Raw genomic sequence first — 55,954 nt, forward strand, 5'->3', positions numbered from 1 at the left:
CGTTCCCATTCCGAACACGGAAGTTAAGCCCGCCAGCGCCGATGATACTGCCCTGGAGACGGGGTGGGAAAGTAGGGCGGTGCCAGGCCTTTTTTTATTTTTCCCTCCATGTTATATTTCAAAAAGCAATTCCCTTCCTTTGAGGTATCTCTTGAAAGAAATAGTCAAAGTTTCTAATCTTTGGAAGATTTATCAAACTGAAACTGAAAAAGTTGAAGCTCTAAAAGGAATAAGTTTTTCTCTTGAGAAGGGGGAATTTTCAGTTTTGATGGGAGCTTCTGGTTCTGGAAAATCCACCCTCCTCCACATCTTAGGCACCCTTGACTCTCCAACAAAAGGAGAAATTATCATAGACGGCGTTAATCCTTTTTCCCTTCCCGAAAAGGAAATAGCTTCTTTTCGCAACAAAAAAATAGGATTTATTTTCCAGTTTCACTACCTTATTAACGAACTTACAGTTTTAGAAAACGTTATGGTTCCTCTTTTGATTGCTGGAGTAGAGAAGGAAAAAGCCGAAGAAAAAGCAAAAACGCTATTGAAATCTGTAAATCTTGAGCATAGATTATCTCACAGACCATTTGAGATTTCTGGCGGTGAAAAGCAGCGAGTTGCTGTAGCGAGAGCGTTGGTTAACGACCCTGAAATAGTTTTAGCTGATGAACCTACCGGGAACCTTGACTCAGAAACTGCCAAATCTGTTATTTCTCTTATGAGGGAGCTTAATAGAGAGTTTCAGATAACTTTCTTTATAGCTACACATAATCCTGAACTGGAAAAGTTTGCAGATAAAACATACCTTATAAAAGACGGAGTTTTAATTTAAAACCTTATAGAAGGAGATTGTATGTTTGAAAGATTTTCAGCAAGAGCCAGACAAATTATCATCAAAGCAAAAGAGCAGGCTGTTGCTTTAAGGTCTGAAAAGTTAGGAACCGAGCATATTCTATTGACCCTTCTCAAAGAGGATGAGATAACAAACCAGATTTTAGCCAAATACAGCATTTCAAAGGCAAGAATTCAGGAGATAATTATCTCTCAAGTTCAACCTGCCGCTTTTGAAGTTGACGTTAATACCATAACGTTTTCTACAGAAGCGAGGAGAGTTTTGGAACATGCACTTGAAGAGTCAAAAATCTTAGGTCACGCTTACGTAGGACCAGAACACCTATTTATAGCCCTTGCTAAAGAAAGACTTGGACTTGCGGGAAGAATATTGAGAAGTTACGGTTTAGACCATTATACGTTGAGAAGGGAAGTTTCCAACTTACTGAGAGGTATAGTAAGAGAGAAAAAATCCCCCCGCCGTACAGCAACTCCCAACCTTGATAAATACGGTAGGGACCTTACAAAGCTTGCAGAAGAGGGCAAACTTGACCCTGTAATCGGTAGGGAAAAAGAGATAGAGAGAGTTACCCACATTTTAGCCCGCCGCCGTAAAAACAACCCTGTTCTCATAGGAGAGCCGGGAGTAGGTAAAACGGCAATCGTTGAAGGGCTTGCCATAAAAATAGCGAAGGGTGAAGTACCTGAAAAACTCCGCGGGAAGAGAATCGTTTCTCTTGATATGGCTTCTCTTATAGCTGGCACCAAGTATAGGGGTCAGTTTGAAGAACGTCTCAAAGCTATAGTTAAAGAGCTTGAAAACAACAAGGATGTTATTCTGTTCATTGATGAAATTCACACGCTTGTTGGGGCAGGTGCAGCTGAAGGTTCTATGGACGCTTCTAACATTTTAAAACCTTCACTTTCCCGAGGAGAGATACAGGTAATAGGTGCTACAACAATTGATGAGTACAGAAAGTATATAGAAAAAGACGGTGCCCTTGAAAGGAGATTCCAGCCTGTTATCGTTGAAGAACCAACCGTTGAAGACACTATAGAAATTCTGAAAGGTTTGAAGCCGAAATTTGAAGAGTTTCACGGCGTAGAAATTACCGATGGAGCGATAGAGAGAGCCGTTAAGTTGGCGGTTCGCTACATAAATGACAGGAAGTTGCCGGATAAAGCGATAGACATAATAGATGAAGCGGGTGCTAAAGCTCAGCTTCAGATGACAGCCAAAGACGATAGAGTTAAAAAACTTGAAGAAGAGATAGAGAAGGTTAAATCTTTGAAAGAAGAAGCCCTTGCTATGGCAGAGTACGAGAAGGCTCACTTCTACAAACAGCAGGAGATTTCCTTAGTTGCAGAGCTTGAGGAGCTTAAGCGTAGGATAAAAGAGGAAGAGAGCGATAAGAAGGTAGTGATAGATGAGTCAAAAGTTGAAGAGATTGTGGCTTTGTGGACAGGAATACCTGTTCAGCAGTTACGGGAGAAAGAGGCAGAGAAGCTATTAAAGCTTGAGTCTGAACTTCATAAGAGAGTAGTCGGTCAGGAAGAAGCCGTTACAGCGGTTGCAAAGGCTATTAAACGTTCCCGTTTAGGTATAAGGAGTAATGCAAATAGACCGATAGGATGTTTCCTTTTCCTTGGTCCTACAGGTGTAGGTAAAACGGAGCTTGCAAAGGCTTTGGCTGAGTCGCTGTTCGGTGATGAAAAGGCTATGGTAAGAATAGATATGTCCGAATACATGGAGAAGCACACAGTTTCAAGACTTATCGGTGCACCTCCAGGATATGTAGGGTACGAGGAAGGCGGGCAATTAACTGAGGCTGTTAGAAGAAAGCCTTACACGGTGATTCTCCTTGACGAGATAGAAAAGGCGCATCCTGACGTTCTCAACGTTCTGCTTCAAATAATGGAAGACGGTCGCCTTACAGACGGTTTGGGAAGGACTGTTTCCTTTACGAATACTATACTTATTATGACTTCTAACCTTGGAGCTAAACACCTTATCTCTTCCCAGAAAGGTTTAGGCTTTGAAGTGGCAGATGGAAAGGAAGAGGAGCGTTCGTTTGAAAGAATGAAATCTTTCGTCCTTGAAGAGGTTAAAAAGTTCTTTAAACCTGAGTTTATAAACAGGCTTGATGGGATTATCGTGTTCCATCCGCTTACCCGTGAGGATGTTAAGGAGATTGTAAGAAAGCAGATAGACAGATTGAACGAAGAGTTGAAGGAGAGAAACCTGAAGGTTCACGTTACAAACAGGTTTGTGGAATACGTTGTTGACAAAGAGTTTAGGAAAGAATACGGCGCGAGAACGATAAGAAGGGCTATTCAGAACTTGGTTGAAGATAGGTTGACCGATGAGATTCTGATGGGAAGGTTTACTGAGGGTGGTGAGGTGGTGTTTGACATAACGCCAAAAGGTAGAATAAGCGTTAGAGCCAAGAAGAAAAAGAGAGAGATGGCAGAGTCTAAGTAGAGGTAGGTTGTGAGAAGGTTTAAGGCAGATAGTATTAAAGGTGATGTGGCTTACTTGAGGGGGCAGGAAGCCCGCCACGCCTTAAAAGTTTTGAGGTTAAAGAAAGGCGATGAAGTAATAATCTTTGATGGTGAAGGGAAGGAATACTTAGCTGTAATTTCTGCTGCCTCGCCGACGTCTGTTAAGTTAAAGGTTGTTGAGGAGATAAACGTTAACAGGGATAGTCCTTTACGTTCCGTTCTCTTTATGGGTATAACCAACAAGATGCAGAAGTTTGAGATTGCAATTCAAAAAGCTACCGAGTTGGGCGTTACTGAAATAGTTCCCGTTGTTTGCGAACGTTCCTCTACTGCCCATAACGTAAAGAATTGGGAAGGCAAACTAAGAAGGTGGAACGATATAGTTGTGAACGCTGCTAAGCAGTGTGGAAGGAACGTTCTGCCTGTTTTAAAGGAACCTGTGAAGTTGTCAGAGGTTGAGAGCGATACGGATATCTCTTTTGTTTTATGGGAGAAAGGAGGTAATTCTTTTAAGGATTTTGAATCGTTTTCCGCTTCCTCCGTTTCGTTTTTGGTTGGACCTGAAGGTGGTTTGAGCAAGGAGGAGATTGAGGTTTTGAGAAAGAAGGGTTTTAAACCTATATATCTGGGTAAGAGAATTTTGAGAGCTGAGACGGCAGCTATTGCGGGAATGACGCTGATTCAATATATATGGGGAGATTTGGGGTAGATGGGAGAGGTTTTAAAAGAAGTTAGTTTAGGTGATAGGGTAGTAAAGGTTGTTAAGGGAGATATTACTGAAGAGGATGTTGATGCGATAGTGAACGCTGCCAACAGTTTTTTAAAGCACGGAGGCGGTGTTGCTGGTGCTATAGTGAGGAAGGGAGGAAAGGTAATTCAGGAAGAGAGTAACAGGATTGTTGAGGAAAGGGGGAGAATCCCTGTCGGTAAAGCGGTATATACTTCAGGTGGTAAGCTCAAGGCTAAGTACGTTATTCATACTGTCGGTCCTGTTTGGGGTGAAGGGAAGGAGGAAGAAAAGCTCAGAAGTGCTGTAAGGTCGGCTCTTGAGGTTGCTGAGAATTTGGGTGTTTCCTCTGTTGCCCTTCCGGCGATTAGTACGGGAATTTTTGGTTATCCTAAGAGAGAAGGCGTGAAAGTTATCGTTGATGAAGTCCTTAAGTTTTTGAAAAACGATGCTTACCATTTGAAAGAGGTGAGACTTGTCAGTATAGATGCTGAAACGGCTTTTCTATTCAGGGAGTTTGTTTAATTTTGAAAGCCTGTATCTGAATTCTCTAAATGTAAGTCCTAACAGTTCTGCTGCTTTTGTTTTCTTTCCACCTGCAAGTTCAAGGGCTTTTAGTAAGTACTCTTTCTCTACGTTTTTTAGTATTTCTTTGAGATTTACTCCCCCTTCTGTCAAAGGTGGAAGCAAAGAAGAAGTCGTTTCGGTAGAGAGAACTCCTTTGCCTAAAATTCCATCGTCACACATGATTACTTCTCTTTCCACTATGTTTTTGAGTTCCCTTACGTTTCCTTCCAAAGGTTGGTTCATGAGGTAGTTTATAAAGTTTTGGGAAATTCTTTTTATCTCTTTGTTGTACTTCTTTGAAAGTTGTTTGACGAAGTAATCTACTAAGAGAGGAATGTCTTCTTTACGTTCTCTTAATGGTGGGATATGAATCTGTATTGTGGATAGGCGATAGAATAGGTCTTCACGGAAGTTTCCTTTTTTAACTTCTTCTTTTAGGTTTTTGTTTGTGGCTGCAATTATCCGAACATTTACTTCTCTTTCTTCTGTGCTTCCCAATGGAATAAACTTTTTGGTTTCCAGGAATCTTAAAAGTTTTGCTTGAAGAGGAATGGGCATGTCCCCTATTTCGTCTAAGAAGAGCGTTCCGCCGTTTGCAGTTTCTATAAGTCCTTTTTTATCTTTCGTTGCGCCGGTGAAGGCTCCTTTTTTGTATCCGAAGAGTTCACTTTCAAGGAGTTCAGAAGGTAAGGCTGCACAGTTTATTGCAATGAACGGTTTTCTGTTTCTGTTGCTGAGGTTATGGATTGCCCTTGCCACTACTTCTTTTCCTGTTCCGCTTTCACCTGTTATGAGGACGTTTACGTCGTATGGTGCTATTTTTCTGATTGTTTCTTTGAGTTTTTCGGTGGCGGGAGATTTTCCTATAAGCTGGGGAATTTCAGAAGTTCCTACCTGCTTTTTAAGTTCTACCTTGTCTTTGAGGTTTCTTATGATTAATCGTAGGTCTTCTAACTTGAAAGGTTTCTCTATGTAGTCATAAACGCCTAATTCAAAGGCTTCCTTTATCGTTTCTGCTGATGCAAAGGCTGTTATGATGACAATTTCTGTTTCTGGTGAGTGTTTCTTTATCTCCCTTGCTATTTCCATTCCGTTGCCATCGGGGAGTCTCAGGTCTATCAGTGCTATGTCAAAAAAGTTGCTCTTTAGGTAGTTTTGAGCTTCTTCAACGGTGTAGGCGCTTGTTACGTTGAAGGAGAATTCTTCTAATAGGATTTTCAATATTTCCTGAAGGCTTCTTTCATCTTCAAGAATCAGCGCTTCCATCAAACTTCCTCTGAAAGTGGTAGTCTGACTACGAATCTTGCTCCACCTAATTTGCTCTTTTCTACTTTTACTGTCCCTTTGTTTTCTAATATAAATTTATTAACTATGGAGAGTCCCAAGCCTGAGCCGTTTGGATTTTTTGAATAGAAAGGTTCAAATATTTTTTCCCTTTCCTCTTCTGGTATGCCAGGTCCGTCATCCTCTACGATGATTTCTAATGTGTGGTTGTTTTTGTGGCAGTGAATTTCTACTTTAGAGTCAGCCCATTGAAAAGCGTTTCTAACGATGTTCTCAATTGTTGAGTAAAATCCGCGGGCATCCGTTTTAAATTTTATCGGCTCTACATCTAATTTATAGTTTTTGCCAAAATGTTGGAGCGATTGTAGTATCTCTTGGAATGCCTCAGGTAGAAAAATTTCAGTTTTTATGGGTGAAGATGGGCGAGATAGATGAAGGAAATCTTTTACTATTCTGTCAAGTCTGTCTGTTTCTTTAAAGATTATCTCTAACAAGCGTTCGTTTTGCTTCCCCTCTTTTATCAGTTCCAAAGCGCCTTTAATGGAAGCTAAGGGGTTTTTGATTTCATGAGCCATATTGGCGCTTATTTCGTATAGTCTTTTGTAAAACTCAGTTCTTTCCTTTTCTTTTTCTAACTCTTTTATGTAGAAGGCTTGAGATTTGAGCTTTCTTTCTAACTTTAATCCTGCAACAAACATTGCTATTAAAGCTGTACTGTTAAGTACTGTTTGTACTCCAGTTGCTATTCCTTCGTTATGTTTCTGAAGGAAAAAAATTATGTGAAGGAAGAGACCAAATATCAGAGATGTTGTTCCGCTGATACTACCCAATATTATCGTTGAGAAAAAAACAGGAAATATGAGAAATATGGAAAAGAAGTTGTAATTAAGGACGTTTGATGCTACTAAGGTAAATATGACAGCTTCGTCCAACAGGAATTCAAATGTGTACGGTTTTTTGGAAAAAAGGAGAAGCGCTACACTGACTATAACGTAAATTCCTAAAATAAATAGAGAACTTGGAGCTACAGGAAGTTTGCTTATAGATGATAGAGAAAGGAAGAGGAAAAAGATGCCGGATGAGAAGGCAAGCCTTCCCACCCTGTATATGAGATATAACCTGTCTGGGAATAGGTTGCTACTTTCAATTTCCTTCACCTGATAACTCTTTTTCCAAAGCTGTTTCGTAAAGTTGTTTGGCTTCAGGAATGCTTAAATTAACTACTTCTTTGCCTTTATGTTTTATTATACCTGTTTTCTGTGCTGTTACCGTTCCTATTACCTTTGCTGGGACAGTTTTCTTTTTGAAGAACTCTAACGCTTCTTCAACCTTTTCTGGTGATACCGTTATAATAACTCTACTCTGCTCTTCTCCAAAAAACAGGAAGTCTGTTCTTATATCTTCGGAAAGTTCTACTTCAAAGCCCAACTCTCTTTCAAAAGCAGATTCAAACAGTGCAACGGTTAAACCGCCTTCAGATACATCGTGGGCGCTCTTTATCATGCCTTTCTCTATGCTTTCAATTAAAGCGTTCTGTAGGGTTTTTTCAAACTGGAGGTCTATTGTCTGTCCCTGTCCTTTTATCGTTCCTGTGACTAACTTTTGGTATTCTGAGCCTGAAACGTTACCTGTGTTTTCTCCTAACAGGATTATTACATCTTCGGGTGATTTGAAGAACGATGTCATCCTCTTCTCAATATCGTCAATTACTCCGACGCATACAACAGTTGGGGTAGGATAAACTGCCCTTTTGCCTTTTTCAGTTGTCGTTTCGTTGTAGAAACTGACATTTCCACTTACCACCGGCGTTTCAAGAATTCTGCATGCATCTGCCATTCCATCTGTTGCTTTAACGAACTGCCACATAATTTCCGGGTCTTCCGGGCTTCCAAAGTTGAGACAATCGGTTATAGCTTTTGGTCTGGCGCCGGTGCAGGCAACGTTTCTTGCTGCTTCAGCAACTGCTATTTTTCCGCCTTCATATGGGTTTAGATAACAATACCTTGCGTTGCAGTCGGAACTTATAGCTATTCCTTTTTTGCTTTCCTTTACTCTTATGAGAGAAGCATCTCCGCCTGGATAGATGACGGTGTTTATTTGAACCATGTGGTCGTACTGTCTGTAAATCCATCTCTTGCTTGCTATTGTTGGCGATGAGAGGAGTTTTTTCGTTATTTCATTGTAGTTTTCCGGTTCCGGAATTTCGTTCTGGTTGTAGTTTCTGTTTTCTATTATGTATTTGGGAGTTTTGAAAGGTCTGTAGTAAACAGGGGCTTCGTCTGTTAAAGCTTTTATGGGGAGTTCTGCAACTTTATCACCATGCCAGAAGAGCCTTATTACAGGTTCTTCTATTATCTCTCCTATTACGCAGGCGTCTAATTCCCACTTGCGGAATACTTCCATTATCTCTTCTTCTTTTCCTTTTTCACATACGACAAGCATTCTTTCTTGAGATTCTGAAAGCATTATTTCGTAAGGCGTCATGTTCTCTTCACGCAGAGGGACTTTATCAAGGTCAAGTTTTATTCCAACGCCGCCACGGGAAGCCATTTCAACGGAAGATGAGGTTAATCCAGCTGCGCCCATATCCTGAATGGCTACTATGCCATCCTTTTCCATCGCTTCAAGGCAAGCTTCTATAAGGAGCTTTTCTATGAATGGGTCTCCGACCTGGACGTTAACTTTCTTTTCAACTTCCTCTTCAGAAGAAAACTCTTCAGAAGCCATTGTTGCGCCGTGAATACCGTCTCTGCCTGTTTTTGAGCCAACGTAGATAACGGGGTTTCCAACGCCAGCAGCTTTAGCGTAGAAGATTTTGTCTTTTCTTACTATTCCTAAAGCGAACGCGTTGACTAAGGGATTTGTCTGATAGCAGGAGTCAAAGTAAACTTCACCGCCTACAGTTGGAACGCCTACGCAGTTTCCGTAATGGCTGATTCCAGATACTACTCCTTTTGCAACGTAGCGCATCTTTGGGTCGTGAAGTTCACCAAAGCGCAGGGAATCCATGCAGGCAACGGGTCTTGCACCCATTGTAAAAACGTCTCTCAGGATTCCGCCTACGCCTGTTGCTGCTCCGTGAAACGGTTCTATGAATGATGGGTGGTTGTGGGATTCTACTTTAAAAGCTGCGCATATCTGTTTTTCCTCATCAACCATTATTATTCCTGCGTTTTCGCCTGGTCCTTGAACAACCCATGGTGCTTCTGTGGGGAACTTTTTGAGGTGAGGACGTGAGGATTTGTAGGAACAGTGTTCTGACCACATTGCAGAGAAAATTCCTAACTCTACCAAATTGGGTTCTCTTCCTAAAATCTCTTTTATTTTTTCGTATTCCTCATAAGTTACGTGTTGTTCTATTATTTTTCTGTCCATTCCTGCTCCTCTGCTATAGTTGTCTGCATAGGAAAGTATATCAGGAATGGGATAGCTACTTGAAAAGTTGGAGTTTTAGATTAAATTCAGTTTTAGAAAATTTAAAATAAAGTTTGAGGAGGAGAGAGATGGCAGTTGTTGGATTTGCAAAGTTAGAAGCTCTTTTCAGAAAAGCTGCGAGCCTTGATATTGACAAGAACAAGGCTAAAGAAATCACGGACATTGTAGAAAAGAAATTGTACGATTTGCTTCTCATTGGTGAAAGAAATGCGAGCTTTAACAACAGAGACGTTATTTGGGAATGTGACGTTCCTTTGACAAAGGGTTTCTTAGAGTCTATGCAAAAATTCAGGGATTTGGAAGAAGCTCTTGAGTTAAAAGATGTTCTTGACTTTTTAGCTACACAGCCACCTTTAAAGTATCCACTTGAAGCTGAACTTGAGAAGAGACTTCCAGAAATTGTTGGAACGCTACTTTATATCCTTGCAAGGATAATTAAGGAAACCTCACCTGAGTGCAGACAGCCTTCTTCTGAGGATATAGAGAGGGCAGGAAAGATACTTGACCTGACGATGTAATCGTTTCGTTTAGAGTTTTGGAATCCCCCCGTTGTTTTTGGGGGGATTTTTTATTTATACGCTTACTTTTTATAAAATTTCTAATTGGAAAGCTTCCTGCGTAAAAAAGCCGGGTAGAAAGATTATGCTGATTTTATACGTTCTTATGGCAATGTTGGTATTAGCTTTAGCTTATATGGCTTTTGTTTTATCTAAACCGATAGAGCAGTAAGGAGGTATTTTGTTCGTTAACTTGAGTATGACTTTGAGAGAGTGCCTTGAAAAGTACCCGGAAGTTGAAGATATTCTTTACCGCTATATAGAAGAGTGTCTTTACTGCGAAGGGTTTAAAGATGAACCTCTTGAGGTTGTTCTGAAAGCACATAAGCTTCAGCCGGAAAAAGTTGTGAAAGAGATTAACGAGTTTTTAAAGGAGAAGAGGAGAGATGGAGTTTAACGTACTTTCTGCCGTCAGGACGGTTGCGGAGTTGATGTGTTGTGCAGCGATAACAGCACCTAAGGGGAAGGGACAGAATCTTTTATATGTAAAGGTTTTTGAAGGTGAAGGGAAAGATAGGGTTGCAGACTTGATGGAAAAGTTGGGGGAGGAAAATAACGTTAAGTTCTTCATAAGAGATGCGAAAAACGTTAGAGATTCTTTGGTTGTTGTTTTTATAGGAACGGAAGTTAAACCGAGGGGTGTTCCCTTCTGCGGCTTTTGCGGTTTTGAGAATTGTGAAAAGTCAGCAGCTGTTGGTGCTTACTGTTCTTACGCTGTTGGGGATTTGGGAATAGCGGTGGGGTCTGCCGTTAAAGTAGCTGCAGAACACTGCATTGATAACAGGGTTATGTTCTCTTTCGGTAAGGCAGCTATTGTTGGAGGTTTTGTTCCTGAGAAGGTGAAATTGGGTTACGGTATTCCGCTTTCTGTGAGCGGGAAGAACATATTTTTTGACAGGAAAATGTAATGAAAAACGTTGTCTGGATAGTTGTTCCTAAAGGGAATTCGGTAGAGACTTTGAGGGTTGACCCTTCTGCGCTTCTTGATGGTTCTCTTTCTCTTGAGAAGCCGTGCTGGATACATATAAGGCGGATTGACGATGAAATAGAAGAATTTTTAACTGAAAAGCTGTCTATAAATGAGCTTTCTGTGGAGGACTGTAGGTCGGAAGCCCGTTCTAAAGTGGAAGTTTTTGATGATTACATATTTCTTTTGATGAACTACTTTGACGGCGGAATCAGCAGACAGAAGAAACTGTGCGTTTTCTGGGGAAAGGACTACATCGTTACGGTTGGCAGTAGAAGGCTTTTTGAGGAAGCCAAGAAGAATCTGCAGCTTGAAGAGAACCCGTTTGAGGAGGGGGTGGGGAGAATTTTGTGGTTAATTTCCAGTATTGTAGCGGATAAGTTTAAAGCTGTTACGGATATTTTGGAAGAACAGGCTGACGAAGTTGAGGCTTTGGTGTTTAAAGAGCAGAACCCTGAGCTGCTGGAAGACATATCTGACCTCTCATACGAGATATTAACTCTGCGAAGAGCCTTGAAGCAGTTAAGAGATACATACAGGTCTCTGATTTCCTACGCTCCAGGATTTATGAGAGGTGAGAACGTTCACTACTTTAGGGACTTACTTGATGAGGTATCCATACTTTACGATAGGGCAGAGACGCTTCACGAGTTTATTCAGAACGTCTTAAACGTTTTTTCTTCTCTCGTTTCTTTTAAACTGAACGATATTATGAAAACGCTCACCATTTTCGTTACAGTTCTTGAACCTTTGATGTTTATAAGCAGCTTTTACGGTATGAATGTTGAAAACCTGCCGTTTGCTGCTAAAGCTTACGGTATATGGGTTATTTCTATTTTTATGTTGGGAGTGACGCTATTCCTTCTCTACTATTTCAGGAGAAAGGGCTGGATTTAGATTTCTTTGAGGAAATCCTTTACCGTTATTATTCTGAATTGGAGTTTCTCATTACCGCAGTATTCCTTAACCCACTTTTTGCAGGTTGAAATGGAAAAGTTAATATCTATTTCCGGCGCGAAACTTGCAAGGTAGATGTGGACGTCTGAAAAGTATCTTTTGAGTTCTTTTGAGAGGAGGTGGAGGTAGAGGATTTTTTCTTTGACCTTTCTTGAGCGTTCAGAATTTCCCATTCCTAACCTTATAAAGAATTCAACGTTTCCTTTGCATTCAAACCCTTCCACGTAGTTTCTTCCCCAGAACGCTACATCTATATTTTTGCTGCTGAGGTCTTTTTTATTGCAAAAAATTTTGAGTTTTTTTCTGTTTACCATCGGCTGGCAGTGGAGACACGTGAGGGTTACCGCTTTTCTGTTTATTGGTCCTAAGTTAAAAACCAACTCTTCAAAGAGTCTTCCTTTTCGTAGAGCTATAAGGTCGTTTTGAGGGATTTCCTTGCCTGATAAGTTTTCGGAGTGTTTAAGGAAAAAGTTTTTAAGTAATTTCCAGAGTCTTGTCTTGCTGTGTTCTTTTAAAGGGATGCTGTTAAAGAATTCCTCTCTTTTTGTTCTTTCAAATTCTATAAAGTCTTTTGTCTTATCTACGTGCTGGAAAAAGTTGGCTATTAAAACGATAGTGGGAATCCGCAGGTGGTAGGGGAGACATACTAAAAATCTAACTAACTCCTTAACAGGAAGTCCTAAAAAACGTTCTACATCAACGTAACAACTAAAGACGTTCATTATCTGTAGTATTTAAGCAGTGATAAGTCTTTGGTCTGCTGTATGGCAGCAAGTAATGCATCGTAAGCAGTTTTCGCCTTTTCGTATTCAGAGATGGTCTGGGCATAGTCAGCATTTTCTAATTTTGATACTAAGTCTGAATAGTGAAGTCTTAAGTTTTCGTTCTGAGTTTTTAGATTTTCTACTGTTGCTATTTGAGTTCCTAATATTGAACGGTACTCCATAATTTGATTGAGCCCTTTGTCAAAAGCGTCAAGTAGTTTCATTTGAGTGCCGTCTACTATTATTGTTGCTGTGTTTAGTTGGTTAATATTGCCGCTTTCAATGATATTTATTATCTGGTCAATTACTTCTACTGATGTGATTTTTCCGCTTGTGGAGTTTACTCCGAACGCTTCAGCTCCGTTGAAGTTTAGGTTTACTTCCACTCCATTTGCTACAGCAACGGTTGTAACGTTTGTACTCCCATTATAAGTTCCATCAGAATCAAAGGGAGGGTCTTGAACTTTTACCCCTCCAAAGATGTAGTTATCTCCGATTTTGAAGTTAGCCTGATTGATTATATATTCCTTGACTGCTTTAAAGTAGTCAACTAACGTTTTGGCGTCTTCCTCATTTATGATGCCTGTGTTCATAACCTGAACTATTTTGGCTCTTGCCTCTTGGAGAGTATTGACAACGGTATCTAAAACAGATTCTCCATTTTCAAGTGATGTTTTGGCAAAGTCAATGTTTCTGTTGAACCTTTCAAAAGTTGATATTAACCTTTTGAATCGGAGAACTCTTGCAGCATCAACAGGGTTGTCGGAAGGGTAAAGGAGTTGTTTTCCAGAAGATAATTCTTCTGTTTTCCTCTGTAATGTTGTTTCCCTTTCTCTATCGTATTTTAGAAATAGGTCAAAAAATTTTATATCAGGCACTCTCATTTTTTACCCCACCATTCCTAATACTGTTTGGAGTAGTTCATCTGTAACGGTTACTACTCTTGCGGCAGCTTCGTAAGCTCTCTGATATTTTGTAAGATTAATTAACTCTTCATCCATGTTAACGGATGATAGTTCTTTCATCTTATCTTCTATACTGTCTAAAAGAAATTTGCTGTTTTCTGTTCTGTTCTTTACGTACTCTAATTCACTTCCAAGTGCAGATACGATTTCTGTGTTGTAGTACTCGGAGAAACTCATGTTGTTAAGGTCCGCCCATGTGTTGTCTTTTAAAGATATCATTGCTTTTATGTTTTCATTGTCAGCATTTAAATTGTCTGAGCTGCTTGCAGCGGCTATTTTTTTGGGGTCTGTGAAGTTTAACGTTATGTTTGAAGCGTCTATGGTTGTGCTTCCGTTGTCCGTAGTAAATAGAGCTTCTCCATTGGGGGTGGTTGAACCTGGTGTGGCGTATAGGTCGTAACCCTGTTCTTGTTGGTTGTTTATTGCATTGGCAAACGTTGTGGTAAACGTATTAAGTTTATCTATAGCTTCGTTTATAGCGTTTATTCCTTTTAAAGTTCCGCCTATAGTTCCGTTTTCTATATCTCTTGTTATGTTTGTAGATGATACGTATATCTGGGGATTGTTGTTTTCATCTGTTTTAAATTCTATTGTGTTCGCCCTATCATCTAAGACCAAAGCGAAACCTTTTGCTGTGAATAGATTTACAGTTCCGTTGTCGTTCATTTGAACTTTCACATCTAACGTATCGCTTATCTCTTTTATGAGCTGGTCTCTTTTGTCCAGGTATTGATTTAATCTGTCAGGTGAGTCAGCGTAAAGTTTTAAGTTTTTGTTTACCTCTGCTAAGGCTTTTAATTTGTCGTTTAGAGCGTTGATTTCATCTCTTATTTTGTTTACTGCTGTTTGCTTAATCTCTGATAACGTTGAGTAACTGTCTCTTATGCGTCCTACCAGTGCTTGTGCCGTAGATATAAACTCAGCCCTTGGAGCTAAATCAGCAGGGTTGAGTGCGATGTCGTTCATAACGTCAAAGAATTTGTTTAGTTCGTTTGAGAAGCCGCTGCCCTGCATATCATTAAAGACGCTTTCTATCTGTTCTAATATGTCTTGATATGAAGAGAGGGAATTGTAATTTTGGTTTTGGGATACGTACCTTGTAAAGTACATTTTGCTGAAGACTCTTTTTATCGTTTCTATTGACGTTCCACCACCTGGAACATCGGTAAATACCGGAACTTCTCTTGAATATCCATCAGTATAGGCGTTAGACATGTTTCTGTTGGTAGTGTTTATCGCTGTTTTGTTGGCAAGTAACGCTTGGCTTGCTATTGAAAGGGCAGCGAATAGTGCCATTGTGCCTCCTAAACTAACAGATTGATTATCTGTCCGCTGTGGACGGAGTTATCTATGTTAGATGAAACGTTTGAGAGAGAACCTTCTATTAGTTGTTGCATTAATTCCTTTTGAAACTCAAGCATCTTTTTCATCAACTCAACGTTTACTTGAACACTTACGTTGTCTATACCGTTAATCATGATTTTTCCCCTTTAATAGAGTTTATCATAATTGATTATCGGAAGGAGGAGAAAATCTTTAAATTTTTTTATTGAAAAGGGACTGCTTGCTATTTTTGTTGCCGTAAGTGATATTTTCTTCGGGGAAGAGTTCTTTCATGATGGATTCAAGGAAGTTCATGTTGTTTATGAGTAAATTTTTGATTTCTGCGTTTAATGAGCTGAGAACTTTGACCTTTTCTTTGAAAGGTTTTAGTTCTTCTTCGTTTAGTTGCGCAATTTTTGAAAGAACTTCCAACTTTTGTCCTTCAATTTTCTCTATTTCCTGAGCTTCTTTTGCCGATTTGATTCCCTTTAGTAGAAGTTCCCTTTCTTTTAACAGTAGTTTCTCAAGAGAAGTTAGAAGTGCCTCTGTTTCGCTCATTCTGCCAACATCCTGATTTGATTCATGATTTCCCTCTGTCTCGCCATTATATATCTGTTAACTTCGTTTTGGAATGCTTTAGAGGGGTTAATGAATTTTATTCCTGTTCTTCTCCCTTTAGATGTGTTCTCTACTCTTACTACTTCTCCTTCTGTTTCTGCAGTTCTGCATGATGGAAATTCCACTATGAGATGGACTTTTTCTCCGCTTTCAAGGTCCTTCTCGGGTATGAGTAGTCCTATTCCTCCTTCCGAAATATCTATAGGGGTTGCTTCTACTGTTTTGTTGTTGACTATTAGTTTTGCTTTAAGTGGTAGAGTGTCGGAAACGGAGATTCGCAGGTATTCTCTGTTAAACCTTCCATCTGCTGTTGGTTTGGGCAGTGTCGTTTCCATAAAATCTTTGCTGTAGTAGATAACGGGGGATTCAAGCATCCTTGAAGTTTTGTAGAGCTTGTCAAAGAAAGGGGTAAATATTTTTCCTGTTTCCTCTACTGCTAACTGGAGTTTAGGAGTGAAGTTCCAGTGGACGAATTTGCCGGAATCGTCAACATCTAAAACGTTTACTCTCGTTCTTATGGGAAGACCGTTGTAAAAGCTTATTACTTCGGTTGGTTTTTCCTTCTCTTTGAGTTCTCTAAGCCAGTTGATTATTCTCTCCTGGTATTCGGTCAATTTTACCTCCTCTCTTTTTTAAAGAGCGTGCTTAGAACCATCCATTCTATTACCGATTGGGGTTTAGCAAAGAATTTTAAGTAGCTTTTTGCTTTCTGAATTAGCGGCATCCATTGGAAAAAGGCGTCCTTTTCAAGTAGTAAGTTTTCTAAGGCTGTTAAAAACAGTTCCATTTCTTCACGGGAAATGTTAGCAAAACTTGAGCTGAATTTTAAAAGGTTTTGAGCTTTGTTTTTCGTTTTGAGGAAAGAAGAAAACTCTTCCATCAGTTCTGGAACTTGGCTCTCAAGGAGTCTTATGGCTATTCCGGGGCTGCCACCGCAGAGTTTGAGGATTTTTTCGTTATACTCCAAGCCTTGTTTTTCTAATATGTAAGCTACGTTAGAGTTGTTTAGTCGGGAAAAACGAAATATCTTACAGCGGGATTTAATGGTTGGCAGAAGGGCATTTTCGTTTTTGGTTATCAGTATTATGTATCCGTAAGAGGGTGGTTCTTCAAGGGTTTTAAGGAGGGCATTTGCTGCTTCTCTTCTCATCTCATCGGCATTATCTATTATGAGCCCTTTACCTGTTCCTGATTGCGGTTTTGTGAAGAGCCAGGAAGAAGATTCTCTTATCTCTTCTATCGTTGCGCCTTTTTCTGTTCCTATCACTTTTACGTTCATTTCGCTTTTTGTTAGCGTTTTTAGAATTTCAAAGGCGATGAGTTTTTTACCTATGCCTTCTACACCGGAGAATATGGAGCTCTGTGGAAATGCATCTTTTTGAAGTAACTCTTTGATTTTATTTATCTGAAAAGAGTGTCCGATGATTGTATTTAGGGACATTGTAACTTCTCCATTACTACGGTAAGTATCTCTTTGAATATCTCTTCAATCGGTTTTATGCCGTCAATCACTTTTACTCTTTCAGGTTCTTCTTTTGCTATCGCTAAAAAACCGTTTCTTACTTTTTCGTGGAATTCTACACTTTCGCTTTCTATCCTATCTTTTTCCTTTTCTTTTAACCTTTTAAAACTTTCTTCTACGGGGATATCAATGAGAAATGTAATGTCGGGTTTGATTCCTTCTCTTGCTTGCTCGTCCATTCTTTTTATTAAATCTATCGGTAACCCTCTGCCGTAGCCCTGGTAAGCGATTGTGGAATCGGAGAAGCGGTCGCATATTACTACGTTTCCTTTTGAAAGTTCAGGTTTTATAAGGTTTTTTACGTGGAATCCTCTTGCTGCTATGTATAGACACACTTCAGAAAAAGGTGGGAAGTGTTCTTCTCGGTTTTTCAGGAGAAAATCTCTTATCTCTTCTGCTGACGGCGTTCCACCGGGTTCTCTGGTTAGTATTACTGAGTAGCCGTTGTCTAAGAGCCACTCGTAGAGGAGCTTGGATTGGGTGGATTTTCCGCAGTTTTCTATACCTTCAAAGGTTATAAACATTTACTCCCCCAGTAGCTGACTTCTTGTAAGTTTACTTTTTCGCTTTTTCTTTTTGCGGAAGATTACGGAAAGTAGTTTATCAGACTCTTTTAGGGTTATTGAGCCGATGATTGAGGATGTAAGAACGTAAAGGGCTGTTAGAGGAAGCAGTTTGGGAGTTGAAGCTGCTACTAATATGGAAAACTCTCCTCTTGGTAGGAGCATTATTCCTGCAGATACTCCCCTTTTAAGTTTTAAACCGTAGAGCTTGGCGGCTGCGATGCCGGTGAGGATTTTCGTTGCAAAAGAGAGAATTAAAAGGAGGGTAAGAAGTGGAATTATCTCTACTGAAAATATTTTCGGGTCTATTGATAGTCCGAAGCTGAGGAAGAACAGACTTCCTAAAAGGTCTCTGTATGGAATTACTACGGATTCTACCTGATGCTTGAAGGAACTTTCTGCGAATAGCGTTCCGGCTAAAAATGCGCCTATAGATTCAGAAAGACCGAAACCTAAGGTTGCTTCTATTATCAAAAACATAAGGCTTCCGGTAAGTAGAACTACAAATTCTGAAGACGTTCCTAACCTGTGAAAGGCTATGTCTATAAGTTTGTTTGTGTTTTTCACGATTATGAAAGCTATGAAAATGAAGAGGAATATTTTAAACGTTATGGCTAAGGAAGCAGTTGGGGAAGAGTTGGTAGATGATAGGTTTGAAATGAGGGCTAAGAATATGGCAGCGGCAATGTCTTCAAAGACCAAAATGGAGAGAACGGGGTCAACTTCCGGGTTTGCTAATTTTCTGTAGTCTATAAGTAGTTTTGAGATTATTGCGGAAGAACTTGGATAGAGAATTATGGAAAGAACGAAAGAAGTGAAGTTGTCAAAACCTAACAGCTTTGCTACGACAAAAAGAGGGGTGACGTTTAAAACGAGGTCTGTAACTCCTACAGAGAGTATGTTTTTAAGGTTTTTTTCTAATTCAGCAACTGAAAATTCAAGTCCTATGTAGAAAAGCAGGAGAATGACTCCTAAGGTTTCAAAAATATGCGCTTCGTGAATATGGGCTATTGTGGAAATAAGTATTCCGGCAACGATGTAAATGGGGATTACTGGAATACCGGTTTTTTTTGACAGGATGTAAGAAAATAGTAGTGCTGTTAGAAATATTGTCAGGTGGGTAAGAATTGCTTCCATTACGATTTTTTCTCCTCTACAGCTTTGAGGAAATTTTTGATGTTTTCAAGGCTTCCAACAACTACGATTGTATCGCCCGGCTGAAGCTGGAAAAGGGGAGATGGAGAGACTATCACGTTTCCATCTCTTATTATTGCAACGATGATTACGCCAAATTTCTTTCTAATTTCTAATTCTTTTATGCTTTTGCCGCAGAGGAAGGAGTTTTCGGGGATTTTTATCCATTCAAAAGCGAGGTGCTTCATAAGAAAGCCAATCTTTTCTTCATCGGAGGTTGGCTGGAAGAGAGCTCCTACTAAGATTGTTCCTAACGTTCTTGCTTCTTCGTCTGTCAGTTCTATAACGGCTTCTGGCTCTTCGCTGTCATCTTCAAAGTAGTAGATTTCTCTTTTACCTGTGTGGTGGATTACTACAACTATGGTGTCGCCGTTTTCTGTCACTAAGGAGTATTTCTTTCCTATTCCGGGAAGTTCTCCTTCTTTAACTATCATCCCTTCCTCCTGCCATTCTTGCTATTGTTAGGGTTCCGCATCCTCCTAATTTATCTGTTCTGAACCGATTGCTAAGGGTTATTCTTACTCCGTGTTTTCTTAGAAACAGGAAAGCTTTTTCGTATTCTTCTTTTGATACAGCTTTATAAGGAATTCCTTTAACTTCATTGAACATCATAAGCATTACGGTAAAGCGGTGCTTTTTCGCCAGTTCTGCTAATTTTCTGAGTTCTTCCTCGCTGTCGTTTAGACCTTTTATGAGGAGGTAGCCTAACTGGAATTTTTTTCTCCGTGAGGAAGAGGATTGGGAAAGGTGTTCCTCTACTACGTTTAATATTTCATTTAGGTTTTCTTTTAATTTAAATATCTTTTCTCTTTTTTCTGAAGAGACAGCGTGAACAGAGATGGTTAGTCCGTTATGATTTGATTCAATTAGAGTTTTAAAGTTTTTGAGGGGATATCCTGTTGAGCTTATTGTTACTTTTAGTCCGATTTTCCTGAAGTAGTTAATGGCTTCTACGACGTTTTCTACGTTAAAAGCTGGTTCTCCTATTCCTGCTATGGCTATTCCTTTTATTGGAAGCTGATTTTTTAGAAGTTCATACTGCTTTATTATTTCTTCTGCTGTTAAGTTTCTGAAAAAACCTTTCATTCCGGAAGCACAAAAACAGCAACCTATGGGACATCCTACTTGAGTTGATATACAGAGGCGTTCTCCTTTATAAAAGACCGATTCAACGTTGAATCCATCTTCTGTTTCGTATATAAAGAGTTTATTCAGCGGACTCGTTAACGTCTGAATCACTTTCATTGCCTATAACTCCAGCTCTTGTAAAGCATTTGAATCTATCATCGGTTCTTTCTTTTAGCTTTTCTATGTATTTGTTCCATATTTCTTCGGTTATAAATTGTCTTATGGAAAACTGTTTTCTTCCCAGTCCCTCTATTTCCACCGTGATGGTTTCCAGTATGACGTTAACATCAACGACTGTTCCTTTCCCTTCGGGGGTTTCTATCTCTTCTCCGACATCGGGGAGGAAGTTTTTGATGTAGTAGTTGGCTTCTTCGTATTTGAGGCAGCACATTAGCCTTCCGCACGTTCCTGAAAGTTTTGCAGGGTTGGGAGGGAGTCCTTGAAGCCTTGCAAGGTTCAGGGATACAGAATCAAAACATTCAAGGAACTCTTTGCAGCAACAGATTCTACCGCACATTCCTACGGCGCCTATCATTTTAACTTCGTCGCGAACGCCTATTTGTCTTAGTTCTATTCTTGTTTTAAAGTGTGAAGCCAAATCTCTTACTAACTGGCGGAAGTCAACGCGGGATTCTGCTGTAAAGTAAAAAACTATTCTTTCTCTATTTAAGGTTGTGTAGGCTTTAACTAACTTCATCGGTAGTTGATGTTTTTCAACTTTTTCCTTGCATATTTCAAGCGCTTCAGTTGAGAATAACTCGTTTTCTGTAAATTTATTCAGGTCTTCTTCTGTTGCTTTTCTGAGGAGTTTGTAGAGAGAAGAGGGAGAAAGATTGAATTTTAAGAGCGCCTGTTCGTCAAAGTCGTAAGTATTGAGGATTTTGACTATTTCCTCCCCTCTGTCTGTTTTTACTACCGCTTTTTCGTTGTAGTTGAGTTTGATTTCTGAAGTAGCAAGTCCGGTTTTTTCTGTATCCATGTATTTGAATTTAGCTATGAACATTGTTGCCCTCGTCTAATTTTATTTGAAATAAATGTATGGTTTATTGGGTGGAAGGCAAATTGTCTTTTAGTTTTTTGATGACTGCAAAGTTGAATCCTAATAGGAAAAAGAGGGTGAATTGGATTTCTGCGTCGGTGAAGTTATTTTCAAAGAAGCCTGCTAACATGAAGCCTAAATAGCCGAAAGAGATGATGGAGAGAGGAGGGAGGATTTTGGAAAACTTAAAGTTGAAGTATAGTATGTATAGCCAGAATAAGAGGTAGCCTAAAAGTCCTAATATTCCGTATTTTGCCAAAAATTTAAGGTAGATGTTGTGGGTTTCGCCTCTATGGAAATGGGCTAATTCTTTCTCTTTGGATTCAGTTCTTTTATAGATTTCTTTGAAGCTTTCTTCAAGGTGTTTAGCAGCTAACTGCTTTCCTTTTTCTCCAGCGCCTATTAAAAGTTGTAGAGGAGAGTATTCATATTTGAAGGCTTTGAGATAGGAGTTCCAGATGGTTAGTCTATCTATGTTACTCGCATTTGTTTTGACGTTATCTATACTTTCTAATCGGTGTTTGAGTGAGGGAATTGTTGTAACTAAGCCTATAGAAAGTAGTGAGAGTAAAGCTATAACAATAGAAATTTTTTTGTGTTTCTTTAAGCTGTAAAAGAATAGCAGGAAGAAAAACAGTCCACATCCAAGCCAGTAAGACCTGCTTTGAGTCAGGATAATACCTATCAGCGAGAAAATTGCGGTTAATGGGTAGAGTTTTCTGTTTTCTTTGAAACTGAGGAAAGTAAATAGCAAAAAGAGTAAATATAAAACGCCTGCTTCGGTTAGAGGGTTGTTTAAAAATCCTCTTGGTCTTGTAGGTGAGGAGAATAGGTGTAAGGCGTGAATGTTGAAATGTCTGATGCTTTGGTGAGTGAAGGCTTCAAAAGCTAAGATAAGCGAAGAGACAATTGTGGATATTGAGAGGAGGGTCAATAGCAAGTTGCTGTTTTCTTTCAAAAACACTTTGAATGATATGAAATAAGAAACTAAATGGTGATTGATATCCGTATATTTTGTAAGTTTTTTAAGCATTTCAACGTTGAAAAGGGAGCTTATGAATTCAGGGATAGTAAAGAATAGAAGCGGTTTAATAGGAGGAAGGGGAAATTGAACTTTGCTGAGCAGGTATATAAGTAGTCCTAAAATTCCGATTCCTGCAGCAACGTTGTCCAGCGCTATTGATGTTGGAAGGGAAATTGAGAAGATAATGGCGGAGAGGAATATTAACTTTTCTCCGATGGATTTAAATCTTTCCTTCAATCTTTTCCCTCAGCTTTTTTACGTTTTCGTAAGGGTCACCGCTTTCAAAGGCAGCTCTTACCACTGCTATGCCAGCAGGCTTACATTTAAGGACTTCGTCTACGTTTGATTCGTTGATGCCGCCGATTGCCACTACAGGGAGGGAGGAAATTTTTACAGCTTCACAGAGAAGTTTTGTTCCGGTAGTGGGGGCTGGATTTTCTTTTGTGGTTGTGGGGAATATAGGTCCGAAACCTATGTAGTCTACAAACTTTTCTTTTGAGGCTTCCTCTACTTCATTTAAGTTATGGGTTGAAAGACCTATTATAAAATGATTGCCTGCTATTCTTCTTGCAGCGTCAATAGGTAAATCTTCCTGCCCTAAATGGACTCCGTCTGCTTCAACCGCTAAAGCTAAATCCAACCTATCGTTGACTATAAATGGAATGTCGTGATGCTTAGTTGCCTCTCTTACTAAAGAGGCTTCTTCAAACATCTCTTTTGCTGTTTTTCTTTTCGCTCTGTACTGAATTACTGTAGCACCGCCGAAAATAGCTCTTTCTACTGCTTCGTAGATATTAAAGACGTTGAGATAGCGTTCGTCTGTAATTACGTATAGAGAAAAGTCTATCATTAGGTTACCTCAAAAGAAAAATGGTAGGACCGAGGGGTTTCGAACCCCTGACCTCCACCGCGTCAAGGTGGCGCTCTCCCACTGAGCTACGGTCCTACTCTTTTATTGTTGCTCTAAAAATATAGTTTAGTTATTGGGCAGCTGCAAATTTCTTTTCAAGCTCGGCAACGGCTTTTGCCACTTTTGATTGTCTTCTTGCAGCTTCGTTTTTGTGGATTGCTCCCCTTGCTGCAGCTCTTTCTATCCACTTCATAGCTACTTTAAGTTGCTCTTTTGCTGCTTCAAGGTTTCCTTCTTCAACAGCCTTGAGAACTTTCTTTGCTTCTGTTTTCATTCTTCTTACGTAGTACCTGTTTCTCTCTCTTCTCTTTATGTTTTGGCGAAGTCTCTTTTTAGCGGATTTTGTATTGGGCATTCTATTTCCTCCACCCTTGGATTGGATTTGACGGGGGAAAGTTTATAGCACTAATTCGGTAAAAGCAAGTGTTTTGGATATAATTCTGGAAACCAATTTCGGGAGGCTATTTTGCTTGAAGTTGGACAGAAGGCGCCAGAGTTTTGTTTGCCTGACGATACAGGTAGAGAACTATGTTTAAAAGACTTAAAGGGCAAATGGGTGGTTCTATATTTCTATCCGAAGGATAATACACCTGGATGCACTAAAGAGGCTCAACAGTTTAGTGAACTTTTAGGTGAATTTGAGAAGTTAGGAGCTGTTGTTTTAGGAGTTAGTCCTGATTCGGTTGAGAGTCATAAAAAGTTTAAGGATAAAAAAGAGTTGAGGGTTACACTTCTTAGCGATGTAAATAAGGAAGTTGTAAAAACTTATGGTGCGTGGCAGCTTAAAAAATCTTACGGTCGTGAGTATTACGGGGTTGTCAGAAGTACCTACCTCATAGACCCTGATGGGAAGGTAGCTTACGTATGGAAGAAGGTCAGGGCTAACGGGCATGCTGAGAAAGTGTTGGAAAAATTGAAAGAGTTAATTAATCAAAACTAAAATAAAGGGAGGGAAGTGGTTATGAAGAGGTTTTTATCAGCTGTTGCAGTGCTTTTAGTTTCTACTTCAGCTTCCTATGCTATTACTATTGAGGGAGGAGCAGGAGGCTGGAAAGAAAACCCTACAGGGTGGATAGAGTATAAGAAGGATAACGTTTCTGGGACAGGAGTTTCTGCTACTACGCACGTTGATTTAAAGAGTGATTTGCACTTTTCCAGTAAAACAAGACCTGAAGGTTGGTTTGCGATTAAAGGAATTCCTATTTTGCCGGATGTAAAAGTTCAATATACAAAGATGAAATTTACAGGTAGCGGAACACCAACAGTAAACTTTACGTTTGGTGATATTACGGTTAATGCAACAGACAAAGTGGACGCTGAATTTAGAGCTAATCAGGTAGATATTACTCTTACCTATGGCGTTCCGTTTGTTAAAGCACTTACGGCAGGAAAGATTGATTTAAACTGGGGCGTTAACGTTAAAGTGATAGATGGCTACGCTAAAGTTGTAGCTGTTTCTCCTATTACCAACGACAAAAAGAGTGAATCAAAATCTGCTACTATTCCTGTGCCTATGGTTCACCTTGATGGAGTTATTAAACCTGTTGAAAAACTTGGTTTGGAGTTTTCAGGAAACTGGATAGGTTACTCTGGAAGTCAGTTTTACGACTTGACAGGAGAGTTTAAGGTTTATCCTGTGAAAAGACTTTTTGTTGGTGTAGGATACAGGTATCAGAGACTTAAGATTGACGATATAAGCGATATCTCTTCCGACATTAAAATAAAAGGTGCTTTTGCTGAAGCAGGATTTACCTTTTAGGGAGTTTGTATGAACAGCAAGGTTCGTTCTCTTAAAGCTTACCCGCAGGATAGGCTTAATAGAGCTAAAGAGGAAGCGAAAGCTAAGGGATTGAAGATATACGATTTTGGGACTGGTGACCCTAAAGAGCCAACGCCTCCCTTTATCAGGGAGGCGCTTATAAAGGCTGTTCCTGAAGTTAGCCAGTATCCTACTGTTAAGGGAAGAAAGGATTTGAGAGAAACAATTGCAAGGTGGTTTGAGAAAAGGTTTGGCGTTTCTCTGAATCCAGAACGTGAAGTTATTCCGACTTCCGGTTCTAAAGAGGCGATTTTTCACTTTCCTTTGGTTTTTATAGATATCGACTCTGAAAGGAGGAAAGTAATTTACGGGATGCCGGCGTATCCTGTTTACGAAAGGGGAACGCTTTTTGCTGGCGGTGAAACTGTTCCTGTTAGATTGAAATATGAAGAGCAGTTTCTATTAAGGCTTGATAAACTGCCTTCTTCTTTACTTGAAGAGACGGCTATTGTGTGGATTAACTACCCTCATAACCCTACGGGAGCTGTAGCTTCTCTTTCTTATTTGGAAGAGGTTTACGGTATTTGTAGGGAATACGGAATTATTCTGTGTTCGGATGAGTGTTATACGGAGATTTACTTTGAGAGTAAGCCGCCGTCTTTACTCCAGGTTGGTAAAGAAGGAGCAGTGGTTTTCCATTCCCTCTCTAAGAGAAGCGGAATGACGGGTTACCGTTCCGGTTTTGTTGCAGGTGATGAGAAAATAGTTTCTACCTATTTAAAGTGGCGTTCTTCTTTTGGCGTTGCATCTCAAGATTTCGTTCAGCAGGCTGCAAAAGCTGCGTGGGAGGATGAGAAGCACGTTGAAGAGAGAAGGGGGATTTTCCGTCGTAAGAGGGACGTTTTTGCTGAGTTGTTTAAAGAGTTGGGACTGGAGTTTGAAGTTCCTGAAGCGACTTTCTATTTCTGGGTGAAGCTTCCTGAAGGTGTTTCTGGTGAGGAGTATGCAGTTCATCTGCTTAACTACGGAATAGTTGTTTCGCCGGGTGAATTCTTCGGTGAGGGTGGAGAGGGTTTTTTCAGAATTGCGCTCGTTCCGACTGTTGAGGAGTGTAAGGAAGCTGCTGTGCTGTGGAAAAAAGCCCATGAAGATTTTATGAGGAAGAGAAATTGAAGTTAAGGGAAAATAAGAAGTCACTTATTGCTGATATTAACCTTTCTCCTATTCTGGACTTATCCCTTATGCTTGTTATCTTTCTTGCCGTTACAACCGAGTTTATTTCTGGTGGAGAGATAAAGGTTCAGGTTCCAAAGGGCGGTGCAGCTGTTGAGAGCACTGCAGGAATAGTGAAGGTTGTTATGGATAAGTGGGGAAAAATCTATTTTAAAGGGAAGGTTTATACCGACCCTGTAAAACTTGCTTCTGTTCTTCCAAAGGATAAAAAGATTTTTATTAAGGCTGATAAGGATACGCCTTACAGGTACGTTTTTACTCTTTTGGACGTTTTGAGAAAGAGCGGTATTAAGAAAGTTGCTCTTGTGGGTCAGAGAGTTGAATAGATGTGAGTTTTTATGCAGAACTGTTGAAGATACGAGGAATTTGGGAAGACTTTTGGGAAAGGTTTCTTTTCCTGGTTTAGTTGTGATTTTGAAAGGCGATTTGGGTTGTGGGAAGACGGAGTTTGTAAGAGGAATGGCTGTTGCTATGGGAATCTCGGAAAATGAGATTTCTTCCCCTTCATTTAACGTTGTTCACGAGTACGATAACTTTGTTCATATGGACCTTTACAGGGTAAAAGGAAATTTTGAGGATATTGGGATTGAAGAGATTTTGGAGGATGAGAGGATAAAGGCGATAGAGTGGGGAGAGCCGGTTTTGGAGGAACTTGAAGGTCTTCCTTTCGTTGTTGTGAGCTGTAGAGAGAGTGAGGAGGGGAGGATTTTTGAGATTGAGGATTATACGGGAAAGGTTTGTGATAAACTGAAAAAGCTTTATGAAGGAGGTATAGATGTCCAGAATAGTTGATGTAAGAGCGAGAGAAATTCTTGATTCAAGAGGTAATCCTACTGTTGAAGTAGAGGTGGCTCTTGAAAGTGGTGTTGTTGCAAGGGCTGCTGTTCCGAGTGGGGCTTCTACAGGTGAAAAGGAAGCTTTAGAGCTGAGAGACAAAGACCCTAAGCGTTATATGGGGAAGGGTGTTTTGAAGGCTGTTAAGAACGTAAACGAAGTTATCGCTCCTGCACTTATCGGTCTTGAGTCAACAGACCAGGTGAATATAGACAGGCTTATGCTTGAACTTGATGGAACAGAAAACAAGAGCAATCTTGGAGCTAACGCTATACTCGGCGTTTCTATGGCTGTGTGTAGAGCTTCTGCTGAGGAGTTAGGATTGCCGCTTTTCAGGTATATAGGTGGAACTAACGCTAAAGAGTTGCCAGTTCCTATGATGAACATCCTTAACGGTGGTGTTCATGCAGATAACAACGTTGACCTGCAGGAATTTATGATTATGCCTGTTGGTGGGGAGAGTCTTTCTGAGTCTTTAAGGATGGGCGTTGAGGTTTACCATACTCTTAAGAAGGTTTTGAAGAGAATGGGACACTCTACGAACGTAGGAGATGAAGGTGGTTTTGCACCGAACCTTGCTTCAAACGAAGAGGCAATACAGGTTATTCTGAGGGCTATTGAAGAGGCAGGTTACGTTCCCGGTGAAGATATTATGATAGCTCTTGATGCTGCATCTTCAGAGTTCTACAAGGGTGATGGCGTTTACGAGCTTGAAGGTGAAGGGAAAAAGTTTGATAGAGAAGGACTTGTTGATTTTTATAGGCAGCTTGTAGAAAAGTATCCTATTATCTCTATTGAAGACGGCATGGCTGAAGATGATTACGAGGGATGGAAACTTTTAACGGCTGCACTTGGTGATAAGGTTCAGCTTGTAGGTGATGACGTATTTGTTACGAACGTTGACCTTTTAAGAATTGGTATCAAGGAAGGTTTTGCCAATTCCATACTTATAAAGCTTAACCAGATTGGAACGGTGACTGAAACTCTTGACGCTATTGAGATGGCGAAGAAGGCGAACTATACAACAGTTATATCTCACAGGTCTGGTGAGACGGAAGATACTTTTATTGCAGATTTAGCTGTTGCTGTTAACAGCGGTCAAATTAAGACTGGTGCGCCTGCAAGGAGTGAGCGTAATGCCAAATACAACCAGCTTTTGAGAATTGAGGAAATGTTGAACGGCGGTGCTGTATTTAAAGGAATAGAGGTTTTTTATAACCTTGAGTTTTAGTTTTTCTCCCCCTTTAGGGGGGAGTTTTTAAAAACTCTTTGAATTCGGGGGAATTTTTCCACCTGTTGTGGAACCAGAACCACTGTTCTGGATGTTTCTTTACGGCTTTTTCTATCTCTTTCGTGTATAGAACAGTTAGTTCTTCTACCGATTTGTTTTCTGGATAGATGGGGCTTCCGATTTCTATTCTGTATCTGTTTTTATCCGTTACAAAACAAAAGGCAGGTATTACAGGTTTTCCTGTCTTTATACTGAGTATGGCTGCACCTTTGTTGGTATAGGTTTTTCTCCCCAAAAATTCTGTGAGGACGCCTTCTTTGACTTTTGGTCTCTGGTCAAGGAGTATTCCTACGTATCTTCCTCTTTTCAGGTCTTTTACCATCTCTATGACGTTACCGGTTGGTATGACTTTTGTTCCCCATTTCTGACGGATACTGTTGATGAGGGCGTCAACTTTTTTGTTTTTCATTGGCTTTGCTATAACTGATAGTTTTCCGCCCGATTTTACGGAAAAGTAAGCACCCATCAGTTCCCAGTTGCCTATGTGGGCTGTAAGGAGGATGCCGCCGCCGGGGGGGATTTTTTCAAGGGGGCATTCTTCTACAAGAGATGAGAGTTCTTCAAAGGAATATTTTTGTGAACGGAAAAAGTCTATGGAACACCTGACGAAGTTCTGCAGGCTTTTTATGCCTATTGACGCCGGGTATCCTGTAAATTTCAGGTTAGTTTCTGTTACCTTTTTTATTCTTGGCACGTTGTAGGCTAAATTTGATAGAACATCTCCTACTTTAAATGCCGTTTCTCTGCTAACGTTTTGTAGAAAGGAGAGACTTGCTTTCAAAAGCAGATACTCCAGCAGGTGCGATACCTTCTTCAAGGTTCTCCTCTTCAGCTTTTTCTACGTTTTTTATGTTGTTTAGAAGAAACTCTTTCAGTCCGGAAACTTCCATTCTGAGAACGGGTACTTTAACGTCAAAGTTTATTTTATCGTGGATTTTTATCAGGTCTTTCTCTGTTGTTACGGGGTTTTGAAGTTTTGATAGCTCTTCTAATTCTTTTTCTGTGTAGTTGTGGTGGTCTTCAAAGATGAAAAGGTTTCTTATTTTAAATCCCATTTTTATGAGCATTTCAACGAACTGTCCGGGATTTCCGATTCCGCAGAAGACGTCTATCTCTTTTTCGGGTGGTAGGGTTTTCTGGAAGTTTTTGTTTATCCAGTATTTGAATTCCTGACTGCCGAAAAAGATGGGTTTGCGGTAGGTTTTGAGGTATAGTTCAACGCTTTCAAGACGCTTTTTGCTTACTACGTTTGCTCTTGTTATTACGAAGGCATCTGCTCTTTCAAGCCCTGATAGGGGTTCTCTCAGTAATCCTAATGGTAGGCATCTGTTGTCTCCGAAGGGCTTGAATGGGTCTATTGCAACTATGTTGATTGTGGGAATTACCTTTCTGTGCTGGAAGCCGTCATCTAATATTACTGCGTTTGCGCCGTTTTCTGCAGCGAATTGAACGCCTTTTGCCCTGTCTTTGCTGACTACAGTAAAGTAGTTTTTGAGCGCGTAGACGGAAGCTTCATCTCCAAACTTTTTCGCATCAGGTGTGGCTATGGCGGTTCCTTTAAAGTTTCCTTTATAGCCTCTTGTAACGATTGCCGGGCGGAATCCGGATTCTTCTAAGATGGTGTAGATTGATTCAACTAAGGGGGTTTTTCCGCTGCCGCCTGCAATTACGTTGCCTACGGATATGACGGGAATTGGGAAGGAGGTTGAGGGGAGGATTTTCCAGTCGTAGAATTTGTTTCTTATTCTTGCAATTGCACAGTAGAGAATTGATAGTGCGAAAAATAGGGGGTATAGAAGGGCGTAAGCACCTTCTTTTTTAGCTACTTTCTTTCTTAACGTTTCTGCGTTCAATCGCTTTCTCCTATAGCCTTGAGAATCTTTTCCAACACGTTTTTCTGTTTAAGGTAGTTTTTGTGGATTTTTTCTGCAAGGTTTTCTCTTTCCGCTTCGTTTGATAGTAGTTTTTTTAGCGTTTCCGATATTTGAGATGCTTCTATTTTAGGTATTTGTAGCGTTTCCACGACGTCTTCAAAAGATTCAACGTGCTTTCCTACTATCACAGGTTTTTTCCAGGCTGCTGCTTCCACAGGGTTGTGCCCTCCAATTCCTTTTACGAAACTTCCTCCTATGACTGCTACGTCGCAGTAAGCGTAAAGGGAAGATAGTTCTCCTATAGTGTTTATTACGTAGAATTCTACATTTTCTTCAACCACTTTTGTCTGGCTGCGGAAAGTGGTTTGGGAAGGTGGGGTGGGGATTTTTCTATTGATGTGCCTTGGGGCTATTATGGTTAGCGGATTTAGACCTTTGGATTTGAGGTAATAATGGGTTTTGACGGCTAATTCTTCTTCGCCTTCGTGCGTGCTTCCCCAGAGGATAATTTTTCTGTTTCCTTTCACTGTTAGGGGCACTTTTTCAGGTTGCGTGAAGGCGAATTTTAGATTCCCTACTACTCTGGTTTCTTTAAAGCCTAGCTGTCTGGCTTTTATTGCGTCTGTTTCGCTTTTTGCTAAAAAAACAGCGTTTGAGAGGAGTGGGAATATGAAGGGTTTGAATTTTTGCAGGCGTTTGAAAGTTTTTTCAGATATTTTGCCGCTTATGAAGTATACCGGGATATTAAGTTCTTTTGCCGACCTTAGAAGGGAAAGCCAGATTTCTGTTTCAAATATGAGGATTTTTCTAAATCTGCCTCTTTTCAGAAAAGACTTTGTGAGGGGATAGAAGTCAAGTGGAATTACTCTTGATGGGACTTCAGGGAAGAGTTTTCTTGCTCTTGAGAGTCCGTAATCTGTAAAGGTGGTTATGGCTATTCTGTCTTTCAAAGTTTCTATGAGTGGTTTACATGTGTTGATTTCACCAATGCTGGCGGCGTGAAGGAGAATTCTGCCTCTGGCTTTTGGGGGAACAAAAGATGAAAGGCGATTTTTTAAAGATACGTTTCCTCTTTTTTTACTTTTAAGCTTTATCAATGGAAAAACTGGTATGGATAGTAGTATCAGTAAGTTGTAGAGCCAGAACACTACTTTATCCCTATGAGTTTATGAATTTGTGGAATTATACGAACGTTTGTTTCATTTATGAATTCTTTGTCAGATAGAACTATTTGAATGACTTTTTTAACGGTTTCTGAATAGCTTTCTTCCGGCGTTTCTATGGGCTGAATAACCGGAGGAAGAGAAAGGAACGGTTTTGCTTTCAGTATTAAATTTTTTGCGAAGTAAAAGTCTTCACCTGTCAGGACGCCGATTTTTAGTTCTGAATTTTCGTAAAACTTTAGAAGTTTGAGCGCGTTTTCTACAGGGAAATTTTCCTTCATGGATGGTGGTTTTGGCGATACTACCAACTTTAGCTTTTGCTGTAGTAAATCGTTTCTAAATATTGCGCCGCAGGTCTCCACTATTATCTCTTTTACGTTTTTCAGCTTGCTAAGTTCTTCTATCAAAATGTTGATATCTTTTTCTTCCAAAGGTTCACCGCCGGTTATTATGATTGTTGGAATGTTCTGTTCCTTTACTATTTGTGTTAAATGGGATATGGAAACTTTTTTTGCACTGTTCCAGGAATATGACGTGTCGCATAGTTTACATTGGATAGAGCACGTTCCCGTTCTGATAAAAAAGGCGGGCTTTCCTACGCTTAAACCTTCTCCCTGTATTGATACGAACGTTTCTGTTAGAGAAATCATCAGTAATCTATGCCCTTCCTTGCTTTTATATTCTTGTAGTAGGGGTGTTTTATCAGTTCAAAATGGGTTACGTAGTCTGCCAATTTTATGAATTCAGCAGGTGCGTGTCTGCCTGTGAGAACCAATTCTAAGTTTTCTGGTTTGTTTTTTATAAAGCTGACGACATCCTGAGTTTTTAGAAATTTAAGGTGAACGGCAACGTTTATTTCATCCAAAACCATCAGATCAAACCGGGGAGCTAAATCTACTGCTAATTTCAGTCCTTTTTCTGCTAACGTTTTGTCTTCTTCTGTGGGATTGAAGTCGTAGTTTTTCCTTCCTGTTTGAATAAACGTTATTTGCGGGAAATTTTTGAGGACAAACATTTCACCGGATGGTTTCCCTTTTATAAACTGAATGAAGCAACACTTTAGCCCATTTCCGGCTGCCCGTATGGTTAGACCCAGAGCAGCAGTTGTTTTTCCTTTACCGTTACCGGTGTAAACGTGGATGAGACCTTTAAACAATGTATTTCCCCGCTACTTTTTTTGCTAACTCTTTTGCTCTTCTGTCTATTTCTGTAACTTCTTCAATTGAAAAGGGGGGCGGGGCATTAAATCGGTTCAGGGTTTCTTCTATTATGGCAGGTATGTGGATGAACTTGATTTTTTTGTTCAGGAAGAGTTCTACGGCTACTTCATCTGCTGCGTTTAGGACTATTGGATAAGGGTATCCTGCCTTCAGGGATTCGTAAGCTAACCTGAGGCATGGGAATTTTTCTGTGTTTGGTTCTTCAAATTCCAAATTGAGTCCGTAGAGGTTGAGGTTGAGTTCTGGAAATGGAAGTGGAAGCCTGTCGGGGTAGGAAAGGGCGTAGGCAATGGGGATTTTCATATCAGCAGTTCCCATCTGTGCAATAACTGAATTGTCTATAAACTTAACTAACGAATGGACGATGCTCTGGGGGTGAATTACCGTTTTAATTTTTTCAGATGGTAGTTCAAATAACCAGAAGGCTTCTATGACTTCAAGTCCTTTGTTCATCAGCGTTGCCGAATCTATCGTTACTTTTTTACCCATACTCCAGTTGGGATGGTTCAGAGCTTCTTCTACCGTTACTGACTCTAAATTTTCTCTGTTTCTAAAAGGTCCTCCGGATGCTGTGAGGATTATTTCTTTTACATTTTCCTTCTTTTCACCCTGAAGACACTGAAAAATGGCAGAATGTTCGCTGTCAACGGGGATTATCTCCTTTGCTTTTTCTTTTATAAATTTACCAGCGCAGACTAAAGATTCTTTGTTGGCAAGAGCTATTCTTGCGCCTTTGCAGGCGCACCAGTAGGTTGGCATTATGCCTGCTGAACCGGTTATCGCAGAAACTGCAATGTCAAAATCTATCTCTTCTATGAGTTTTTTTATTCCTTCAAGTCCTTCGTATGTTTTAACGTTTTTTGGTTTTGAAGAGAAGTTGTTGAAGAGGGCTATTGCTTTGGGTGAGAATTTTTCTGCCTGTCTTAATAGTTTATTTTCGTTGCTGCCCGCTACGAGTCCTACGACCTGAAATTTTTCAGGAAATTGTTCTATAACTTTTAGCGTGTTTTCTCCTATAGAGCCTGTAGAGCCTAATATGAGAACCTTTTTCATCTTAAATCCGTGCTATCAGTTCTTCTACGGAAGTTATCTTTTCCTGTTTTCCAGTTTCTAATTCTTTTAGAGAATAGAATCCTTCTTCTAATTCTCTGTCGCCGATTATTACTACGTATTTTGCCTTTTCTCTGTCTGCTGCTTTGAGCTGGGATTTAAAGCTTCCCTGTCTGTGGTCTATCTGAGTTTTTATGCCTTTCTGGCGCAAGAGAATTAGGAGTTTTAAGCCTTCTTCGTAAGCTTTTTCACCGCCTGTCACTATGAATATACCTTCTCTTTCTGGTTCTTCGTCTGGAATGAGAAGCATTACTCTGTCTATTCCCATTGCGAAGCCTAAAGCCGGTGTGGAAGGACCCTTTAGTTCTTCTACTAATTTATCGTAGCGTCCGCCTGCTAAAACAGTGCTTTGTGCGCCTAATTGGGTTGATTTGAATTCAAAGACAGTTTTTGTGTAGTAGTCAAGGCCGCGGACCAGGTGGAGATTTTCGTTAAACGTGACGTTTAGCAGAGTCAGGTAATTCTTAACTTTTTCAAAATGTTCTTTACACTCTTCACATAGGAAATCGGTAATTATGGGTGCGTTTTTAACTATTTCCTGACAGCTTTCTGTTTTGCAATCTAAAACTCTCAGGGGATTTCTTTTAAATCTTTCTTTGCAGTCCTGACAGAGTTTTTCTTCATGTTTTTGTAGGTATTCTATTAAAGCTTTCCTGTAGAGCGGGCGACAGTTTTCACAGCCGATAGAGTTTATTTCCAGGGTTGTATCTATCTTTAGTTTGTTGAGAATCTCTTGAGCTGTTTGTATAAGTTCTGCATCAGCACCTGGATTGGATAGTCCGAATACTTCACAGCCTGCCTGGAAAAACTGCCTTTTCCTTCCGGCTTGAGGTCTCTCAAATCGGAACATTGGTCCTACATAGAACCATTTTGTAAAAGGTTCTTTTGCGTATATTCCGTGTTGAATGTATGCTCTTGCTGCCGATGCTGTTCCTTCTGGACGAAGCGCTATTGTTCTTCCGCCTTTGTCTTCAAATATGTACATTTCTTTTTGAACTATATCAGTGGTTTCTCCGACACTGCGAGAGAAGAGCTTTGCTTCTTCAAATATGGGAAGTATAACTTCTTTAAAACCTGCAGTTTTGACTGTTTCCTTGAAAGTTTCTACTACTTTTTCAAACTTTTCACTTTCAGGAGGTATTAAATCTTCAACACCTCTTATTGTCTTAAATTCCATTGTTCCTCCTATTTAGAAAGGAGCTGCTGTGCGAGTTGTGTTATGGGGAGATTCTGGTAATCTCCTTTTAGTGCATCTAAAGCGTCTTTAGCTTCCTGTATGTTACCTTTCATTAATCCGGCTATTTCCCTGTATTCTAAGGCTTCTGGATAGGTCCAGTCTTTATCCCGTTTGATTGTATCCAATAGAGATTCTGCCTTGTTTATCTGGTTTTTATCTAACGCTTTTGCTGTTAAAGTTGTTGTTGCAGGAGGAGAGACCAGAAAATTTTTATAGTTTCTACACTTTTCTAAAAGAGAAGTTTGATTTCCCAACTTTCCTGCTAAGAACGCTGCGATTTTTGATGAGGGGGCATTCGGAAATTTGGAAACAGCTATGTTGAAGTATTTTATCGCTTCTTTCTCTTTTCCGTTTCTTAAGTAGAATAGTCCTTTATCTACTATTAACGCAGCTTGCTTTTCTATGCTGATTTTGTGCCATTTGTATATTCCCCAGCTGCCTGCCATTAGCACTACGATGGCTGTTATGAGAGCTAATTTCTTCCAATGTTTTGTTAATAAGTCATAGAGTTTGTAAATGTCAGAAACTAATTGTTCAGCCTGTGGAGTGTCTATTTTTTCAGGTATGTGAATGGGAGGTTCCTCTTTCTTCTTTTGGTATGCTTTATAAGGTGGCTTTTTCAACGAATACCTCCTATAATATTTTCTGGATAGTGAATTTTAGCAGTTTGTTTTTGAGGGGAGGAGTTTGGAGACGCAGCAGTTTGAAGAAGAAATAAAGGAAACAGAAGAAGTAAGTAAAGTAAAAAAGACGCAGTTAGTTGTTCTTATCCTTCTTGTTTTGACGGCGCTTACAGTTACGTCAGTATTCGCGATAAATGTATTTTTCAGGAAAGAGTTAGAAAATGCTATCTATTTTACTGTCGTTGAGCAGAATAAGAAGCGTCTGAAGGATTTAGTTGATACGACCATAATTTCTTTTGTTAGTAAAGAGAGTTCTTTAAAGCAAGATTTAAAGAAGCGATTGAGAAGGGAGGTTCTAAACGCTTATAAGATTGCTTGGGATATTTACAGGGAGTGTAAAAAGTATAAATGTGATGATAGAAAGACGAAAAAATTAATAGTTCAGGCATTAAGGGATTATAGATTTTTAACGATAGAGGGTATATCTTTATTGATACGGTAAAAGGTCCTGTTGTTTTGAATCCGCTTTTCCCTCAGTTGGAAGGTAAAAATCTGTGGAATTGGAAAGATTTACACGGTAAGTTTGTCCATAGAGAGTTTGAAAACGTAGTTCTGTATTCTCCCAACCATGAAGGTTTTGTAACTTATTATTGGTATTTACCGGGGACTAAGAAAGTAGATGAAAAGATAGCTTTTGTAAAGTTATTTAAACCTTACAATTGGATTATAGGGGGGGGATTTTACCTGTCAGATTATAGGGATTACGTTAAAAGGATATTACTTGGAGAGGGTCGTTTAAGTAGTGTTTTTGTAATTGATTGTTCTTCTCCTGCAAAGGCTATGTCTTCTAAATTTTGGAAAGTCATTGATTGTACTAATTCTGATGTTTATAGAGAAGGAGTTTTTGTTACGGATGATAAGAATATCTATTACATTAAGTACTTTCCCAGATGGAATTGGTTTGTTGGGAGTTATGTGAGTAAAGATGCTTTAGTTCAAGAAGTTGCTGCATTAAAAGAAGATATTTTTCCAAAAATTAATTCGCTGTTAGTGTTTAGTTCCCTTGTTGTATTGGTAGTGTTTGGGGGCGCTTTATTAGGGTTGGGTTATCTTTTTGGAGAACTTTATAAGACCTTGAAAAAGGTTACAGAAACTAATGAGAAACTTAAAAAGCTTTCAAGAGAAATGTATTTGCGAGCTTATACAGATGATTTGACAGGTTTGCCAAATAGAAAGAAGCTATTAGAAGATATCTTATCTAAGGAATGTTCCGAAAAAGTATTTTTTGCTCTGATTAATATCAGGAATTTTAGAGAGGTTAATGACCTCTTTGGTTTAGAGGAAGGGGATGGAATACTCAAAAAGTTTGCTTTGACTTTGAATTCTATGGTGAAAGAGATAGACCCCTCGATGAAGGTTTATAGGGTTAGAGGTGATAAGTTTGGAGTTTTGAAGTGCGGTTCTGATGCAAATGAAGAGGAGTTTATTTCCATAATTAAAGAACTTATAAGAAATCTTGAAGAAAGTGAATTTGAAGTTGGAGAAGTTAAGTTCAAGTTGGATGTTGTTGCTGGTGTATCTAAGAATAGAGATAACTTGATAATAGAATCTGAAATAGCTGAACAGGAAGCAAAGAAAAGAAATATGGATATATACGTTTTTGATAGTGAGCTTGAAGAGATATTTAAAGAAATGCATAAAAATATAATTATTGCTACAGAATTAAAAGAAGCTATAGTTGAAGATAGGATAATTCCTGTTTTTCAACCCATAATAGATTTGCGTTCTGATAACGTTGATAAGTATGAAGTATTGATGAGAATAAAGGATAAAGAAGGTAATTTTATTTCTCCGGGTGATTTCCTTCCTGTTGCGAAAAAAATTTCTCTTTACAGTAAGCTTTCAAGAAGATTAATAGAAAAAGCTATAGATGTGGTTAAGAGAAAGGGGATAAAAGTTTCAATCAATATTTCTTCAGAAGATTTAGCTTCTTCTGAAAATAGGAGATGGTTGTTAGAAATTATTGAAGATGAAGATATTGCTAAAAACGTGTGTTTTGAGATAGTAGAGACAGAGGCTTTTAGTGATTTGAATATCCTTAAGAACTTTTATTCGGAGATAAAAGAAAGGGGTTCTGAGCTTGCGATTGATGATTTCGGAAGTGGTTATTCTAATTACGAATACATTTCTATAATCAAGCCTGACTATTTGAAAGTTGACGGTAGTTTGATTTCCAAGATTTTAGAATCGGAAGATGTGGAAACGCTTGTTAAGTATATCGTTAAGTTTGCTCAAGACCTGAAAATTAAGACAGTTGCAGAGTTTGTTTCTTCTGAAGAGATTTATAAGAAAGTTATTGAGTTAGGATTTGATTACGGACAGGGATTCTATCTGGGTAAACCGGTGACTGAAGATGAGCTTTAAGAGGAAAGTGCGGCAAAAGTGATTCTACCGCACCTTTCTAAAGCGTGAAGGTTGTATCCGCCTTCAAGAGAGAAGATTACTGGAATATTCAGGTTATTGGTGATTTTAATTATTGAATTAACTATTATTTCAACGCCTTTGTCGGTTACTTCAAGGTCCGTTAAAGGGTCGTCTCTGTGGATGTCGTAACCTGCTGAAACTAAGATTAGTTCTGGCTGAAATGGTTCTATCTTTTGTGGCAGTAGTTCTGTGTAGATTTGAGCGTATTCATAGTCACCGCTACCTGCGTTTAGGGGAACGTTCAGGATATTTTCTCTATTTTCTTCTGGGCTTCCCGTTCCGGGATAAAAGGGATACTGGTGAGTAGAGAAATAGAAAATAGAGGGGATATTCTGAAGTATTTCTTGAGTTCCGTTGCCGTGGTGGGCGTCAAAGTCAACTATGAATACTTTTTGAAATCCAAGAGATAGAGCTTTTACCGCTCCAACGGCAACGTTGTTAAAGATGCAAAATCCCATTGCTCTATCTTTAGTTGCGTGGTGGCCGGGAGGGCGGACGGCACAGAAAATCTTTTTGTATTTTTCCTCTTTTACAAGTTCTACTGCCTTTTCTACCGCTCCTGCTGCCATAATTGCAGCGTCAAAGGTGAAAATGTTGTAGTAAGTGTCTGCATCAAAGAAGCCGGGAGCGTTCTCACTGCAGGAAATTCTTACATCTTCTATGTAGTTTTCTGAATGAACGGCAGTTAAAATTTCGTAGCTGACCGGCTTTGGCTTTAAAAGGTCAATGTCAAATTCTGGAAGGGACTTGAGAAAGTACTTTAGCCTTAATGCGTTTTCTGGATGGGTGGGCAGGTCGTGTTTTAGATATATTTCGTCGAAAATCACTGCCGGCTTCACTTTAACTTCCTCACCATTTCAAACTCAGCTTTTCTGTTTTCGAGGTCAACGTTTAGAAGTTTTACTAAAACTCTGTCGCCTATTCTAAAGACCGTTCCGCTTTTTTCTCCAACGAGGCAGTACTGTTTGGGAATGCACATGTAGTAATCGTTTTTAAGATTTGTAACGTGAACAAATCCGGGAATGACCTGTTCTATTGTTTCAACGTAGAGTCCCTGTTCTGTTACTCCTGTAATGATTGCTTCAAATACTTCGCCTATGTGGTTGGCTGCGAATTGGAGTTTTTTCAGTTCTATTACATCTCTTTCAGCTTCATCTGCGTTGATGGAGCGTTCGGTAACGTGTTTACAGACTATTTCTAACTTTTCTTCCCATGCAGGAATGCTTTCTGGCGTGAATTCGCCTTTCAGTGCCATCTTTACGAGCCTGTGGAGTTGGAGGTCTGCGTATCTTCTTATAGGGGAGGTGAAGTGGGTGTAGTGGGTTGAGGCAAGTCCGAAGTGTCCGATGTTATCTGGTGAGTATTTTGCCCTTGCCATAGTTCTGAGCATTAAGTAATTAACTAACTTTTCTTCAGGTTTTCCTTCTACCTGTTCAAGGATTTTTTGAAGGAGTTTTGGCTGAATGTCGTTTTTGACTGCCGGCACTCTTATGCCCAAACTTCTTACAAAGTTAAGGAACTCCTGAAGTTTTTCTCTGTCGGGGGATTCGTGAACCCTGTATATGCTGGGGTAGTCTGTCCAGAACATATACTCTGCAACTGTTTCGTTTGCCACTATCATAAATTCTTCTATTATCCTGTGGCTCCAGAGCCTTTCTGCCTTGTAAATGTCAACGGGTTCGCCTTCTGCGTTGAGAACTACGACAGGTTCGGGCAAGTCAAAGTCTAAGGAACCTCTTTTGTATCTTTTTCTGTGAAGTATCTGTGCCAGTTCGTACATGTGCTTTAAAGGTTCTACTACGTGGGGAAACTGCTTTTGTGCTTCTTCGTCGCCGTCTATTATTTTCTGGGCTATCGTGTAGGTAAGGCGCGCCTTGCTGTGAATGACGCTTTCGTAGATTTTGTAATCTATTACGATGCCTTTTTTATTTATTTCCATTTCGCAGGTGAATGTTAGCCTGTCAACGCCCGGGTTGAGTGAGCAGATGCCGTTTGAGAGTTTTTCTGGAAGCATGGGAATACATCTGTCTGGGAAGTAAACGCTTGTGCCTCTTTTGTAGGCTTCTAAGTCTAAAGCGCTGCCTGGCTTGACGTAGTGAGATACATCTGCGATATGAACAAACAGTTTGTAGTTGCCGTTTGGCAGTTTTTCTATGGCTACTGCGTCGTCAAAGTCTTTAGCGGTTTCACCGTCTATCGTGAAGCAGAGCTGGTCTCTTAGGTCAACTCTGTCTTTAATCTCTTTTTCAGTGACTTTTTCGGGGATTTTTTCCGCTTCTTCTAAAACTTCCGGCGGAAACTCTACAGGGAGGTCAAACTTTCTTATTATGAGTTCTATGTCTAACTTTGCACCTTTTTTGCCTAAGTTTTCTATTACTTTGCCGACGGGACCTCTCGTTTCGGAAGGGTATGAGACGATTTCTACTACTACGTAGTCGCCGTCTTCTACTTTTTTGCAGTCTTCGTGGGTTAGAAGAACGTCGTAGCGAATTCGTTTGTCTTCAGGAATTACGAAGCAGTGTTTTTTTGCTTTTTTCTACCTTTCCAACAACTTTTTTGACGGCTCTTTCTATGATTGAGACGATTTTTCCTTCTTTTTTGCCGTCCCTTCCCTCTTTGACTATTTCAACGGCAACGATGTCGCCGTTCATTGCTCCTGCCATGTTCCTTCCGGGAACGAAGACGCCTTTGCCGCCGCTTATCGGGTCAACAAAGCCGAAGCCTTCTCTATAAACGCAGAGTTTTCCGACTACCAAGTTGAGTTTTTCTGGCAGGGCGTACTTTGCGCCTTTTAGTTTTACCAACTTTCCTTCTCTTGCAAGCGCCTTTAGTTTTTCTCTGAGCTGCTCTCTTTCTTCGGCAGGTATTTTTAAAAACTTGGCGATTTCTCTTGCTTTTAAGGGTTTATTAAGAACCTGCAGGGCTTCAAAAATCCCCGCCTCCAACTCTCTCTCTTCCATTGCTCCTCCAGTTATTTGACTTATCGGTTTAAAATTGTAACAGATAAAGAAAATACCTATAATGTAGATAGGTTATAGTTCTTTTGGAGAAAAGAATGGGAATAGTTAGCTTTAATGAATATCCGAGATACACTTATGAGGATTATAAGAACTGGGAAGGTAAGTGGGAACTTATAGAAGGAATTCCTTATGCGATGTCTCCTTCTCCCGGCTGGAAACATCAACTCGTAAGTAACAAAATAGCCTGGCAACTTGAGGAATTGCTGAAAAACTGCGAGGAGTGTAAAGCGCTTCTGCCTGTTGATTGGAAGATAAGCGAAGATACGGTGGTTCAGCCTGATAACCTTGTTGTGTGTTATGAGTTGGAAGATAAACCGTATATAACGAAGACTCCTTCTCTCATTTTTGAAGTTCTTTCTGAATCTACGGCTCTTAAGGACAGGGAAGTTAAGTTCAGGCTTTACGAAAGGGAAGGAGTGAAATACTACGTTATCGTTGACCCAAAGGAAAGAATTGCAAAGGTTTATAAGCTGGAAAGTGGAAGGTACGTTAAGGTTTGTGACGCTACGAATGAAAAGGTTAAGTTTGACTTAGGCAAGTGCAGTTTTGAGTTTGATTTTTCTCTTGTTTTTAAATTTTAGGTTTGCAGTATCCAGCGGTCTAACTCTTCTATGTATTTTATTCCAGTTTCCTTCAGCCTTTCTCTAAAATAGGTATCGGTTTTGAGACCGTAGGTGGGGAGGATTTTTTGTAGTTTCTGGAAAATCCTCTCTCCATGCTCATCAAAATCCATCAGTAGCACCACGCCCTTTTTGCTTTCCGAGAGTTTTTCTGCAATTGTATGATAATTCTGTCCTTTCATCTCAACAACGTTTTCTATGCCCAATTTTTTGAGGGCTTTAACGTCCCTTTTGCCTTCTACTAAAATAACCCAGTCTTCTCTTAAGTCAGAGAATTTCTTGAGTTCGTAAATTATGGCTTTTACCCTGTCCATCTACGCTCCCTCTTACCACCTGATTAAAACTATTCCAGCGGTGAAGTTATAGATAATTGGCAGTCCGGCCTGAAGCAGTAGTAGAGCCGCTGTTATTCTTAAAGGATAAAGCCCCAAATAGTATGGTAGCAGGTAGTTCCACCAGCTGCGCAGGAGAGAGAACATTGCATTTCCTACTGCCATAGTTCCCAGTATGCGATTTATCGTTTCTCCTTTCTCTACCATTACTCTTATCAAACCGTAGGCTACCGGCGGGCTTATAGCAGCCGTTGTTATGTAGGTTATCTCTATCGGTGTAAAGCCTATCCATCCTAAGAACGGCTTTAATTTCGTCGTTAACCAGTCCATAGCGCCGTTGTTAATCAAAAAGATTATGAACACAAAAAGGGGCGTAAACTTGAGAATAAAAAGGCCACTTTCTTTTAATCCTCTTATTGTTCCCTTCAAAATTTTGTTGAAAGAAAGGGTTATTTTTACGTTTTCTGGCTGATGGAACTGAATGTTAAGGTTTCTATATCTTATCCTTCCTATGATTGATACACATATTAAAACTACAAGGTCGAAGAAAAGCCTTAAAAGTGCATAATAAACGGCTATTGAGCCTATTAAAGGTAGTAGAACTGGTAGGTAGTATCTGTAAAGGAACATCAGCCTCATTGGAAAATTTGAGGCTAAAATTGCCAGGTAAAGGTCAATTGGTTCTATTTCGCCTTTTTTGAGCAGTTCTGAAGCCGTCATGTGGGCAGCTCTTGGTGATACAAGGTAAATTACCGGAATGTTTGTGAGCTTTGGATGTATGCCAAAGCGTGAAAGCTTTAGCGTTTTAAGTCCTATCCAGTTTACAACGTTGCTTTCAACTAAGACTGCTGCAGTAACGTATCCGAACGTAATTGCACTTATTATGATTAGGTAAAGTTCTTTAAAGTCCATCCTTCTAAACCTTCAAAAATCCACTCCACTCTTTCTTTCCACCTTTCTTCTGCCAAAATCGTTCTGCTTTTCCTTTCTGCAACTACCGTTAAGAATTCAACGCTTCCTCTTATTCCAAGCCATAAGTGCTTTACCTTTGACGGAAGTTTACTGCCTGTAAACTTTTCTGTTTCTACTACCAGAACCACGGTTGAACGGTAGTGGTCTGGCGGAATAGATAAAAAGGCACTACGATTTTCTATTAGAAAGTTCAGCTCATCTTTAAGCTCTTCGCTTGTTGTCTTTTCAAAGTTTTCAAAAAACAGGTGGAAGAAAGAGTTTATCTCGTAGTCTTTCAAAAAGAAAGTGGTGTGAAATATAGACGACTCAAGTTTTATGTAAAGAGGATAGGTTTTTCCGCCTAAAGAGTAGCTTTCCGTTATCTCTGCCAAACCTTTTAGCTTTTCTGCTACTTTTCCTATTAAGTTCACTTTACAAATAAAATTGTCTCCTCGCCTTTTTTGCCTTTTAAGAACATCTCTCTTGCCAGTTTGTGGTAGTAGTAATTTTTGTTCTTTTCAAGGCTTTCAATCTTTTCTCTTAATATCTCGTTTCTCTCTTCCCAGTAGTCTTTTTCTTTAAGCAGTTTGGCATAGGTCGCCTTTAGCGAAGCGTAGGTTATGAGAGAGTTTTCGCCAAAAAAGTAGCTAAAGATAAACCAGGGTATAAACACCAGCCAGAAAAGTATGAGCCACAAAAACCTACACTTCGGTTTCTGGTTCAACCAAGCCTCTCTCAATGAGTTCTTCGTTGTAGTATCTTCTGTAAAGAGCAAACCATTCCGGCGTTCCTTCGTATATCGGGCGGGAGTGGGAGGCGATTTTTTCTCTTACTTTCTGGTCTATTTCTTTTCTGAGTTTTGCTACCTCTTCAAAGGAGTGGACGATTGCGTTTCTAATTACGCCTCTTTCTTCTGTGTAGTCAAGTTCGTCGTCGGTGAGGATGAGGCGGAGGATTTTTCCTGCTAAGTAGTTTGATTTATCCCTTGAAAAGATGCTTCCTGTAACGGATATTCCTCTTTCCTTTGCTAACTTTTCCTTTATGAGCTTTCTTGCTTTGTGAAGTGAAACGCCCCTGTATGTTACCTCTTCTGCGTTTTCCTGTATTATTCTCTCTGCTTCTTCTTCAAGTTCCTTTTCGGCAATGTAGTCTTCGTATAGTAACTGATAGATTTTTTCTTTAAATCCTTCAGGGTCGTCTGCAATTACGTATTCTTTACTTAAAAGGTCGTCTGCAATTTTGTCTGCTAACAGCTTTAGGAATCTATTCTTCTTCGCCATTGTTCCTCCCTTTCAATCTTTGCAGGAGAGATTTTACCTTTTCTCTGGCTATTTCGCCCTCTTCCGTTCCTTTTTTCATCTTGGCAGCTTTTTCGTATAGTTTTAAAGCCTGACTTAACTTGCCCTGCTGCTCAAGGATTTGAGCTGCCCTGTAAGTGGCTGTTGAGCTCCAGGGTTCAACGTTCGGGTAGTCGTAGCTTATCTTCAGGTAGTTTATCAGCGCATCTTCAAGGTCGCCTTTTTGAGCTAAAATTGATGCCTGCCAGAAAAGGCTTTCTACTTTCTCTTCTTTCGTTTTTGCCTTTTTAACTGCTTCGTTAATCAGCTTTTCTGCCAAATCCAGCCTGTTCTGGTTTTCTGTAAATATCGCAAGGCGGACCAGGTCGTTGTAGTCAACGTTTTTCAGTTTATTTTCAGTTATTAGCTTTTCAATCAGGTTGAGGGCTTTATCTTTGTCTCCGGCTAACTTGTAGTAGTTGGCTAACTTTGCTATGAACGAATCTCTTTCTTTTGCCGGGACGTTGTTGACGTTTTCTATCTGTTTTGCAGCGTTAAAGGCGTCCAGTAGCCTGTTCTCTTTTGAGTATATCTTGAATCGGTAGAAGTTTTTCAGGTCTCTGTCTTTCTGGGTGTTTTCAGGCAGCAGTGATAGGTCTTTTAGAGCTTTTTTGTAATTCTTTTCTTTAAGGTCTATCTCTACCATTCTTTTAACTATACTTCTTCTAACTGGCGGTAGAGTTGTTCTTTCAAGGGCTAACTTTAAAAGCCCGTAGGCTTTCCCGTATTCTCCGGCTTCAATCAGGTCGTCTGCCTTTGATATCAGGGTATCAACCGATGTTATGCCGTTTTCCGGGTTGTAAACGATGAACTTCGGGTCGTTTAAGAGGACTGTGGCGTAGTTGTTTGAAGTGAATGCCAGGTAGTTAAGAAGTTTTTTGGCATAGGTGGAAGTTTCTTCATCTGTTGCCCTTGAGTAAACGTCGCTGGCAAAGGATAGGGCTTTCTGTGGGTTTTTGTTCTCGTAGTAAAGAGTTAAAAAGGTTTCTGCTGCTATTCTTTCTCTTTCTGGTAGCTCTGCGTAGAGCTGCTCAACTTTTGAGGCATTTTTAGAAGTTATTGCAGCCATTAGTTTTGTTAGCGGCGTGTGGAAGGGTAGGTTTCCAAGCTCTCCAGTTCTGTGAAGTTTTTTAAGTGTGAAGATGAGCCTTCCTTCGTTTACTTCAGGGTAAACGCTGTTTGTTTTTACGAGGTATTTTAAGACGCGGGCTGTGCCTTTGAGGTTGTTTGCGTGGAACAGGCAGAAGGCTTCAAAAGTTCTGTCTTCGCCGGTTTTGTTTCTGGAAGTAAGGAACGCTTTAGCTGCTTCTTTGAACTTGCCCATGTTCATCAGGGCGATGCCTTCAAGGTTTTTGAGAGTGGAAGGGGGATTTTGTAGTTGATTTTCAGCGTATTTGAGCAGTTTTAGAGCTAAAAGGTCGTTTCCGGAATAGAGGTATATTTTGGCTGCTGGAATGAGAGATTCTTTGTAGTAAGGCGTGTTCTGATAGCTGTTCATAAGCTGGTTGTAAACTACCGTTCCTACGTTTGTGTTGAGGCTTCCCAACTTGCCCAGTATGAATAGGGTGCGGGGGGTGAGGATTTTGCTTGAAGGATTCTGTATCGCCTTTTCTAAAACTTTTAGCGCTTTGCCGTAAAATCCCCTCTCGTAATATATGTATCCTAAATTGTTCAGGTCACCCGTCTGGTTGTCTGGAATTTGAGTGGAAAAGGAAAAAATTAGACTTTTCAGGTAGAGGTCTGGGTAGAATTTTTTGAGGTTTTGAAAATCAAACTTTGAAGAGTAAAAGTCCAGTAGTGTTTTTAATTTTTCCGGCATTTGAGGTTTAGAAACGCTTATGCCTAAAACGGACGGTATTTCTTTCCCTTTCCCTAACTTGAATAGACACCAGGCTTTCAGGTATTTTTCCGGTTCTGTCTGGGGATTTTTGAGCAGTTTCAGCGCTTCGTTGCATTTCCCGTTCAGGTAAAGCACCCTTGCCAGTTCTAATCTTGATTGAGGGTTGGGATTTTTCTTATAGAGTTTCTGGGCTTCTATCAAAGCGTCTGCGAACTGCTTTTTCCTTTCAAGGTATTTGACGTATTGAAGCTCTTCTTCTGGTGAAGAGAACCACCTTCCAAAGTTATCAAAGATAAAGTCTATGAGCTGGTAATCGTTTTTTTCCGTTGCTATTTTAAGAGCTTTTGACAGGAATCCGCTTTCTTTTGCAGCGCCTTTAAGGTCTAAATCTTTTGCTGCTACCGATAATATGTAGATTAACTGCTGAGGCGTGAAGTTAAAGTTTTTTAGCGTCTGGAAAAACCTTATCTTTTCAGATATGGGAAGCGTCGTTATTTCTTGAGGGAAGGCGTTCTCTATCGTTTCGCCGTTTTTTAGCGCATCTATCAGTTCTAACGCTAAGAGTTCGCCTCTGTTATAGTCCGGCAGGTTTTCTTCCCAGTAGTTGATTAGCTTTTCAAGGTCTTTAAGGTCGTTGCTTTTCAGAAACGATAGATACATAAACTTGTAGATTTTTTTAAACTCGTCTGGAGTTAAAGAGTTAAAGTTTTCGCTAAACGTTTTTGCGGCTAACCTGTATAAACCGTCCTGGTAGAGCTTGACGCCTAAGTTTATATCGCCTGCTAATGCTGTTGTGGTTAGCATAAGGCTGCCGGTAATTATTGCCATTGTTCTTTTCATTTTATTCCTCTGCTGCAGTTAATAGGGCAATGAGTATTGTAAACAAAAATTCTTCGGCGTGCAGAATCGCGGTTCAAGAATAAATTTTAGTTACTATGAGAAAGTTTAAAGTTGTTTCACCGTTTCAGCCTAAAGGCGACCAGCCTAAAGCTATAAGGGAGCTATCGGAAGGTATAAGGAAAGGTCTTAAGTATCAGACTCTTTTAGGCATAACGGGAAGTGGAAAGACCTTTACGATAGCAAAAGTTATAGAAGAAGTTCAAAAGCCTACGCTTGTTATTTCTCACAACAAGGTTTTAGCTGCCCAACTTTACCACGAGTTAAAAACTTTCTTTCCGAATAATGCCGTTGAATACTTTATCAGCTATTACGATTACTACCAGCCGGAAGCCTACATTCCCAGCAGAGACCTTTACATAGAGAAGGATTGTTCCATTAACCCGGTAATTGACCGTATGCGCCACTCAGCTACCGTTTCACTGCTTACGAGGAGGGACGTTATAGTCGTTTCTTCCGTTTCCTGCATTTATGGTTTGGGTTCACCTGACTTTTACAAAAATCTCTCTTTAAGGTTTGAAGTTGGTGAAGAAATAGAGAGAGATGAAGTTATACGGAAGCTTGTCACTTTGGGGTATGAAAGGAGCGAATACGACTTGAGGCCGGGGATTTTTAAGGTAAGGGGAGACGTGATAGATATCTTTCCTGCCGACGTTGAAGACCACTTTATAAGGGTGGAGCTTTTCGGAGATGAGGTTGATTCTATCGTTATGCTTGATTACTTCAACAGGAGCGTTTTGAGGGAGTTTGATTCTTATACCGTTTACCCGGCTTCTCACTACGCTACGCCTTATTCAAGGATTGTTGAAGCGGTAAAGTCTATTGAGAGGGAGCTTGAGGAGAGGGTGGATTTTTTCCTGAAGGAAGGAAAAGAATTGGAGGCAAAAAGGATAGAGCAGAGAACCCGCTACGATATGGAGCTTTTGTTAGAAATAGGGCACTGCAAAGGGATAGAAAACTATTCGCGCCATTTAGATGGAAGGAAACCGGGAGAGCCGCCTTTTACTCTGCTTGATTACTTTCCCGATGACTTTTTGGTGATTATTGATGAATCTCACGTTACCATTCCGCAGATAAAGGCAATGTGGAGGGGGGATAGAGCAAGGAAGTTTAACTTGGTAGAGCATGGATTTAGGCTTCCTTCCGCCTACGATAACAGACCTTTAAACTTTGAAGAGTTTTTAAAAAGAGTTCCTCAGGCTATTTTCGTTTCTGCCACACCCGGAGATTTTGAACTTTCCATTTCAGAGAAAGTGGTAGAGCAGATTATCAGACCTACCGGACTTCTTGACCCAGTTGTTGAAGTAAAACCAACAGAAGGGCAGATTGACCATCTGCTTTCTGAAATCAGAGAAAGGGTTAGAAGGAATGAGCGAGTTTTGGTAACGACGTTAACGAAGAGAAGTGCTGAAGAACTTACAGAATACCTTCTTGAGAAAGGTGTTAAGGCTAAGTACATGCATTCTGAGATAGATTCTGTTGAGAGAGTTGAAATCATCAGAGGACTCAGAAGCGGTGAGTTTGACGTTTTAGTTGGCGTTAACCTCTTGAGAGAAGGGCTTGACCTTCCGGAAGTTTCTCTCGTAGCAATATTAGATGCTGATAAGGAAGGGTTTTTAAGGTCAACGACCTCTCTTATTCAAACGATAGGTAGGGCTGCGAGGAACGTTAACGGTAAAGTGATTCTATATGCAGATAGAATAACACCTTCCATGAAGAAGGCGATAGAGGAAACGGAAAGGAGAAGGAAAATTCAGGAGGAATACAACAAAAAGCACGGCATTGTTCCTCAAACGGTGAAAAGAAGTATAGAGGCTTCCATTTTGGAAGATGCGGGTGTTATGCCTTTTTATAAGATAAAAGTTAGTAAAGAAGAACCTTTGCCTAAAACAGAGGAGGAAGTTTTAGAAAGAATAGCTCGGCTTGAAAAAGAGATGAAAGAAGCTGCAAAGAACTGGGAATTTGAAAAGGCAGCAGAACTAAGAGATAAGATAAAAGAGTTAAGAAAACTTTTAGTCCCTGCTGATTAAACGTTTCTCGTTAAAATGTATCCAACGTTAGTTAGCGTTTTAATATGTTTTCCTTTTGACCCCAATTTTTTTCTTAACCTGTGAATGTAAACGTCTAAAGTTCTTGCACTTTTTCTTGTTCCCCAGATACGGTTAAGCAGGAAATCTTTGGGTAATACCTCTTCCTGATATTTTATTAGAAGTTCAAGGATTTCAAGTTCTATTTTTGTTAAATCAATACTCTTTCCGTCTATTATAATTCTGCCTTCTTTCTTTTTGAGCGTTATTCCTTCAAACTCTAAGATATTGTTTATTTTATCTTTGTATCTTCGCAGTATTGCCATTGTCCTTGCTAAGAGTTCTTTTGTACTGAAAGGTTTAATGATTACATCGTCAGCACCTATTTCAAACCAGCGAATTTTGAAATCTGTTTCGGGGATGGAGCAGAGGACTATTACTGGAAGCCCTTTTTTCTCTTTGACTTCCTTGCAAATATCGTATCCTTTAGCCCCTAATAGAGCTACATCTAAAATGAGAATAGAGTAATTGTTCCTGTTGATTATTTCTTCCCTGCTGGAAATTACCTCTACGCCTAAGCCGTAATCTGTGAATACGTTTTTTATCTCTTTGGCTAACGATTTGTCGTCTTCTACTACTAACGCCCTCATTTTTACATCCGTTTAACGTGATTTTAACATCTATTTAATAGATATTTCAAATTAGCTTGTATAAGGAAATTTTAAAATTTTGTTAAAATATTGACAACAAAATGTAACAGGAGGTGTGTATGAGAAGGTTACTCCTTGTTTCATCAGTTTTGATTTTAGCCTCATCAACCGCTTTTGCACAGGATGAGGTGGAAGTTCTAAAGCAACAGATTAGACAGCTTCAGGAACAGATGACAAAACTGCAGAAGAAGCTTGCGGAGTTAGAATCGCGCGGTCAGGTTACATCAAAACCTGTTACCGGTTTAAAGAGTCCCATCAAAATCTACGGTAAAGTGAAATTGGACGTTATTTACGACACGCACGATATGGGTACAGACCAGTTTATTACCTATTTACCTAAAGGTGAAAGGGACGACAGAACGACTTTCAACATGAAGGATACCCGCCTTGGCTTTATAGTAAATGGTCCTGAAGTTGACGGCTGGAAGGTGACAGGTAGGGTTGAATCTGACTTTTACGGAAAAGGCGGTGACGATAATGGAGCGTTTAGAATCAGGCTTTCTTACATTAACTTAAACAATGGAAAGGGAACGAACATAAGAATTGGTCAGGATTATATTCCTGTTGCTTCACAGATGGCTTCTACGCTTGACTTTTTGAGTATGGGTGCTTCCGGTAACCTGTGGGATAGAGTTCCTCAAATTACTGTAACTCAAAAGTTTGATGGTGGCGTTGGTGTTCTTGGAACTGTCTGGAAGAGTTCTGCTTCAACTGATGGCGTTGATATGAGAATGCCCTGGGTAGGCGCAAAAGTTTTTTATAAAGGGCAGCCTTTCTACGTTGCTTTAGGCGGTGCTTTCAGACACGGAAGCGATACTGTTAATAATGTAAAGGGAAGCGTTGATGACTACGTGGTGGCAGTTGAATGGAAAGTTCCGTTTAACCTTTTCTTCCCCATGAGCGTAAAGGGTGAAGCTTACGTTGGACAGGGTTTAACGACGAGAGACTTTTTGGTATTCACGCCGTCTCACTACTTGGACGGGACAGATGTGAAGGAGCTTCAAACGAAGGGAGGCTTCATTCAGCTTAGCATGAAGCCTTTTGAAAAGGTTGGATTTAACTTCGGCGCCGGTATGAACGACCCTGATAATAGCGATGCTCAGAAAGCGGATACTTATAAGAAGAACTGGAGAGCTTTTGGTAACGTGCTATACAAATTTGCACCTAACGTTACTTTCGGTTTGGAGCTTGACCATCAAGAAACGCTTTACTTTGGCGATGTGGAGCACGGAAATCGCTTGATGGCTTCTGCCATTTATGTCTGGTAAAACTTTTTGATAGGGGGTGAGTGATGGAAGTGAAAATTGCGAATCCTGCACCTTTGGGACTTTTCGGATTTGGTATGACTACGGTTCTACTGAACCTTCATAACGCCGGATTGATGCACTTAGGGACTATGATTTTGGCTATGGGGATTTTTTACGGAGGGATTGCGCAAATTATTGCCGGTATTATGGAATTTAAAAAGAACAATACTTTTGGAGCGCTTGCTTTCACTTCTTACGGATTGTTTTGGGAAACGCTTGTTTTTCTCCTTTTAATGTCAAAGTGGGGATGGTGGCCCGGTCCTGATAAAATGGGAATTGTGTTTTACCTGTTAATGTGGGGAATCTTTACCTTTCTATTGTGGATTGTTCTTTATAAAACTAAGCATGGAGCAGATATTCAGTTTGTGTTTGTTACGTTGTGGATTCTATTCTTTCTTTTGGCGTTGGGAGATTTTACGGGAAGTTCGTTTATTAAAATATTAGCTGGATATGAAGGAATAGTTTGCGGTGCTTCCGCTATGTACGTTGGCTTTAAGACTTTGCTTCAAGAATTAATTGCAGGTAATTAATTATCAATATACAGGGAGGTAGTCATGGCAGAAGAGAAACTTGACCACTTACTAAAGCAGGAGACAGTTATTTATCCTCCTGAAGATTTTGTAAAGAACGCCAATGTTAAGAGTTACGAAGAAGAGTATGCCCGTTTTAAGGAAGACCCTGAAAAGTTTTGGGCAAGCGTTGCAGAAGAGCTATTCTGGTATGAAAAGTGGGAGAAAGTTTTAGAGTGGAACTACCCTTACGCCAAATGGTTTGTAGGCGGGAAGACCAACATAACTGTTAACGCTCTTGATAGACACGTTAAGAACGGCAAGAGAAACAAAGTTGCTTTCTTCTGGGAAGATGAGTTAGGAAATGAAAAGGTCGTTACTTACGGTGAACTTTACAAGTTGGTCAACAAACTTGCTAACGCTTTGAAAGCTGCGGGTATAAAGAAGGGTGATAGAGTTGTTATTTACATGCCTTTAGTTGTTGAGCAGGTAGCGGCAATGCTTGCCTGTGCCAGAATAGGTGCTATCCATTCCGTTGTTTATGCTGGTTTCAGCGTTCCCGCTTTAAGACACAGGATAGAAGATGCAGAAGCCAAACTTGTGATTACTGCTGACGTTACTATAAGAAGGGGAAGGGCGATTCCTCTTAAGAGGATTGTTGATGAAGCTATTATGGACCTGCCTTTCGTTGAACAGGTTGTTGTTCTGAGGAGACTTGAGCCAAAGGTTGACTTGATAGGTGAAAAGGAAATTGATTTCTATGAGTTTTTAAACGGTCATCCTGACTACTGCGAACCAGAAGTTATGGATGCAGAAGATCCACTGTTTATTCTCTACACTTCCGGTTCTACAGGAAAGCCTAAGGGTGTTCTTCACACAACTGGTGGATACATGGTAGGAACTTACTATTCCATGAAGACTGTTTTTGATTTGAAAGATGACGATATATTCTGGTGTACTGCTGACCCGGGATGGATTACGGGACATAGTTATATAGTTTACGGTCCTCTTGTTGCTGGAGCTACTCAGGTTATTGTAGAAGGTGCGCCTAACTATCCTGACTTTGGAAGATGGTGGAGAATTGTTGAAAAGTACGGCGTGAACATTTTCTACACGGCACCGACTGCTATCAGGATGTTTATGAGGGCTGGAGAGGAATGGCCCAACAAGTATGACCTTTCTTCCTTGAGACTTTTAGGTTCTGTTGGTGAACCGATAAACCCTGAGGCGTGGTTGTGGTATTACAGAGTTATTGGTAAGGAAAGGTGTCCGATTGTGGATACGTGGTGGCAGACTGAAACGGGTGCTGTGATGATTACTACGATAGATGGTCTTCCTATGAAACCTGGTAAGGCTGGTAAGCCTGTTCCTGGCGTAATAGCTGATGTTGTTGATAAGGAAGGAAACCCGGTTGAGGATGATAAGGGTGGATTTTTGGTTGTTAAATACCCGTGGCCTTCTATGATGAGGACTATTTGGAAGAACCCAGAAAGGTATGAACAGTATTGGAATACTATTCCTAACTGCTATACAGCTGGTGACGTTGCTGTTAGAGATAAGGATGGTTATATAATGATCTTAGGAAGGGCAGATGACGTTATTAACGTTTCCGGTCATAGAATTGGAACTATGGAGGTTGAATCTGCTCTTGTTTCTCATCCTGCTGTTGCTGAAGCGGCAGTTATCGGTAAACCTGATCCTGTGAAGGGAGAAACTATAAAGGCATTTATTATTCTTAAGCAAGGGTATGAGCCTTCAGAAAAACTTGTTAACGACCTGAAGTATCACGTTAGAATGGAGCTTGGTGCGCTTGCTGTTCCTTCGGAAATTGAGTTTGTGGATAAGCTGCCCAAGACGAGAAGTGGAAAGATTATGAGAAGGGTTCTGAAAGCTAAGGAACTTGGTATGGATCCTGGTGATTTGTCTACGTTGGAAGATTAGTTTCGTTTTGTAGGATGTAGAGAAAGGGGGCGGATTTTCCGCCCCCTTTTTTATTTTGGCTTGAAAATTTATGGAATAAAAAAAGGGGGCAAACGCCCCCTTTAAATGTATGTTTGAATCTATTACTCGTGAGTAACGATAGAGTTTGGTGGTTCTGTAGCAAGAACTTTTTTCGGGTCGCCAAGCTTCTTGAGCATTTTGATTCTGTAGTTGTAGATATCCTGCATTTCTCTGATTTCTTGCTGGAGCTGGAATACACCGTGCCAGTGAGAGTAGTCTGGTCCACCCATTGCTGCACCTTGTCTGAATCTTCTTCCTTCGTGGTGCCAGAGGTAGTAGTAGAGCTTGAAGAATGGGTCGCTCCATACGTCAGATTTGATGAGACCTTTGGACTTGAGGTCTTTGAACATCTTCTGAGCGTATGCAACGTACTTGTTGTAAGTTTCAACGGCAGCATCAACTCTTTCAAAGTAGTTATTAGCAAATGTTTGAGAGTGACATGTTACGCATACTTGTTTCATTTCGTCTCTTCCAGCTTCGGCTCCACCTGGGTTACCTGCTACTGGGTTGCCTCTAATAGCTTTCTTCTCTTTCCACCATGTCCAACCAGCAGTTTCAGCTTTTCCATTTCTCTGTTTGCTAACAGGTGCCCAGAGGTTCCACTTAAGTCTTGCACTTACGTTATGAGTTGCTTTGAGACCGTTAATTCCACTTAAGTGGCATGTGAAACATGTTGGAGCTCTAAGCGTTTTACCTGGAATCTGCTTACCTGTGGAGAAGTCGTAAGCTTCTTCGTTTGTGTCAAAGATGTGTCCGTGAACGCTTGCTTCAAATACTTCTTTGTCTGGGTGGTCTGGACCGAGGTGACAGTTTGTACAAGCTGCTGGTTGTCTTGCTTCAGCAGCGGAGAACTTATGTCTGGAGTGACATGCACAACAGTTAGATACACCACCGTCTGGATAGAGTGTACCTATACCATCGTTAGGCCATGTTGTTGGGTCAGGTTGTCCGTTTCTGTCAAGTTTTACGTATCCGCCGTGACACTGGATACAGTTGTTTGCTACAACTAAATCTGCAATTTTAGGAGTCTTTTCGTTTGCTCTTGCTACAGGAAGGTCTTTTCTAATTCCCTTCATTAAAAACTTAGGGTCAAGTCCTAAAGAAGGATTGTATCCTTTGCAGGATTCGTATTCGTAAGCAAGTTTAATCATTAACTTACCGTGCTTGGATACGGTGTTAACCCACTGAGCAGCACCTCTGGAGTGTCCGGAGTTTAAGAACTCTGCTACTTCAAGTGGGTGACACTTAGCACAAGTTACGGAAGAAACAGCTGCTGCAACTGTCCAATTAGCTCCTTGGAGCTTATGCTTTTTGAAAGCAGTTGGATAGTCTTTTGGAACAACGTGACAGTCTACACAACCTACACCTGCTTTGGCGTGCATAGAGTGCTGCCAGTCAGCAACGATACCTGGAGTTTCTGTTTCGTGGCAGGAAAGACATTTTTTGCTTGAAACAGCAGGAGAAGGTTTGAAGCTTACTAACTTTTTGTAGTAGGGGTTGCTTTCAAGTAAGGCTTTTACAGCTGGAGGGACGTTTTCTTTCTTTGGTCTGTAAGTAGTTGTTTCTGCCTTTGGTTTTTCCTGAGTTGTTTTCTCAGGTGTTGGGGCTGGTTGCTTTTGTGGTGCTGGTGCTGGTTGCTCACCACAGGAAGCAACAAACCCAAGCGCTGCAAATGTAGCGGCTAATTTTAAGACGTTAGATGTGCGCATGGTTCTGCCTCCTTCCAGTAGTGTTTTTGTGTTCACCTATTATATTACACATTGACCGATATTTAAACAAGGGGTTTTCTTAAAAACTATAAATAGTTTAAACACCATTTTTTGTATAATCCCATATGAAACATTTGGATATATAGACATTTGCAGAGTGGTTTACTATAATTAATCCAAAACCGGGTGTTATGGAGGTTTATAGAAGTGGCTAAAAGAACGATTATTCTAAGCGGACTGGCAGGTTTCGTTATCGCAGGTGCTGCAGCTCTTATATCTGCTCAAATAATAGAGGATACCAGTACTCCTCAGTTCTGTTCTTCTTGTCATGAAATGAAGCCTATGTATGAAACGTGGTTGAAAGGTCCTCATGGTCCTTTGGGTAATAAGGGAGGGGCTGTTAGAGCTACATGCGTTGATTGTCATTTGCCTCATGACAATGTTGTTTCTTACCTTATAGCTAAAGCATCTTCAGGAACAAAAGACTTTTTAGGACATATTTTAAATGGTGGGTATGCTGATAATCCTAAATATTGGCTTGAAAAGTTAGATGAAAGTAAGAATTATGTGTACGTTGAGAATTGTAAACATTGTCATCAAGTGTTACCTAATAATGAGTCTCATAAAAAGATTAAAATGGGAAAAGTTAGCGATAACTGCTTGAGGTGCCACTGGTATGTGGGGCATGGAGAAGAGCTTGAAGTTAAAATTAAGGAGCTTTCCGAAAAATAAAACAGGTTTAAGGGAGGTGTAAAGTGAAAGCCAAACTCTTTCTCTTGGCAGCTTTTATGATGGCTGCAGGGACGACCGGTGTAATGGCTGATGAGCACCCTATTCCGGCAAGTGTTATTAAGAAGCTGAAGCCTCAGTATCAGACGTGCCAGGGGTGCCACAAAGAGGTAGCAAGGGAATGGAGTAACTCTGTTCACGGTCTTGCCAATGTTATGTGTTATCAGTGTCATGGAACGTTAGATAACTTTTATGTAAAACCCCCGGTT

60 protein-coding genes, 1 tRNA gene and 1 rRNA gene (1 of these 62 cut by a window edge) are annotated in these 55,954 nt (G+C 40.1%); 24 read left to right on the forward strand and 38 right to left on the reverse strand.

From position 1 onward, the window contains the following. The 5 genes from rrf to QOL23_RS07830 form a co-directional block, all read left to right on the forward strand. Nucleotides 1–88, forward strand: a 5S ribosomal RNA gene (gene rrf, locus QOL23_RS07810); the annotation flags it as partial. Between the two features lie 63 nt (nt 89–151). Then, on the forward strand, nt 152–823 hold the full coding sequence (locus QOL23_RS07815) for an ABC transporter ATP-binding protein (protein WP_283401029.1): 672 nt from the start codon (nt 152–154) through the stop codon (nt 821–823). 21 nt (nt 824–844) lie between these two features. After that, entirely contained in the window at nt 845–3,304 is a 2,460-nt protein-coding gene (locus QOL23_RS07820; RefSeq protein WP_283401030.1) for an ATP-dependent Clp protease ATP-binding subunit, read from the forward strand. A gap of 9 nt (nt 3,305–3,313) precedes the next feature. Next, nucleotides 3,314–4,033 carry a 16S rRNA (uracil(1498)-N(3))-methyltransferase gene (locus QOL23_RS07825; RefSeq protein WP_283401031.1) on the forward strand — a complete coding sequence of 240 codons (720 nt, stop codon included), beginning with the start codon at nt 3,314–3,316 and terminating at the stop codon, nt 4,031–4,033. Further along, nucleotides 4,034–4,576, forward strand: coding sequence for a macro domain-containing protein (locus QOL23_RS07830; protein ID WP_283401032.1), 543 nt, complete (start codon nt 4,034–4,036; stop codon nt 4,574–4,576). On the opposite strand, the gene QOL23_RS07835 is transcribed toward QOL23_RS07830, so the two are convergent. The 3 genes from QOL23_RS07835 to purL are packed head-to-tail and all read right to left on the reverse strand — an operon-like array spanning nt 4,556 to nt 9,277. Beyond that, complete coding sequence (locus QOL23_RS07835) at nt 4,556–5,884, reverse strand: sigma-54-dependent transcriptional regulator (RefSeq protein WP_283401033.1); 1,329 nt, start codon at nt 5,882–5,884, stop codon at nt 4,556–4,558. The two genes, QOL23_RS07830 and QOL23_RS07835, sit on opposite strands and share 21 nt — an antisense overlap. Next, a complete protein-coding gene (locus QOL23_RS07840) occupies nt 5,884–7,059 on the reverse strand; it encodes a sensor histidine kinase (RefSeq protein WP_283401034.1) in 1,176 nt (391 codons plus the stop codon). The genes QOL23_RS07835 and QOL23_RS07840 overlap by 1 nt, the downstream gene beginning before the upstream one ends. Further along, on the reverse strand, nt 7,046–9,277 hold the full coding sequence (purL, locus tag QOL23_RS07845) for a phosphoribosylformylglycinamidine synthase subunit PurL (protein ID WP_283401035.1): 2,232 nt from the start codon (nt 9,275–9,277) through the stop codon (nt 7,046–7,048). The genes QOL23_RS07840 and purL overlap by 14 nt, the downstream gene beginning before the upstream one ends. A gap of 128 nt (nt 9,278–9,405) precedes the next feature. Here purL and QOL23_RS07850 point away from each other — a divergent pair, with 128 nt between their 5' ends. The 4 genes from QOL23_RS07850 to QOL23_RS07865 all read left to right on the forward strand — a co-directional run bounded on the left by QOL23_RS07850 (nt 9,406) and on the right by QOL23_RS07865 (nt 11,758). Continuing rightward, entirely contained in the window at nt 9,406–9,855 is a 450-nt protein-coding gene (locus tag QOL23_RS07850) for a DUF1931 family protein (RefSeq protein ID WP_283401036.1), read from the forward strand. Between the two features lie 220 nt (nt 9,856–10,075). After that, nucleotides 10,076–10,291: a hypothetical protein gene (locus QOL23_RS07855; protein WP_283401037.1), complete on the forward strand. Its 216-nt coding sequence runs from the start codon at nt 10,076–10,078 to the stop codon at nt 10,289–10,291. After that, a complete protein-coding gene (locus tag QOL23_RS07860; protein WP_283401038.1) occupies nt 10,281–10,802 on the forward strand; it encodes a ferredoxin domain-containing protein in 522 nt (173 codons plus the stop codon). The genes QOL23_RS07855 and QOL23_RS07860 overlap by 11 nt, the downstream gene beginning before the upstream one ends. Continuing rightward, nucleotides 10,802–11,758: a magnesium transporter CorA family protein gene (locus QOL23_RS07865; RefSeq protein WP_283401039.1), complete on the forward strand. Its 957-nt coding sequence runs from the start codon at nt 10,802–10,804 to the stop codon at nt 11,756–11,758. Before QOL23_RS07860 ends, QOL23_RS07865 begins: the two co-directional genes overlap by 1 nt. Here the strand turns inward: QOL23_RS07865 and QOL23_RS07870 are convergent. From QOL23_RS07870 to rpsT, 16 genes are all read right to left on the reverse strand, one after another. Continuing rightward, nucleotides 11,755–12,540: a hypothetical protein gene (locus tag QOL23_RS07870; protein ID WP_283401040.1), complete on the reverse strand. Its 786-nt coding sequence runs from the start codon at nt 12,538–12,540 to the stop codon at nt 11,755–11,757. The genes QOL23_RS07865 and QOL23_RS07870 overlap by 4 nt on opposite strands. Continuing rightward, nucleotides 12,540–13,466 carry a flagellar hook-associated protein FlgL gene (flgL, locus tag QOL23_RS07875; protein WP_283401041.1) on the reverse strand — a complete coding sequence of 309 codons (927 nt, stop codon included), beginning with the start codon at nt 13,464–13,466 and terminating at the stop codon, nt 12,540–12,542. Before flgL ends, QOL23_RS07870 begins: the two co-directional genes overlap by 1 nt. A gap of 3 nt (nt 13,467–13,469) precedes the next feature. Then, nucleotides 13,470–14,843, reverse strand: coding sequence for a flagellar hook-associated protein FlgK (gene flgK, locus QOL23_RS07880; RefSeq protein WP_283401042.1), 1,374 nt, complete (start codon nt 14,841–14,843; stop codon nt 13,470–13,472). A gap of 8 nt (nt 14,844–14,851) precedes the next feature. Continuing rightward, nucleotides 14,852–15,025 (reverse strand): hypothetical protein, encoded by a 174-nt coding sequence (locus QOL23_RS07885; protein ID WP_283401043.1) that lies wholly within the window; start codon nt 15,023–15,025, stop codon nt 14,852–14,854. A 58-nt stretch (nt 15,026–15,083) separates the two neighbouring features. After that, nucleotides 15,084–15,428 (reverse strand): hypothetical protein, encoded by a 345-nt coding sequence (locus tag QOL23_RS07890; protein WP_283401044.1) that lies wholly within the window; start codon nt 15,426–15,428, stop codon nt 15,084–15,086. Then, nucleotides 15,425–16,102, reverse strand: coding sequence for a PilZ domain-containing protein (locus tag QOL23_RS07895; protein WP_283401045.1), 678 nt, complete (start codon nt 16,100–16,102; stop codon nt 15,425–15,427). The genes QOL23_RS07890 and QOL23_RS07895 overlap by 4 nt, the downstream gene beginning before the upstream one ends. Nucleotides 16,103–16,104: 2 nt before the next feature. Further along, on the reverse strand, nt 16,105–16,929 hold the full coding sequence (locus QOL23_RS07900) for an AAA family ATPase (RefSeq protein WP_283401046.1): 825 nt from the start codon (nt 16,927–16,929) through the stop codon (nt 16,105–16,107). Then, entirely contained in the window at nt 16,920–17,534 is a 615-nt protein-coding gene (tmk, locus tag QOL23_RS07905) for a dTMP kinase (RefSeq protein WP_283401047.1), read from the reverse strand. Before tmk ends, QOL23_RS07900 begins: the two co-directional genes overlap by 10 nt. Next, nucleotides 17,535–18,710, reverse strand: a complete 1,176-nt coding sequence (locus QOL23_RS07910; RefSeq protein ID WP_283401048.1) for a cation:proton antiporter — start codon at nt 18,708–18,710, stop codon at nt 17,535–17,537. Beyond that, nucleotides 18,710–19,201 carry a cation:proton antiporter regulatory subunit gene (locus QOL23_RS07915; protein ID WP_283401049.1) on the reverse strand — a complete coding sequence of 164 codons (492 nt, stop codon included), beginning with the start codon at nt 19,199–19,201 and terminating at the stop codon, nt 18,710–18,712. The genes QOL23_RS07910 and QOL23_RS07915 overlap by 1 nt, the downstream gene beginning before the upstream one ends. Then, entirely contained in the window at nt 19,191–20,012 is an 822-nt protein-coding gene (locus QOL23_RS07920; RefSeq protein ID WP_283401050.1) for a radical SAM protein, read from the reverse strand. The genes QOL23_RS07915 and QOL23_RS07920 overlap by 11 nt, the downstream gene beginning before the upstream one ends. Next, nucleotides 19,975–20,898, reverse strand: coding sequence for a PSP1 domain-containing protein (locus QOL23_RS07925; protein WP_283401051.1), 924 nt, complete (start codon nt 20,896–20,898; stop codon nt 19,975–19,977). Before QOL23_RS07925 ends, QOL23_RS07920 begins: the two co-directional genes overlap by 38 nt. Before the next feature lie 40 nt (nt 20,899–20,938). After that, complete coding sequence (locus QOL23_RS07930) at nt 20,939–22,195, reverse strand: O-antigen ligase family protein (protein ID WP_283401052.1); 1,257 nt, start codon at nt 22,193–22,195, stop codon at nt 20,939–20,941. Then, nucleotides 22,179–22,808, reverse strand: a complete 630-nt coding sequence (thiE, locus tag QOL23_RS07935; RefSeq protein ID WP_283401053.1) for a thiamine phosphate synthase — start codon at nt 22,806–22,808, stop codon at nt 22,179–22,181. Before thiE ends, QOL23_RS07930 begins: the two co-directional genes overlap by 17 nt. A gap of 21 nt (nt 22,809–22,829) precedes the next feature. Continuing rightward, a tRNA-Val gene (locus tag QOL23_RS07940) sits at nt 22,830–22,904 on the reverse strand. A gap of 34 nt (nt 22,905–22,938) precedes the next feature. Then, a complete protein-coding gene (rpsT, locus tag QOL23_RS07945; RefSeq protein ID WP_283401054.1) occupies nt 22,939–23,223 on the reverse strand; it encodes a 30S ribosomal protein S20 in 285 nt (94 codons plus the stop codon). Nucleotides 23,224–23,334: 111 nt separating this feature from the next. Here rpsT and bcp point away from each other — a divergent pair, with 111 nt between their 5' ends. Genes bcp through eno form a run of 6 tightly spaced genes read left to right on the forward strand, consistent with a single transcriptional unit; the run spans nt 23,335 to nt 27,925 of the window. Beyond that, nucleotides 23,335–23,808 carry a thioredoxin-dependent thiol peroxidase gene (gene bcp / locus QOL23_RS07950; RefSeq protein ID WP_283401055.1) on the forward strand — a complete coding sequence of 158 codons (474 nt, stop codon included), beginning with the start codon at nt 23,335–23,337 and terminating at the stop codon, nt 23,806–23,808. Between the two features lie 21 nt (nt 23,809–23,829). After that, nucleotides 23,830–24,627, forward strand: a complete 798-nt coding sequence (locus tag QOL23_RS07955; RefSeq protein ID WP_283401056.1) for a TIGR04219 family outer membrane beta-barrel protein — start codon at nt 23,830–23,832, stop codon at nt 24,625–24,627. 9 nt (nt 24,628–24,636) lie between these two features. Continuing rightward, on the forward strand, nt 24,637–25,800 hold the full coding sequence (dapC, locus tag QOL23_RS07960) for a succinyldiaminopimelate transaminase (RefSeq protein WP_283401057.1): 1,164 nt from the start codon (nt 24,637–24,639) through the stop codon (nt 25,798–25,800). After that, nucleotides 25,797–26,186: an ExbD/TolR family protein gene (locus QOL23_RS07965; RefSeq protein WP_283401058.1), complete on the forward strand. Its 390-nt coding sequence runs from the start codon at nt 25,797–25,799 to the stop codon at nt 26,184–26,186. The genes dapC and QOL23_RS07965 overlap by 4 nt, the downstream gene beginning before the upstream one ends. Then, nucleotides 26,158–26,652: a tRNA (adenosine(37)-N6)-threonylcarbamoyltransferase complex ATPase subunit type 1 TsaE gene (gene tsaE, locus QOL23_RS07970; protein WP_283401059.1), complete on the forward strand. Its 495-nt coding sequence runs from the start codon at nt 26,158–26,160 to the stop codon at nt 26,650–26,652. Before QOL23_RS07965 ends, tsaE begins: the two co-directional genes overlap by 29 nt. Beyond that, the gene (gene eno, locus QOL23_RS07975) at nt 26,636–27,925 is read left to right on the forward strand and encodes a phosphopyruvate hydratase (RefSeq protein WP_283401060.1); all 1,290 of its coding nucleotides are present in this window, start codon (nt 26,636–26,638) and stop codon (nt 27,923–27,925) included. Before tsaE ends, eno begins: the two co-directional genes overlap by 17 nt. Before the next feature lie 13 nt (nt 27,926–27,938). Here eno and QOL23_RS07980 read toward each other — a convergent pair whose 3' ends face one another. Genes QOL23_RS07980 through QOL23_RS08015 form a run of 8 tightly spaced genes read right to left on the reverse strand, consistent with a single transcriptional unit; the run spans nt 27,939 to nt 35,212 of the window. Continuing rightward, nucleotides 27,939–28,802, reverse strand: a complete 864-nt coding sequence (locus QOL23_RS07980; RefSeq protein ID WP_283401061.1) for a lysophospholipid acyltransferase family protein — start codon at nt 28,800–28,802, stop codon at nt 27,939–27,941. Continuing rightward, the gene (gene lpxK, locus QOL23_RS07985) at nt 28,732–29,838 is read right to left on the reverse strand and encodes a tetraacyldisaccharide 4'-kinase (protein ID WP_283401062.1); all 1,107 of its coding nucleotides are present in this window, start codon (nt 29,836–29,838) and stop codon (nt 28,732–28,734) included. The genes QOL23_RS07980 and lpxK overlap by 71 nt, the downstream gene beginning before the upstream one ends. After that, nucleotides 29,835–31,007, reverse strand: coding sequence for a 3-deoxy-D-manno-octulosonic acid transferase (locus QOL23_RS07990; protein WP_283401063.1), 1,173 nt, complete (start codon nt 31,005–31,007; stop codon nt 29,835–29,837). Before QOL23_RS07990 ends, lpxK begins: the two co-directional genes overlap by 4 nt. Continuing rightward, nucleotides 31,007–31,672, reverse strand: a complete 666-nt coding sequence (locus tag QOL23_RS07995; RefSeq protein ID WP_283401064.1) for a 7-carboxy-7-deazaguanine synthase QueE — start codon at nt 31,670–31,672, stop codon at nt 31,007–31,009. Before QOL23_RS07995 ends, QOL23_RS07990 begins: the two co-directional genes overlap by 1 nt. Then, complete coding sequence (locus tag QOL23_RS08000) at nt 31,672–32,178, reverse strand: cob(I)yrinic acid a,c-diamide adenosyltransferase (protein ID WP_283401065.1); 507 nt, start codon at nt 32,176–32,178, stop codon at nt 31,672–31,674. Before QOL23_RS08000 ends, QOL23_RS07995 begins: the two co-directional genes overlap by 1 nt. Then, nucleotides 32,171–33,295 carry a 1-deoxy-D-xylulose-5-phosphate reductoisomerase gene (gene dxr, locus QOL23_RS08005; RefSeq protein ID WP_283401066.1) on the reverse strand — a complete coding sequence of 375 codons (1,125 nt, stop codon included), beginning with the start codon at nt 33,293–33,295 and terminating at the stop codon, nt 32,171–32,173. The genes QOL23_RS08000 and dxr overlap by 8 nt, the downstream gene beginning before the upstream one ends. A gap of 1 nt (nt 33,296) precedes the next feature. Further along, nucleotides 33,297–34,529, reverse strand: coding sequence for a histidine--tRNA ligase (gene hisS / locus QOL23_RS08010; RefSeq protein WP_283401067.1), 1,233 nt, complete (start codon nt 34,527–34,529; stop codon nt 33,297–33,299). A gap of 8 nt (nt 34,530–34,537) precedes the next feature. Beyond that, the gene (locus QOL23_RS08015; protein ID WP_283401068.1) at nt 34,538–35,212 is read right to left on the reverse strand and encodes a YfgM family protein; all 675 of its coding nucleotides are present in this window, start codon (nt 35,210–35,212) and stop codon (nt 34,538–34,540) included. 64 nt (nt 35,213–35,276) lie between these two features. Here QOL23_RS08015 and QOL23_RS08495 point away from each other — a divergent pair, with 64 nt between their 5' ends. Continuing rightward, nucleotides 35,277–35,714: a cache domain-containing protein gene (locus QOL23_RS08495; protein ID WP_425604258.1), complete on the forward strand. Its 438-nt coding sequence runs from the start codon at nt 35,277–35,279 to the stop codon at nt 35,712–35,714. Between the two features lie 14 nt (nt 35,715–35,728). Then, nucleotides 35,729–37,636: an EAL domain-containing protein gene (locus tag QOL23_RS08500; RefSeq protein ID WP_425604259.1), complete on the forward strand. Its 1,908-nt coding sequence runs from the start codon at nt 35,729–35,731 to the stop codon at nt 37,634–37,636. Here QOL23_RS08500 and QOL23_RS08030 read toward each other — a convergent pair. From QOL23_RS08030 to QOL23_RS08040, 3 genes are read right to left on the reverse strand one after another with little or no spacing between them, the layout of a single operon-like run. Continuing rightward, complete coding sequence (locus QOL23_RS08030) at nt 37,633–38,535, reverse strand: histone deacetylase family protein (RefSeq protein WP_283401069.1); 903 nt, start codon at nt 38,533–38,535, stop codon at nt 37,633–37,635. The two genes, QOL23_RS08500 and QOL23_RS08030, sit on opposite strands and share 4 nt — an antisense overlap. Beyond that, nucleotides 38,532–40,205, reverse strand: a complete 1,674-nt coding sequence (gene rnr, locus QOL23_RS08035; protein ID WP_345782589.1) for a ribonuclease R — start codon at nt 40,203–40,205, stop codon at nt 38,532–38,534. The genes QOL23_RS08030 and rnr overlap by 4 nt, the downstream gene beginning before the upstream one ends. Continuing rightward, nucleotides 40,198–40,656 carry a hypothetical protein gene (locus QOL23_RS08040; protein WP_283401070.1) on the reverse strand — a complete coding sequence of 153 codons (459 nt, stop codon included), beginning with the start codon at nt 40,654–40,656 and terminating at the stop codon, nt 40,198–40,200. The genes rnr and QOL23_RS08040 overlap by 8 nt, the downstream gene beginning before the upstream one ends. Before the next feature lie 95 nt (nt 40,657–40,751). Between QOL23_RS08040 and QOL23_RS08045 the strand changes: the two genes are divergently transcribed. Then, nucleotides 40,752–41,297: a Uma2 family endonuclease gene (locus tag QOL23_RS08045; protein ID WP_283401071.1), complete on the forward strand. Its 546-nt coding sequence runs from the start codon at nt 40,752–40,754 to the stop codon at nt 41,295–41,297. On the opposite strand, the gene QOL23_RS08050 is transcribed toward QOL23_RS08045, so the two are convergent. The 6 genes from QOL23_RS08050 to QOL23_RS08075 are packed head-to-tail and all read right to left on the reverse strand — an operon-like array spanning nt 41,294 to nt 46,636. Continuing rightward, entirely contained in the window at nt 41,294–41,650 is a 357-nt protein-coding gene (locus tag QOL23_RS08050) for a toprim domain-containing protein (protein WP_283401072.1), read from the reverse strand. The two genes, QOL23_RS08045 and QOL23_RS08050, sit on opposite strands and share 4 nt — an antisense overlap. A gap of 12 nt (nt 41,651–41,662) precedes the next feature. Then, the gene (locus QOL23_RS08055; protein ID WP_283401073.1) at nt 41,663–42,580 is read right to left on the reverse strand and encodes a hypothetical protein; all 918 of its coding nucleotides are present in this window, start codon (nt 42,578–42,580) and stop codon (nt 41,663–41,665) included. Beyond that, the gene (locus QOL23_RS08060) at nt 42,556–43,050 is read right to left on the reverse strand and encodes a DUF8052 family protein (RefSeq protein WP_283401074.1); all 495 of its coding nucleotides are present in this window, start codon (nt 43,048–43,050) and stop codon (nt 42,556–42,558) included. The genes QOL23_RS08055 and QOL23_RS08060 overlap by 25 nt, the downstream gene beginning before the upstream one ends. Continuing rightward, nucleotides 43,047–43,343, reverse strand: coding sequence for an FtsB family cell division protein (locus tag QOL23_RS08065; RefSeq protein WP_283401075.1), 297 nt, complete (start codon nt 43,341–43,343; stop codon nt 43,047–43,049). The genes QOL23_RS08060 and QOL23_RS08065 overlap by 4 nt, the downstream gene beginning before the upstream one ends. Next, the gene (locus QOL23_RS08070) at nt 43,321–43,899 is read right to left on the reverse strand and encodes a DUF507 family protein (protein ID WP_283401076.1); all 579 of its coding nucleotides are present in this window, start codon (nt 43,897–43,899) and stop codon (nt 43,321–43,323) included. Before QOL23_RS08070 ends, QOL23_RS08065 begins: the two co-directional genes overlap by 23 nt. Then, nucleotides 43,883–46,636: a tetratricopeptide repeat protein gene (locus QOL23_RS08075; protein WP_283401077.1), complete on the reverse strand. Its 2,754-nt coding sequence runs from the start codon at nt 46,634–46,636 to the stop codon at nt 43,883–43,885. The genes QOL23_RS08070 and QOL23_RS08075 overlap by 17 nt, the downstream gene beginning before the upstream one ends. 95 nt (nt 46,637–46,731) lie before the next feature. On the opposite strand from QOL23_RS08075, the gene uvrB reads away from it, so the two are divergent. Next, on the forward strand, nt 46,732–48,723 hold the full coding sequence (gene uvrB / locus QOL23_RS08080; RefSeq protein ID WP_283401078.1) for an excinuclease ABC subunit UvrB: 1,992 nt from the start codon (nt 46,732–46,734) through the stop codon (nt 48,721–48,723). Here the strand turns inward: uvrB and QOL23_RS08085 are convergent. Continuing rightward, nucleotides 48,720–49,370 (reverse strand): response regulator transcription factor, encoded by a 651-nt coding sequence (locus QOL23_RS08085; RefSeq protein ID WP_283401079.1) that lies wholly within the window; start codon nt 49,368–49,370, stop codon nt 48,720–48,722. The genes uvrB and QOL23_RS08085 overlap by 4 nt on opposite strands. A gap of 119 nt (nt 49,371–49,489) precedes the next feature. Here QOL23_RS08085 and QOL23_RS08090 point away from each other — a divergent pair, with 119 nt between their 5' ends. Genes QOL23_RS08090 through acs form a run of 3 tightly spaced genes read left to right on the forward strand, consistent with a single transcriptional unit; the run spans nt 49,490 to nt 53,187 of the window. Then, the gene (locus QOL23_RS08090) at nt 49,490–50,698 is read left to right on the forward strand and encodes a DcaP family trimeric outer membrane transporter (protein ID WP_283401080.1); all 1,209 of its coding nucleotides are present in this window, start codon (nt 49,490–49,492) and stop codon (nt 50,696–50,698) included. A gap of 23 nt (nt 50,699–50,721) precedes the next feature. Further along, complete coding sequence (locus QOL23_RS08095; protein WP_283401081.1) at nt 50,722–51,267, forward strand: acetate uptake transporter; 546 nt, start codon at nt 50,722–50,724, stop codon at nt 51,265–51,267. Nucleotides 51,268–51,291: 24 nt separating this feature from the next. Then, nucleotides 51,292–53,187 (forward strand): acetate--CoA ligase, encoded by a 1,896-nt coding sequence (gene acs, locus QOL23_RS08100; protein WP_283401082.1) that lies wholly within the window; start codon nt 51,292–51,294, stop codon nt 53,185–53,187. A 122-nt stretch (nt 53,188–53,309) separates the two neighbouring features. On the opposite strand, the gene QOL23_RS08105 is transcribed toward acs, so the two are convergent. Continuing rightward, nucleotides 53,310–54,956, reverse strand: coding sequence for a multiheme c-type cytochrome (locus QOL23_RS08105; RefSeq protein ID WP_283401083.1), 1,647 nt, complete (start codon nt 54,954–54,956; stop codon nt 53,310–53,312). 207 nt (nt 54,957–55,163) lie between these two features. Here QOL23_RS08105 and QOL23_RS08110 point away from each other — a divergent pair, with 207 nt between their 5' ends. Further along, nucleotides 55,164–55,688: a cytochrome c3 family protein gene (locus QOL23_RS08110; protein WP_283401084.1), complete on the forward strand. Its 525-nt coding sequence runs from the start codon at nt 55,164–55,166 to the stop codon at nt 55,686–55,688. A 23-nt stretch (nt 55,689–55,711) separates the two neighbouring features. Then, a protein-coding gene (locus QOL23_RS08115) for a hypothetical protein (protein WP_283401085.1) crosses the window boundary here: on the forward strand, nt 55,712–55,954 show its 5' portion. It continues 156 nt past the right edge of the window; only the first 243 of its 399 coding nucleotides appear in the window; the start codon lies at nt 55,712–55,714; its stop codon lies off the right edge, out of view.

Origin of the sequence: Desulfurobacterium pacificum, assembly GCF_900182835.1 — a bacterium.
Taxonomy (GTDB): Bacteria; Aquificota; Aquificia; order Desulfurobacteriales; family Desulfurobacteriaceae; genus Desulfurobacterium_B; species Desulfurobacterium_B pacificum.

What these genes read in the sequence shown, in the direction of transcription:
- QOL23_RS07860 (WP_283401038.1), top strand. Translation starts at nt 10,281, where the DNA reads ATGGAGTTTAACGTACTTTCTGCCGTCAGGACGGTTGCGGAGTTGATG.
- QOL23_RS08090 (WP_283401080.1), top strand. Translation starts at nt 49,490, where the DNA reads ATGAGAAGGTTACTCCTTGTTTCATCAGTTTTGATTTTAGCCTCATCA.
- tmk (WP_283401047.1), bottom strand. Translation starts at nt 17,534, where the DNA reads ATGTTTATAACCTTTGAAGGTATAGAAAACTGCGGAAAATCCACCCAA.
- QOL23_RS08050 (WP_283401072.1), bottom strand. Translation starts at nt 41,650, where the DNA reads ATGGACAGGGTAAAAGCCATAATTTACGAACTCAAGAAATTCTCTGAC.
- thiE (WP_283401053.1), bottom strand. Translation starts at nt 22,808, where the DNA reads ATGATAGACTTTTCTCTATACGTAATTACAGACGAACGCTATCTCAAC.
- QOL23_RS08055 (WP_283401073.1), bottom strand. Translation starts at nt 42,580, where the DNA reads ATGGACTTTAAAGAACTTTACCTAATCATAATAAGTGCAATTACGTTC.
- QOL23_RS07820 (WP_283401030.1), top strand. Translation starts at nt 845, where the DNA reads ATGTTTGAAAGATTTTCAGCAAGAGCCAGACAAATTATCATCAAAGCA.
- QOL23_RS07830 (WP_283401032.1), top strand. Translation starts at nt 4,034, where the DNA reads ATGGGAGAGGTTTTAAAAGAAGTTAGTTTAGGTGATAGGGTAGTAAAG.
- rpsT (WP_283401054.1), bottom strand. Translation starts at nt 23,223, where the DNA reads ATGCCCAATACAAAATCCGCTAAAAAGAGACTTCGCCAAAACATAAAG.
- QOL23_RS08075 (WP_283401077.1), bottom strand. Translation starts at nt 46,636, where the DNA reads ATGAAAAGAACAATGGCAATAATTACCGGCAGCCTTATGCTAACCACA.
- QOL23_RS08105 (WP_283401083.1), bottom strand. Translation starts at nt 54,956, where the DNA reads ATGCGCACATCTAACGTCTTAAAATTAGCCGCTACATTTGCAGCGCTT.
- QOL23_RS07995 (WP_283401064.1), bottom strand. Translation starts at nt 31,672, where the DNA reads ATGATTTCTCTAACAGAAACGTTCGTATCAATACAGGGAGAAGGTTTA.
- flgK (WP_283401042.1), bottom strand. Translation starts at nt 14,843, where the DNA reads ATGGCACTATTCGCTGCCCTTTCAATAGCAAGCCAAGCGTTACTTGCC.
- dxr (WP_283401066.1), bottom strand. Translation starts at nt 33,295, where the DNA reads ATGAAAAAGGTTCTCATATTAGGCTCTACAGGCTCTATAGGAGAAAAC.
- QOL23_RS07910 (WP_283401048.1), bottom strand. Translation starts at nt 18,710, where the DNA reads ATGGAAGCAATTCTTACCCACCTGACAATATTTCTAACAGCACTACTA.
- QOL23_RS07915 (WP_283401049.1), bottom strand. Translation starts at nt 19,201, where the DNA reads ATGATAGTTAAAGAAGGAGAACTTCCCGGAATAGGAAAGAAATACTCC.
- QOL23_RS08045 (WP_283401071.1), top strand. Translation starts at nt 40,752, where the DNA reads ATGGGAATAGTTAGCTTTAATGAATATCCGAGATACACTTATGAGGAT.
- QOL23_RS08095 (WP_283401081.1), top strand. Translation starts at nt 50,722, where the DNA reads ATGGAAGTGAAAATTGCGAATCCTGCACCTTTGGGACTTTTCGGATTT.
- dapC (WP_283401057.1), top strand. Translation starts at nt 24,637, where the DNA reads ATGAACAGCAAGGTTCGTTCTCTTAAAGCTTACCCGCAGGATAGGCTT.
- QOL23_RS07870 (WP_283401040.1), bottom strand. Translation starts at nt 12,540, where the DNA reads ATGAACGTCTTTAGTTGTTACGTTGATGTAGAACGTTTTTTAGGACTT.
- acs (WP_283401082.1), top strand. Translation starts at nt 51,292, where the DNA reads ATGGCAGAAGAGAAACTTGACCACTTACTAAAGCAGGAGACAGTTATT.
- QOL23_RS07900 (WP_283401046.1), bottom strand. Translation starts at nt 16,929, where the DNA reads ATGTCCCTAAATACAATCATCGGACACTCTTTTCAGATAAATAAAATC.
- QOL23_RS07885 (WP_283401043.1), bottom strand. Translation starts at nt 15,025, where the DNA reads ATGATTAACGGTATAGACAACGTAAGTGTTCAAGTAAACGTTGAGTTG.
- QOL23_RS07865 (WP_283401039.1), top strand. Translation starts at nt 10,802, where the DNA reads ATGAAAAACGTTGTCTGGATAGTTGTTCCTAAAGGGAATTCGGTAGAG.
- uvrB (WP_283401078.1), top strand. Translation starts at nt 46,732, where the DNA reads ATGAGAAAGTTTAAAGTTGTTTCACCGTTTCAGCCTAAAGGCGACCAG.
- eno (WP_283401060.1), top strand. Translation starts at nt 26,636, where the DNA reads ATGTCCAGAATAGTTGATGTAAGAGCGAGAGAAATTCTTGATTCAAGA.
- QOL23_RS08040 (WP_283401070.1), bottom strand. Translation starts at nt 40,656, where the DNA reads ATGGAAGAGAGAGAGTTGGAGGCGGGGATTTTTGAAGCCCTGCAGGTT.
- QOL23_RS07920 (WP_283401050.1), bottom strand. Translation starts at nt 20,012, where the DNA reads ATGAAAGTGATTCAGACGTTAACGAGTCCGCTGAATAAACTCTTTATA.
- purL (WP_283401035.1), bottom strand. Translation starts at nt 9,277, where the DNA reads ATGGACAGAAAAATAATAGAACAACACGTAACTTATGAGGAATACGAA.
- QOL23_RS07955 (WP_283401056.1), top strand. Translation starts at nt 23,830, where the DNA reads ATGAAGAGGTTTTTATCAGCTGTTGCAGTGCTTTTAGTTTCTACTTCA.
- QOL23_RS07890 (WP_283401044.1), bottom strand. Translation starts at nt 15,428, where the DNA reads ATGAGCGAAACAGAGGCACTTCTAACTTCTCTTGAGAAACTACTGTTA.
- QOL23_RS07850 (WP_283401036.1), top strand. Translation starts at nt 9,406, where the DNA reads ATGGCAGTTGTTGGATTTGCAAAGTTAGAAGCTCTTTTCAGAAAAGCT.
- hisS (WP_283401067.1), bottom strand. Translation starts at nt 34,529, where the DNA reads ATGGAATTTAAGACAATAAGAGGTGTTGAAGATTTAATACCTCCTGAA.
- QOL23_RS07925 (WP_283401051.1), bottom strand. Translation starts at nt 20,898, where the DNA reads ATGTTCATAGCTAAATTCAAATACATGGATACAGAAAAAACCGGACTT.
- QOL23_RS08085 (WP_283401079.1), bottom strand. Translation starts at nt 49,370, where the DNA reads ATGAGGGCGTTAGTAGTAGAAGACGACAAATCGTTAGCCAAAGAGATA.
- QOL23_RS08070 (WP_283401076.1), bottom strand. Translation starts at nt 43,899, where the DNA reads ATGGCGAAGAAGAATAGATTCCTAAAGCTGTTAGCAGACAAAATTGCA.
- QOL23_RS07835 (WP_283401033.1), bottom strand. Translation starts at nt 5,884, where the DNA reads ATGGAAGCGCTGATTCTTGAAGATGAAAGAAGCCTTCAGGAAATATTG.
- flgL (WP_283401041.1), bottom strand. Translation starts at nt 13,466, where the DNA reads ATGAGAGTGCCTGATATAAAATTTTTTGACCTATTTCTAAAATACGAT.